The sequence below is a fragment of the bacterium genome, from assembly GCA_035529855.1.
Lineage (GTDB): Bacteria > RBG-13-66-14 > B26-G2 > WVWN01 > WVWN01 > WVWN01.
This window is the reverse complement of the sequence record DATKVX010000056.1, coordinates 1-57,671: the sequence shown is the minus strand read 5'-3', so window position 1 is coordinate 57,671 and position 57,671 is coordinate 1. Positions and strand designations below refer to the sequence as shown.

Here is a 57,671-nt window from a genome sequence, read left to right as displayed (position 1 = left end):
GGAACGCGAGCGTAAGCGCGACCGCGAACACGTCAGGCCCGGCGGCGGTAAAGGCGCGGGCCCGGGCGCGGGCGCGGCGCCTGGAGGGGCCGGCGGCGCGGGTAAAGGCGCCGGCGGCGGCAAAGGCAAAGGGAAGGGGGCCGACAAGGGCGGCGCCGCCGGCGGCCAATAGCGGTAGCCGGTAAAAAAGAAAAGGAGCCGCAAAGGCTCCTTTTTTATATGCCGAGGGCGGGGCTCGAACCCGCACGGCCCGTATGGGGCCAGCGGATTTTAAGTCCGCTGCGTCTGCCAGTTCCGCCACCTCGGCTCGAGGCCGCATAGTTTAACCGCTTAGCGGGAGGTTGTCAAGGGCGGGGGTTGGGCGTCGTCGCGCTCTATATAAGGATATTTTATTGCCCGGCTAAACCCGCGCGGCGGTACCGTAGTCAAAACCTTGGATTGCGCTGGATTTGCGGCCCGAACGGGGTTATATTACGCCTCGTACGAGCCACGTCGCAATAATTCAACGCCGGAGGCCACCGTGAAACGCTTTATTCTCCTTACTATTATCTTACTTCCGTTCGTGACGGCCGCCGCCGCGCCGCAAGGCGACGCCGAGGAAGAAGCCGCTCGCATCATGCAATCGACGGCCGAGACTTTTCGCGGCATGTTCACGGCGATGGACGAGCAAACCCTCCGCCCCTTCGCCGGGATGTCGGCCGGCGGCGAATTCGAGGAGATGGAAGTCCTCGGGCGCCTCGCCCGGAGCGAGCAAGGCCGGGAGGTCGTCGGCGCCTTGTGTCGCCGGGCCATGGAGGGCGACGATCCCTACCTCAAGCTCGTCGCGTTTAACTTCCTCTCGGATACCGAGGAGCCGGAAGAGGCCGCCGCTTACCTGCCGGCCCTCTACGAAAGCATCTCCGACGACGACGTATATGCGCTGGCGACCGTCGCCGGCGCGGCGTTTTACCAGGCGCCGGAAGAGAGGCCGTCCCCCGGCGTCGGCGAGCTGTACGACCGCCTCGGCCGGGATTTGCAAAGCGAGGATAAAGCGGCCCGCCTCAAGGCGGCGAAGTTCCTGGCGTTGAGCATGGTACCGTCGGAGCGCGCGCGGGCCCTGGTCGCGCTCGGGATGCAGAGCCCGGACGCGGACGTTCGCCGCCTATGCGTGATGAACCTCGCCTACGCTTACGACGGCCTCGCCGAGTCGCCGGCCGACTACGACGCGGTCGAGGCGGCGCTCCGCGACGTGGACGCCTCGGTGCGGGGCTTCGCCGCGCGGCGCCTCGGCACCACCGGCGACGCCGATTTCGTCCCGGCCTTGCTCGCGCTGTTGGACGACAAGGAAGTATCGGTACGGCGGGCCGCGGCCGGCTCCATATCCTCGCTTCTCTCGTACGCGCCGACCGCCGACAAAGATGTATCGAAGAAGTTGCTGAAGAGGCTCAAGGCCGAGGGCGACGGCGTGACGCGCTGCCGCCTGGCCGAGGCCTACGGCGCCGCCTCCGTTGATAAGGAAGGTTGGGCGAAAAGCCTCACCGACGACGGCTACTGGGCCTTCTTCACCGGCCAATGGCGCGAGAAGGACTTCGACGGTTATTATATTGAATCCGAAAGCGGGGGCTGGGGCGGCGGTTGAGGGCCGCCGCCGGTTGAGGAACAGCCGGTAGAATAACGTAAATATATCGACGCACGCCGGGGCCACGCGGCCCGAGGCACACATCTCGAGGAGACCCCTTATGAGGCTCTTGACAAACGTTCTCGCCCTAACGTTGGTCGTCGCCGCGGCCGCCGCCGCCGTCGCCAACGGCCACACCTCCGACGCGCCGCCGCCCGTTGGGCCCGACTACAAGGATAATCCGCCGGCGAGCGCCGACGCGGCCCTCGCCGACGCCCGGACGTATTTCGACGAGGCGTCGTATGCGTGGGCGCTGGCCGCGGCCGAGGAGCTCGCCAAACGTTGGCCCGACGGCCCGGCTCGAGACGAGGGCGACCTGGTCGCGCTGCGCTGCTACCTCCAGCTCGAAATGTGGCCCCAGGCCGACGAGGGCTTTGCCGCGTACTTCAAGCGCCATGAGAAATCGGTCTGGGCCGCCGACGCCGCGGACCTGCTGGTAGACGCGTACTCGGAGACGAGCCACGTCTACGACAGCTGGGGCTGGCAGTCGTACCTCGGCGAGAAGTACGACTTCTACGTCTACGGCGACGAGGACGACCGCGCCAAATTCGACAAGCTGCGGCGCCGCGCGTTGAAGCAGGCCAAGAGTGTGTACCAGGGCCTTATTAAAAACGCCGCCGGCGACGAGCGGGCTTACCTCGCCGACCGGCTGGTCGTGAACTACCTGATTATGTACCCGTACTTCGACTGGGACCGCGACGACTCGAGCCGCAGTTACGGCCGGCGCGCGCCTTACCTGAAAGACGTAAGCCGGCTCGAGATGAGCGACGACATGCGCTCGGTCCTGGCCGTCGAGGAGGCGCTACTCGAGCTCGCGTATTTGCCGGCCGACGACGACGCTTGGGAGGCGGCGAACCTGGCCCCCGACGAATACGACCGCTGGCTGCAGGAGCGGCGCTTCGCCGCGGGCCGCGCGAAGTTGGAGGAGATAGCGGCCTCGTACGGCGACGCGCCCGGGGCGCTGCTGGCGCGGGCGGCGCTCGCCCACTACGACGTCACGTTCCTCGACGACCCCGCCGCGGCGGCCACGGCCTTTGACGAGCTCGCCGATTCGCTCGAAAACGAAATTTACGCCGAGCTGAACCGCCGGTACGCGCGGCACCTGCGCGCGCCGGCGCTGGCGCTATTGCACGTCGACGCCGACCCGGCGAAGACGCCGCCGGTGTCGCTCGAGCTGGCTTGCCGTATAATCCCGGAGGTCGAGCTGACGGTTTACGACGTCGACCCGGCGAAGTACCTCGAGCTGCAACGCGACCTCACGGCGGTCGAGTCGGTGGCGGAGACTACCGCCGAGGCCGAAGGGCAGGGCGTGGCCCGCGTCGAGGAATACCGGCCGCTCCCGACGGCGCAGCTGCCGGGGGTCAAAGGCGAAGTCGCGAGGTGGACCGTCGCGACCGGCTGCGCGGAGGACGACTACCACGTCAAAAAAGTGGTCGCGACGCGCGACGACCTCGCGCCGGGCCTGTACGTGGCGGAGGCGCGCGCGGGGGACGAGCTCTCGCGGGCGATGTTCTTGTTGACGGGGGCCGCGGCCTTAACGGCCACCGACGACGAGGAGCTCTTCCTCCAACTCGTCGACGCGCAAACCGGCGCGCCGGCGGCCCTCGGCGACATTTGGGCCTACAATATCTATTACAAACCGGGCGAACGCGGTTACAACGAAGAAGTCGTGGACGCGCTCGACGTTGACGCGGCGCCCCGCGGCGACGGCGTTTTAATAGACCTGACCAAATTCCAGAAGGGCAGCACCGCGTTCTTCGTTCTGGAGTCGGCGCTCGGCCCCGCCGTCTACCGGTGCAACACCGCCTGGCAACCGCGCGACCGCGATGGCATAACGGGAACGGTCATTACGGACCGGCCGCTCTACCGCCCCGGCGACAAGGTATCCTTCAAGGGCATCGTGCGCCGGGTGGATTACATAGAGAAGGTCCTGGCGCCGGTGGCGGGCCGCGACGTAGAGGTCGTTCTATCCTCGCCCGACGGCGAGGAGGTCTGGAAGGAAAAGGCCGTCACGGACGAGTTTGGCACCGTCGCCGGCGAGGTCGAGCTCCCGGCGGGGGTCCGGCTGGGACTCCAGACGATATACGTAAAGTGGGAGGAGGAGGATAAGGAATATTCCGTATCCGGCACCTTCGACCTCGAGGAGTACGAGAAGCCGGAGTACGAGGTGGTCGGCACGACGGCCAAAGACCGGTACTTCTCCGGCGAGAAGGTGGAGCTCGACGTCGTCGGCGCGTACTACTTCGGCGCGCCCATGGCCGGCGCCGCACTGTCGTACGAAGTATATCGCAGCGGCTACACGCCCAAAGATTACGAGTACGATAAGCTTGTCAAGAAGGGCGAAGGCGTGCTGGACGCCGAAGGTAAATTCCGGCTGGCCTTCGATACCGCCTGGGCCAAGCGGTACGACAATTACTTCACGATACACCTCAAGGTGACGGACGTGAGCGAGCGCGTCGTCGAGGAGACGGCCTATGCGAACACGTTCAAGACGGACCGCTTCGTCAGCGTCTCCACCGACAAATACGACTACCGCGCCGGCGAGACGGTGAAGGTGGACCTGTGGACCGACGACTGGTACGACAATCCGGTCTCGAGCGAGGTCGCGGTCGCGGCGTACGAGTACCTGTGGGACAGCGAGCGCGGGTACTACCGCGGCGACGTACTCTACGAGACGCGAGCCGTCACCGACGCCGACGGCCAGGGCGTCACCGAGTTCGAGCTAGTCGAGCCGCCGGACGAGGTGGAAGTCGTCGCCCGGGTGAAGGGGATGAACGGCGCCGAGTACGAGACCTCCGCCACCGTCGAGTTCGTGGCGGGGCCGGTGGAGACGACGGTACGCAAGCCGGAGATTGGCATAACCGTCAGCGAAAATTACCCCACGCTGGGCGACGAGGTCGAGGTCTCGCTGGAGTCGCGCTTCGACGACGCGGAGTGTTTGATAACGATTTACTCGGGAAGGGTCGTAGGCGTCCGGCACGTCAAGTTGTCCAAGGCGGAGCTGGGCTCGAGCGCGACGTTCACGCTGGCGGTGGACGACGCCATGGTACCCTCCTGCAGCCTTTATGCCGCGGTGATACGGGACGGCTCGTCGTGGACCGACAACGAGTCGCTGTACGTGACCAACGCCAACGTCCGGATGGAGGTGGAGGTGGAGGCCGGCTGCGGCGTCTACCGGCCGCGCGAGGAGGCGACGGTGACGGTTACGTGCGCCGACCCCGCCGGCCTACCGCTGGCCGCGGACGTATCGCTGGCCGCGGTGGACGCGTCGCTGCTGGCGCTGCGGCCCGACCGGACGTACGCCGTGCCTTCCGCGTTCGAGGGCGCGCTGGGCCGCTACGGCTACCTGCAGCAGGACGACTCGCTCGCTTACCGCGGCTTCGTAGGCCGCGCCGTCTTCTGGTTCCCCTACTATCCGTATTATTACGGCGCGTACGGGACGTACTTCGTTCCGGAAGACGTCGAACGTTGGGGCCCGGCCGCGGGGATGCTCGAGCGCCTTTACCTCCCGGCTTTCGTCGACTCGAACCTCGACGCGTACTTCAGCGTCGCCGACGTGGACCTGCTCGGGCGCGAGGCGGCGTACTACCGGGCGCGGGGCGACCGCGGCATCGGCCTCGTCGACTCGCTATCGGGAATCACGTACCGGGGCGGCGGCATGGGTGCCGGCGGCGGTTACGGCATAGGCGGCTCGGCAGAGGGAGAGGCTGAGATGTCGTTGGCCGAGCCCAAAGCGGCGCCGCCCGAGGCCGGCAAATTGAAGCGGGCGGAGGCCGACGACAAGGAGAAGGCCGGCGAGTTCGCCGAGGCCGAGGTCCGCAAGGAGTTCGCCGATACCGCGGTGTGGCTGCCGCACGTCCGCACCTCCGACGCGGGGGACGGGGAAGCTTCGTTCAAGCTCCCCGACAACCTGACCGAATGGCGGCTGATGGCGCTCGCGCTCGACCGCGGCCAGCGCTTCGGCTGGGGCTGGAGCTCGTTCGAGGTCAACAAGTTCGTCATCGCCCGGTTGAAGGCGCCGCGCTACTTCGTCGCCGGCGACGTCGCGCGCTTGACGGCCATAGGCCACAATTATTTAAAAGAGGCCAAGGAGTTGAAGCTGTCCGTCGAGGAGGAGGGGCTCGTGGGCGTACGGGGCGAGGCGTCGACGACGGAAGACGTTCCGCCCGACGGCAAGGCGGTCCTCTACCGGTGGGTGGAGGCGCCGACGGCGGGCGAGGCCCGTCTCACGACGTCGGCCCTGACCGACGTGGAGTCCGACGCCGCGGCGCTCACGCTGCCGATATATCCCCACGGCACGCAGATCCGCCAGGCGTTCGGCGGCCGGCTGCGCAAGGAGGTATCGCACGAGCTCACGGTCGCCGAGGGTATGGTCCCGGACACCTTCGCCGGCGAGCTGTACGTCACGCCGTCGCTGGCGGCGACGCTGAGCCACGGCCTCGACTTCTTTGAAAAATACCCGTACGACTGCGTCGAGCAGACGCTCAATCGCTTCCGGATGAACGCGCTGTTGGCCGCGGCCGCGGCGGACCTGGGCCTCGAGCAGTCCAAACTGGCCGAGGGATTGACGGAGGCCGTCGACGAAGGGTTGGCGCGGCTGGCCGAGCAGCAGACCTCGGAAGGCGGCTGGCCGTGGTGGAAGGGCGGCCGCGAATCGCCGTATATGACGGCCTACGCCGTCGACGGCCTCGGCACGCTGCGCGGCAACCCGTTCCTATCCGAGAACGCGGCCGCCAGGGTGGACAAGATGTACGTTGCGGGGGAGAAGTACCTCGCCGGCTACGTCGAGGATTGGCGCAACAACCGCGACCGCTATCCGGCGGCGCTCTCGCTCTATATTTGCGACGTCGCGTTGCGGACGGGCATGTTGAAGGCGGACGACGACGCCGCGGCCGAGGTGGCCGACTACTACTTCGAGTACCGCTCGCCGCACAGCCACATGAGCCTCGCGCTGCTGGCCTCGGTCCTGCACCAACTGGGCGACGAGCAGCGCCTGGCGGTGGTCCTCAGGAATTTGGACAACGGCGCCAAATTGGGGCGCGACAACACGCTCCACTGGGGCGAGGAACCGGAGAACTGCTGGCGGTGGTGGGACGACGGCGTCGAGACGACGGCCAAAGTCCTCGACGTCAAGCTGGCGTACCAGGCCGACGGCCCGCAGCTCCCGTACGTCGTGGACTGGCTCGTCGACCAGCGGCGCGGCGCTTCCTGGAAATCCACCAAGGACTCCGCCGCGGCGACCACCGCGCTCATACGCTACATCCTGGCGCGGCCCGAGTTGGCGGCGCCCATCGTCGTGGCGTACCGCGCCGGCAAGGCCGAGGGCGGCATGGAGCTCGAGCCCACCGCCTACGAGGCGCCGGGCGAGGCCGTAACGTTCACGCCGGACGAGTTCACCGCCGGCGGGAACGAGATGAGCTTGACGCGTACGTCGGGCGAGGGGCCGGTGTTCTACACGATGGCGGTGGAGTACTACGCCGAGGGGAAGGACCTCCCCGCGGTCCAGGGCTCCGTAACGCTCGAGCGGGAGTTCTACATCATTAAAAAGGAGTTCAAGCGCGGCAAGTTCAAGGAGAAGCGGCTGCCGCTGAACAGGGCGCTGCAGTTGGGCGAGGAGCTCGAGGTGGAGCTGAAGATAAACTCGCCGTACGACTTCGACTACGTCGTGTTGGAGGACCCCAAGGCCGCGGGCCTCATCTTCCTCGAGACGCGTTCCGGCTACAACTGGCCGCTGGACGCGTACGTCGAGCTGTGGAACAAGCAGCGCAACGTCTTCTTCGAGCGGCTGCGCGCCGGCGAGACGGTGGTCACCTATCGCCTCCGCGCCGAGGTGCCGGGCGAGTACGCGGCGCTGCCGGCTCGCATCTACGGCATGTACAGCCCCGATATTGGCTCGAACACGGCTTCGGGCCGGCTCGAGGTTGCGGATAAATAACTCGCGTATAACTACGAAAAAGGCCGCCCGCGCGGGCGGCCTTTCTTTAAATTACCCCCCTAACTCTTAAATTTCCGCCGTAGTAAAATGGTTCCGTAGCACGCGGCGAAGAATCCGAAGAAGGCTGCGGCTTCGGCTGCCGACGCTTCGCCGCATCCGCAAGGTTTCGTACATAGGGTCCACTCGTTAGCCGCCGCGGGGGAGGCGTAGTACTGCGGGTGTTCCGGGCGCCTGTCGTACTTCTTCGCGAAGTCGAACGCCTCTTTCATGCTGACCTTATTATCATTATTCACGTCGGCGGTTTTAGGGTCCGGAGAAGTCGGATGGGTTCCGGGGAAAACGGTCGGCGGATAGCCTTCGTAAACTGCGGCCGTCCACCAATAGGTAAATTCGCCGTATCCATCCGCGCCAAATCCCGGGGGGGATTCGGCACCGTATGCGGACTCGTCATATTTGGACGCGGTCGCGACGACTAAATTTCTGCCCGATAGCGCGGCGAGGTCGTCGACCATGCCGCCGCTGTAGCATTGTTTGAAGACGAACTTCATCTGGCCGGCCTGGATTTTATTGATCAAAGCGGCGAACCGGTCGTCCGTAATTTGCTCGGCGTAGTAAAGGCATATGTAGCAGTCTTTGCCGCTTTCGTAACCGCCGTGGTTGTTTACGTAGACGAAGAGTATGTCGTCCTTACCGAGTTTCCCGGCCAACGTCGTTAGTACACCCACGACGTTCGCCTCCGTCGCGGCGTAATCTACGTCGTTGTCGCCGTCCCCGTCGAGGTCTACGCTTACGCCGTCGGCATATATAACGTAGACGTTGTCGTCGCCGTTGCCGTCGAATCTTTTTTGAAGCGTGTAGTATATGAACTTGAGGTCGTTGAGATAGCGAGGGTTATTCATCCAAGCGTTTACGCCCCCGCTTATCAGGACGTGATACTTTTTATTCTTCGAGGGCTCTTTGAAGGGGTACTTTTCTAAGGCCGGGACCTTGATTTCTTTCCACCACTCATAGTCCTTAATGCGGCCGATTTCCTCGGCGGCGCCTTTTGTGATTCCCCCAAACGCGGGTAGCATCTTGGGAGGGAAATGGCAATCGATTACCGAGGGTGCGCCTTTCATCGCGTCCGCGTAGACCAGTTTAGCGGGATGGCCCCAGTCCGCCCCGGGTACGTCGTCGACGAAGTATACCCAGGAGTCTACTTTCGGGGCGTCGAACTTGTGGCCCATCACGTCTTCAATTACGGTTCCGGCGCGGACCGGCCCCGGGCTGTTGTAAACTTCCCGTTCGCCGATATCTCCCTTGAAGACCTCGGTTACTACTATTTTGTATGCGTCATCGCTGCGGAGTTTGAACCTTTCGGCCTTCAGGAACATATCCCCCGGCGCGACTTCCTCCTGGGCGATCGCCGCCGCCGCGAGTATAATCGCCAGCGCCGCTGCGAACGGTAGCGCTTTTCTATACATGTAAGGACCTCCGTCGGTATTTAATCCCCGGTAAATTATCCTATCCCCACTATTCATCCTAACCGCCCCGTTCTCGCGCTATAAAAATCACCTCCTCCAACCGCGCCCTAAAAGGGTTTATTCGCACAACAAAGCCAACGCCTCTTTAGTTACGTCCCGAAATTCGTCGACGTTCGCGGGCGGGAACCGGCACTCATAATCTGTTAGCTCGCACGTGTCGGTCGTTATGAATACCACCCGGCACGGATGCCCCCAGTCGGCGGGCGGAACTTCGTCCACGAAGAACAGCCAGCTTTTGGCGTCGGGACCTTCCAACGGTTCCCCGTGTAGTTCTCGCACGACGTAGCGCGGCCCGACGATTTCGGGGAAGATGTATATTCGATATTCCCGTAATTCCGCCGGGTCGTACAGTTGCTTGACGGCGTTGCGGGACTTCTCCCAGGCGTCGTCGGGGAACAAGGACGATATATACGACGGCGGCGGAGGCGCGAACGACGAACCGGTCATAACAAATGTAAACGCTATCATTGCGATGATAACCGGCCTTACCCTCATAACGGCTCCTTGGGGCCCGTATCGCCGGCGACGAACCGAAATTAAAATCCCGGGCAGGCCTAAGGCCCAACCCAGGTAGATGCTTACTGACGCGTCGGCGTAGTTTTTATTTAACCCCTCGTTACCGCCGGCCGCGGCATCCTCTACCCCGTGGGGAGCCAGCCTGCTTAAGAAAAGCGTGTTATATTTAAAATAAATTCTTGCATATGTCAAGGGTAAACTTAATTACTTGACAAATGCGATTGGTATAGTAGCTTATAATCGGTTAAGCGCAATAGCGCTTTAAAGTCGGTTCTTCCGTCGAAGAGCGCCTGGCCTTTTTTTATTTAAAATTGGTTGTTGCTGGTTTTCGCTTTAACGCCCGGAGCGGCGTTCGTTTTTCGGGGTATTTCGCCGGAATTAAGTCGTAATAAAAAGCCGCCCGAGCGGGCGGCCTTTCTTTCTCAACGTCGCGCCGTTTAGGCCTTGAACTTACGTCTGACGAATATAAGGCCGTAGGCGCCGAAGAACAGGCCGAAGAAGAGGGCGATCTCGGCCAGCGAGAGCTGCGCGCAGTTGCCGCACTCGTCGACTTCCGGGACGCCCGGCTCGAGCGCGCCCTTGCAATTGATAAGGCCGTAGCCGTACTGGGTATCGTATCCCGGAAGGCCCTTGTCCGTGGCGGACCCGCGCAATTTATTGCGCACGTCGTCGTTGTCGGTGTAGCCGCTGGCGATGATGAGCGCGGCCAGGCCGGCGGCGTGGGGAGAGGCCATCGAGGTCCCCTGGAGGAAGTAACTGGTGAAGGTGGTTACGTTGGCCAGCGCCTCCGGGAAGCCCGGCAGCAGTCCCGGCTCGTACATCTGGTCGTACGTCATCTGCAATACGCCGTCGGGGTAGCCGTCGTTGCTTTTATCGACCTTGGTATCGCCCCCCGGCGCTACCAGTTCCTGGCCTATGCCGTAGTTCGAGTACCACGTCAACTCGCCGTCGTAATCGACGGCGCCCACCGCGATGACGCTGTCGTAACCCGCGGGGTAGAGTACGGTGTCGGCGCCGTCGTTGCCGGAGGCCGCGACGAGGACCAGGCCCGCGGCCTCGGCGTCGTCGCAGGCGGTTTTGATTATTTCCGTCAAGGCGCTCCCGCCGAAGCTCATGTTGACGACGTGGGCGCCCTTCTCCCGGGCGAAGTCTATGCCGTCCGCAATGTCGGCGGACGTCCCGCCCCCCGAGTTGTCCAGGGCCTGTATCGGCATTATGCTGCAGAGGTGGCCCAGGCCGGCGACGTTGAGGTTGTTGTTCGTCGTCTGCGCGATCGTCCCGGTGACGTGGGTGCCGTGGCCGTTCTGGTCGTTAGGGTGTTCGTCGTCGTGTACGAAGTCGTAGCCGGCGACGAAGCTCGTGCCGGCCAGGTCCGGCGCCTGAACGTAGCTCGAGCCGTCGACCTCTTCCCGCTCGTACGACGGGATGGGATGGTTTTCGTAGGCCACGCCGGTGTCGATGACGGCCACGATGACGCGCGGGTCGCCGCGCTCGACGTCCCAACCCTGCTCGGCGTAGATGAATCCCGGCTTGTTGAAGTGCCACTGGAATTGGTAGAGGGGGTCGTTGGGCTTCCAGAGCGCGTGGAAGACGTAGTTTCTCTCCGCCGCGCGGACCGAACGCAGCGCTCGAAACCTCTTGGCGTACGATTCTTCCTCGCCCGCGGGGACCGCCAGGACGACCCGCGACGGCGTGACGGCGCTGCGCGCGACGACGTTGCCGCCGGCTCGCTCGACGGCGGCGTCTATGTGGGCGGCGCTCACGGCGTCCGCGAACCGGACTACTACTTCGCCCGGGACGTATTCCGCGCTTTTGCCGGCGCCGTCCACGTCGTACGACGTTTTGACCGTCGCGGCGTTCGCGGGAGGAGGGGTTGCGAACGCGGCGATTAGAAGTGTGGCCGCGGCACCGGCCGCCAGCCGGCCCGGCCTAACGAGTCGCGGCGTCAACAGTATACGGTACGGCATAGAGACCTCTTTCTTGGACGTACGTTATCGCCGGCGGACGTGCCGCCCGTAAAAAGCGGCAGCCCCTCCCGGGCCGTTGCGGCCTCGCCGGCTCGTTCCGTTACTCGCCGTTTATTTTATATTTGCCGGCGTCGCTCGAGCCGGCCCCGCCGCCCTCCGGCAAGGCCCGGAAGGTGTAATTCTTATCCGCGGCCCGGACCTCTTCCAATCGCCGGTAGGCTTCGACGTAGCGGTCCTCCTCGCCCGCGGGGACGGCCACGACCACCCGCGACGGCGTGACGCTGCTGCGCTCGAGTATCTCGCCGCCCGTCTTCGCGACGAACTCGTCGACCGCGGCGTCGCCGAGGTCGTCGTCGAACCAGACTACGATCTGGCCCGCGACGAAGTCCTCCGTTTTGACGACGCCGGCCGTTTCGTGCGACGACTTGACGGGGCCGCAGGAGGTTCCGCCCACCGACGCCACGGCGGCCGCCAAAACGGCGACGGACAGCGCCGTCGATAAGCGGCCGAGCGGCGCGACGGTTCGTGCCGATATCGCGTCGGTACCCATTTTCGCTTCCTTTTCCGTGGTAGCCATTACGTACCTCCTGGTATTGTATAATCCCGCACGTTTTATGTCAAGTTAGACGTTTACGGGGCCCGCAACGTTTATCCTTGAACAACCGCCCCGCCGTCGGTTAAAATGGCGCGTACGGCAGCGTGAGAAACGGAAGTAACCTTATGACTTGTCGCGTTTGGTCGGCGTTTGCGGTTGCGTTCCTCGGCGCCGCGGCCTGCGCGGCCGCCGACGTCGACATCTACGTGAACGGCTCGTACGAGGGCCGCATCGAGGAAGACGGCGACGTCTACGTCGACGGCTCGTACCGGGGCCGGCTGGAGAGTGACGGCGACGTTTACGTGAACGGCTCGTACGCCGGCCGGCTCGAAGACGACGGCGACATCTACCGCGAAGGCTCGTACTACGGCCGCGTCGAAGACGACGGCGACATCTATATCGACGGTTCCTATAAGGGCCGCATAGAGGACGACGGCGACATCTACCTGGACGGGTCCTACTTCGGCCGGGCGAGCGGGATGTTCTTCTGCTGTACGCCGCTCGTCGCCGGGTACCTGATATTCTTCGGCGGGTATCTGTAACGGCGGGGCGCGGCGCTGAAGCCGACCCCGATGGGCTTGTTGAAAAACCAAAGCTTCGGCCGCCCATTAACGATATGCGCGGCAAAGAGGCGAGGAGGATGGATGGTATGGCGAGGATTATCGCGTTTTCACTTTTGACGGCGCTGACGTTTTTTCCGGCGTGGGCGGCGGCGGCGAGTGAAACCTTCGCGTGGTCCGGCGGCGCGTCGGCGCGAAAGTTCGTCCTGGCCAACGCGAGCGGCGACGTTAACGTGGCGGTCGCCGGCGACGAGATCGTCGTGACGGCGACGAAGACGGCGGCCGAGGCGAGCGACCTCGACGACGTCACCGTCGACGTTGAGGAGAAGGGCGACGCCGTCCACGTGAAGGTTAAGTATCCCAGAGACGTGCGCCGGGCCAAGGACGTGCGCGTGGATTTCGACGTGACCGTACCGGCCGGCCTCGGCCGCGTTGACGTCAAGGTAGCCGGCGGGAACGTTACCGTGACGGGTGTTCCGGAGGTCGAGGCGTCCGTGGCGAGGGGCGACGTCGAAATCGCCGACGCTTATAAGGCCGTGAACGTGTCCGTGGCCGACGGCGCCGTGAGCGTGAGAAACGCGGCCCTGCCCACCGAAAAGGTCAAACTTAATACGGTGGGCGGGGAATTAACGCTCGCGGCCGTTTTGCCGGCGGCCGGCGCGGCTTACGACCTCTCCACCGTATCGGGCGACGTGTCCTTGACGTTGTTGGGCGGTACCGACAACTATGACATCGCGGCGAATACCGTTTCCGGCGACGTTACGTCGACGCTTCCCCTCAAGAAGTACGGCGGCTTGGTAGGAAATAGTTATAAAGGCAAGGCCGGAGAAGGTAATAACGCCATCCACATAAGCGTAGTAAAAGGCTCGGTCGACGTCTCCACCGGTCCGGAGTAAGCGCTCGTGGCGAGAACTCGCTTGACTAATAAACCTCCCCCGCGGGGGAGGTTTTTTTCGTGGGTAATTCGCGCTCGGGCGTCGGTTGGTCGCGGCCTTTTCGCGGGAACCGGTTCAGGGTGAGCGAACGGCGAACTCCAGGCCGTGGCCTTCGCTCAGCAGGGCCGTGCCGGCCGGGTTCAATTTAACTTCGCCGGTGCTCCACTTTTGGGAGGGCTCGAGCCACCCGTCGACGAACTCTACGGTGATGTCTTTCACGCCGCGCCGCACGCCGACCGTTAGCGCCGCGCCGTATCGCACCTTACGGTCGCCGAACGGCCGGTCGTTGCGGAGACATTTCACGACCCACACGAAGTCGTCGGCGCCGAACTCGTTTTCATATTGCACTTCGGATACGTTCCCGGGCGCTTCGTCGAATATGCCGACGAGCACGTCGCCGTCGCGACCGAGCGCGGCGAAGTAGTTCGTGGTGTCGGGCCGCCCCGTGGGGCCGTAGTGAACGACGCGCACGTCCTCGGACCGGGCGCCCATCGTACGCGCGATCGCGACCCGGCTTTCGCTGGGGCAATTTAACCCTACGAAGTCGTCGAAGTTTTCCCGCGCTTCGCGGTAACCCTCCTGCGTCGGCTCGCAGCTCGGCGCGGCGAAAACGGCGGCGAGAAGCACGAGGAGCGGAACGGTAATTCGGCCCATATAACCACCCGGTTGGGTTCGGTTTTCGGCTTGCGGAACGTTGCCGCGGGTTCCGTTGAATCCGCGAAGGCCCGGCGGGTGCCGGGCCCGTTAGGCGGCACCGGGATTCGAACCCGGGAATAAGGGTTTTGCAGACCCTCGCCTTAGCCTCTTGGCTATGCCGCCATAAACGCCGCCGGTGCCCGGGCAACGCCCGCCACCGGCGGCTTTTCGGTGAGCGGGAAACGGGATTTGAACCCGCGACATCCACCTTGGCAAGGTGGCGCTCTACCACTGAGCTATTCCCGCGTCGGCTCTCCCAGTAAAACATAACCGCGGGGCGTTGTCAAGCGCCGCCGGCCTTACCGGCGAGGTCCACGCCGGGTGGGGCGGTTGGATCGTCTCGGCCCAGCGCGACCGACGGGGGGAGACATACTTGTTAAGGAAGACGTGGGATTATTTCTGAAGGAATAAGTACGCCCGATGGCGAGGGTGTAAGGTGCACGTGAAGAAATGCGGCCGGAGAACCGGCCCTTTTTTATTCTTTAAATATTTCGTATTAAGGTTATTTTTTACTTGACAACGGGAGTTTTCTAGTGTCTAATGTGCGTGGGTTTAAGGTTAAGGACCTTGAGCGTCTCGTTATCGGGGTCTGTCGGTGGGGCTTCAAAGGGGAGATATGCGTGAAAATGAAAAACGGCTGCTGTCGGCGTAACCGCCAGGGCAGCCGTTTTATATTTACCCTAACCAGGAAGGAGCGATTATGATTAGGAAGAACTTATGGCCGGTGCTCGCCGTGGTATGTTTCGGCGCTTGTTTAATCTTAATGTGCCAGATAAACTTCAAACCCGCGTACGGAGCGCCGGGCGATGGGACGGCTATGTTCCAGCTTGAGCCCGAAACCACTAGCCGGCCAGATCGGATTTCGCAAGGTTTGGGGTACGACGGTACTTATTTGTTATATTTGGACGATTATATATATGACCCTGAAGAGGACGGCAGTACCCATATCTACCCAACCGTGTATAGACTAACAACCGCGGGTTCAATCGCAAGTTCTTTCACCGCGCCGGGAGCGGGACATCAAAAAACCAGTGCCCACAAAGGCCTCGCTTGGGACGGTTCTTATATCTGGGTTTCAATCGCCGGCGAGAAGAAAATTTATAAGGCCGGCAGCGACGAGGCCCCGATAATTACGGAAAACATTTACCCGTACGATATGACCTACGCCGGAGGCAACTTATACGAGGTAGACGGGAATAGCGGATGGGTGTATAAAATCAATACGGGAACGGGTTCGACGGTAAGCTCTTTCCCCGGCCCGAGTACTACGGAAGAGAAATACTTCGGCATGGCTGACGACGGTACGTACCTATATATCGGCACGTACGGCCGTAACCCCAAGATATATAAATACACGTTTGCGGGGACGGCGGAGACGTCGTTCGCGGCGCCCTGCGGCCATCCCCTTGGCTTAGCCTACGACGGTACGTATCTTTGGTGCGTAGACGACGAAACGGAGAAGTTCTGGCGGTTCGAAAAATAAAGGAGCGAGGAAATGAAAACGTACGCGATAATAAGCATCGTAGCATTTTCGTGTGGGATTCTCACCGGGCCCGCGGCGGCGGACACGGTACAGGCGACGTTGACGTTCTCGGAAGAAGACCTCGTATTCTCCGAAATTACCGAGGGCGCAACGGCGTACGAAATCGTTAAATACGGCGATAGGAACGTTTTGTATAACGTACCGAGCGAGCCCCAGCTACCGTTGATGGGTTACAGCTTCAGCATACCTTTCGGCTCGACGGTAACGGCCGTAGAGATAACGTCGTACACCTCGGAACCGGTCGAAGGCGACTATTACCTTTACCCGGGACAATTACCGAGGATAACGGGGTACGGCGACCCGGTGGACCCGTCCGATTATGAGTGGGTATTCACCGACCCGGATACGTATATATACGCCCTGGAGGAACCTTTCCCGGAGAATATACTCGTGGACGCCGGGGCCGGGGAATCGCGCGGGCATTTAATGGCGGACTTTAACCTTTTCCCGTTGCAGTGGACCCCCGCGGACGAGGAGCTGACGCTCTATACCTCGGTAACGGTGCGAGTAACGTATACGCTGCCGGAGGTACCGCCCGACGCCGAGCGCCACGAATGGCCCGACATCTACGACCGGTGGAGCGAGATGGTCGAGGAACAGGTCCTGAACCCGGACGACGTATTAGGTAACCGCGAGCCCGTAAACTACGTAGACGTTATGGAATGGGGCACCGAAACGGTAAACGGCGAGGAAATACCGTGGGTCAAACCCGCGGAGTCGGAATATTACGAGTACAATCTTCCCCACGAGGTGGAAGGTTACCTCGACCCCGACCACGAAGCCGAACCGTCCTACCCCTTCCCGTTCATCGTTATCACGAACGAGAAATGGTGGTACGGCGAGGGACAAGGCGATTATGAGGAACAAGGCGACGTGTGGGGCGCGTTGCAGGATTTCTACGAGTGGAAAATGCGTAAAGGCGAGCCCCTACACATCGTCAAGGTGGACGACATCGTCGATAATTGGGAAGAAGGTGACGATAAACAAGAAAAGATCCGAAACTGGATGAAGGCCGTCGTCGACGTATACAGCACCGAGAATTTCTTCCTCGTCGGCGATACCGCGGCGCCGCCGGGCGCTTACAAAAGTACATGGGATAAATGGGGCCGGTACGGCGTAGTTCCGTCGCGTTACTTATATCCTGGGTATTATTATATCCACGTCTCGGACCTTTACTACACTTGCCTCGAGGGCGATTGGGAACCGGAGTTGGTGGAAGAAAATAACGACATAGTAGGCTATTGGGGGACCGAGGGGTCCCGGCCGGCGTCGTTCCATCCCACCGTCTTCGTAGGCCGGGTACCCATCGGCGACGTCGACCCGCCGGGCGAGCCCGGCGCGACTACACAGGCTGAAATCGAGGCCGGTAACTATTGCGCCAAGCTAATAAAATACGAGACCGAACCTCCCAGCGGGTACGTGAACGACGCGTTGCTCATCGGCGCCGACTTCAGCGACGACGAAGGCCAATGTATAAAAATGAAGGATAAATACTTTTCGTCGTGGTCAAAGACGGAGATATACGAGGATAGCACAAAGAGGTACCCTAACTATCCCAGGCCCCATCACATCTACGACGCGTTGGCGGACGGCCCGGGGATAACCTTTTTCGCCACTCACGGCCACCCTTTGTGTCACTACATTCTCACGCACGGTACGGGTTGGGGCCCCGGCGTGTATATTCAGGAATTTACGGTAGACGAAGGCGTACCGATAACTAACGATATGGTGTTCGCCCACGGGTTAAAGGAAGTAAACGCCGGGGGCAAATACGGCCTTCACTTCGCCCACGCCTGCAGCACGTTCAAGTACGATTGGCGTAACGCGGAGTCCGAGGAGTGCCTGGGCGAGGAGTTCCTGTGCGACGACTACGGCGGGGGCGTCGCTTATATTGGAAACACTTGCCCGGGAACTATATTTGGTTGCTTCAACCTGGCTCACGACTATCTTTTCGACTACCTCCTTAATAAAGGTATGTACGACGTAGGCCGGGCCGTCGCGAAAGCCCGAACGGATTATATAAGAACAAGTAAACGTCATTACGACGGATATGTGCTAAACTTGGGCGGCGACCCGACGATGGAGCTGTGGACCGCGGAGCCGGCGCCGTTAAATATCGACTACGAATGGTGGGCGAACGGTACGATGAAGACCCTTCAGGTTACGGTAACGACCACCGGTAACCAACCGGTACCGGGGGCCAAGGTGTGCCTTTGGGAACGTTGGTACTACCTGACCACTACGACCGGCACCGAAGGTAGGTGCACCTTCGAGGACCTCCTATTCGGCTTCGACGACGGCAAGCTCACCGCGACGAAGCACAACTACAAGCCGGCCCGCGAGGACAACGTTACGATAGGAGAATAATAAGTAAAATGAAAAGAGTTAACGCCTTAGCGGTTCTCATAAGCTTCGCGGCCGCTACCGCAGCTATGGGGGCTTGGAAATTATACGCCTCGTACCCTACGCCGGGGCCCAATCCCCAGGGTTATGGGGGCGGTGGTCCCGAAGCGGGTTATATTGTCATGGCCGGCGCTAATCCGCACATTTATTTTTACTGGTGGATACGTAGTTCAATAATTTCTAGTTTCCCGGCGCCCGGCGGGGCAGGCGCGTGGGGTATAGCAAGAGAACCGGGCGGCGGTTTATTTATTACCAATAGCCGAACGTCTTGGATATACGAGACGACCACCCAAGGATCGTTAGTAAATTCCTTCCGATGCCCGTTCGACGGCCCCGCCGATTGCGAATTCGCGTGGCCGGGTTTCATAGTCGCGATTCCCGACCGTAATATAATCGCCCTTTTAAACCGTAAAACGGGTTCGCTCATCGGCACGTACGCCGGGCCGGGCCGGCGGCCTACCGGGTGTGGCGGTTATGGTCATTTTTACGTTTCGGATATGGGTACGCATACCGTATACGAGGACGGCGTACCGATTATCACGGGAATACAAACCCCCGTGGGCTTGGGTTATACCGCTTCTACAGCCCCCCCTTACGATATTTTGTTGTACGTCGTCGACGACGCCACGGACCGTTATTATATTTATTGGCGTGACGACCTCGCGATTTTACCCGCCTCCCTCGGCCGCGTAAAGGCGCTGTTTAGGTAGGGGCGACTGGCCAGTCGCCCCTACATAGGCTGCCCTCCCGGGCGGCCTCTTAGTTGGGTAAAGGAGTAGATATGAAACGTATCGTGTTTTCCGCGGTAGCCGTTTTGGCGGTCGCGGCGATTCCGGCGTTAGCCGATTACGTATACGAGGGCCAATGGGGTTCGCGGGGCACCGGTAACGGCCGATTCGACAGGCCTCGCGAAGTGGCTTTGGCGCCCAACGGGAACGTTTACGTAGTCGATACCTACAATAATCGTATCCAATACTTCAACCCTACGGGCGTTTATCTCGGTAAGTGGGGCAGCTTAGGTTCGGGCAATGGTTATTTCTATTATCCCGAGGGCGTGGCCGTAGCTCCCAACGGCAACGTTTACGTCGCCGATACACAAAGACACCGCATACAATATTTCACCGCCGGCGGGTCGTTCCTCGGTAAATGGGGTACGTTAGGGACCGGCGACGGCCAATTCGACCACCCCATACGAGTAGCGGTCGCGCCCAACGGTAACGTTTACGTCGCCGACAACCAAAACCACCGCGTCCAATACTTCACCTCGAGCGGTTCCTTCTTGGGTAAATGGGGTTCGTACGGTACGGCGTGGGGCCAGTTTAATCAGCCCAACGGCCTTGCCTTCCTCTCAACCGGCTCTCAGGTATACGTCACTGAGTTTTCAAACCATCGTCTTCAATACTTTACGTCGACGGGTAGTTTCCTCGGCGTATGGGGGTCGTACGGGAGCAGCGACGGCCAATTCAACAGGCCTGCCGGCGTTGGGGCCTCGCCGGCTGGCCGGATTTTCGTAGCCGATGCCTTTAATTACCGCGTCCAGTATTTTACGGCAAGCGGGTCCTTTCTGGGTAAATGGGGTACGCGGGGACCCGGTGACGGGGAATTCGACCGTCCCCTGGGTACCGCCATTACGCCTACGGGTAATCGGGTATACGTGGCCGATTCTTACAACCACCGCATCCAGTACTTCCGCGAGTCGCTTCCCGCGGTCGCGCCCTCGTCGGTGGGGCGGATCAAGGCGTTGTTCCGGTAGGGGCGTAACCCGTTACGCCCTAACCAAAAACCCGGCACGTCGCCGGGTGTTTTTTATATCAGCTTCGCGCCGGCATTCCCTCGGAACGGCCGTAAAAAAGCCGCCGGAGGCCGGCGGCGTTTCGATGAGCGGGAAACGGGATTTGAACCCGCGACATCCACCTTGGCAAGGTGGCGCTCTACCACTGAGCTATTCCCGCCTACGGGTACCTAGTTTATTACCATACCGGCCTAATCCTGTCAAGGCTTTCTAGCCGCCGTCGCGGGCGCGGAGCCTGCGGATTTTATCCCGGACGTCGAGGTAGTCGACGTCGATGGCGTAGACCTTGCGGTATTCGTCCAGGGCGCTGCGGTAGTCGCCCAGCCGCTCGAAGGCCACGCCGAGGTTGTAGTATAACCCGACGGCCTCGTCCTCCGAAACCCCCGGCGTCGAGAGCCCCCTTTCGAATTCCTTGACCGCCATGTCCGGCATATCCTTCTCCAGGAAGCACAAGCCCAACATGTTGCAGGCGCGGATGCGCAGGCCCTGATCGTAGGAGGCTAGCTGGAGGTAGTGGATGGCCTCTTCCGTTATACCCATCTCGAGGTAGGCCAGGCCGAGGTCGTAGCATACCTGCGGGCTTTCGACGACGTCGCCTTCGCCGGCGTCGGGCCGGAAGCCCAGCAGGTCGTCCACGGTTTTGATGGCGCGCTCCGGGGGGAAGGCGGTCTCGCCCGGCGCGGGCTCGGCCTCCGGCTCGGGAGGGCCCTCGTCGGGCGCGGGGATTTCGTCTTTGGTCAGGCTGTCGCCGGTCGGCAAGACCGAAATTACCTGGATGGACTTGCCGAGTCTGGTCTGCGCCGCTTCGTTTCCGGGGTCGATTTCGATTATTTTAGAATAGATCGAAAGGGCTCGCTCTTTTTCGCCCCGCTCTTCGGACAAGCGCGCGAGGTCGACCATCCGGGCGACCATCTCGTTTTTGAACCCCAGCCGGCTGTAAATATCGATGAGGTTCTTCAACGCCGCCGCGTTGTCGCCTTTGAGGACGGCTACGGCTTCGTAGTCCTTGGCCGCGGCGATGAGGTTTCCGGTTTGCTCGTTGATGCGGCAGGCCCGCAGGTAGGCGTCCACCGCTTCTTCCAGCGAATTACGTTTGGTGTACAGCCGCCCCAGAGCTTCCCACGCGCCTACCTCTTCGGGGTGTTCCTCCAACACCTGGAGGTAAATGTTGACGGCCTTTTGCGATTGCCCCCCCTGTTCGTAAAGCTCGGCCAACCGGTAGCGCAGGGTAAGGCGGTCCGGTACGAGCGCCATCGCGTCCCGCAGCACGTCGACCGCGTCTTCCGCCAACCCCTGGGTCAGGAATTCGTCGACGACCTCGAGATAGGTGGATACGGCGCGCGATTTATTGCCTACCCCGGCCAGGAGTTCGGCGAGTTTTTTCCGGGCCCTGATGTCGAGCAGCTGGTATTCGTCGACTTTGTAGTAGTACTTGATCGCGGTCATCAGGTCGCCGCTCGCCTCGCACTTATCGGCGTAGCGGAGGTATTCGGCGCACGCGGCGGATATGCGGCCGTCTCGCACGTACTCCTGGGCCCGCGCGAGGTAGGGGTCCTCGGCCGCTTTCCTTTTGTCGTTTTCCGGTGCCATCGTGCCCCCTCGGTTAGCCCTGCGCAACGGCGACGAGCTTTTCGCCGTCACGTTGCGCCGCGGCGACGGGAAGAACGTCTACACGGCTGCAGAACTCCAAATCCTTTTCGAAGCCGAGGCCGGCCAAGTACCGCCCGTGGTTGCACGTCCTTAGGAGCCGCGGTACGTCGGCCTCGTAATTCCGCCAACAGAGGAGCGCCATCGTCGTCGCGTCGTCGGCCTCGTACGGGTAAACCTTTAAAAGCGACGCCGCCAGCAGGCCGGCGCAGCACACGTCCTCCAGCGACGGCGCGCCCTCTTTGCCGGCGCAGCACAGCACGACGGGTTCCGCGCCCCGGGCGACGGCCGCGGCCGTGGCGCCGGCGTTGACGAACGCCGCGGCGTACACGCGCGACCCGCCGCGACACCGCTCCAGCGCCGCGGTGCCGTTGGAAGTACAGAGCACCACCGGCCGGCCCGCCACCCGCTCCGCGTCGTACTCGAGCGGCGAGTTTCCCAGGTCGAACCCCGGAACCTTGAAGCCGCCGCGCTCGCCGCCCAGCAGCGGCTCTTCGCCTCCGCCCTCGAGCTCGGCGCGCGCCGCGAACGCCTCGTCGACGTCCGCCCGGGGGATAACGCAGGCGGCGCCGTGGCCCAGGGCGGCCGCGACGGTGGAGGTAGCGCGTAGAACGTCCACGACGACGGCGCACGCGCCGGCCACGTCCCGGCCGTTCGGCGGCGCGCCCGTGAGCCAAGTGCGGAGCGACAGCGGCGCCATAACGTCGGGTTATCCCCTATTGCCCCTTGCTCTTTATTTCGCTCGCCTCGAGTTCGGCGATAAAATCCGTGGATATTTCGCCCTCTTTGAACATGCGGGATTGTACGACGCGATAGTGGAACGGGATCGTGGTCGGGACGCCCTCGACGGTGGTTTCGGCGAGCGCCCGCGCCATACGCGCGATGGCTTCGTCGCGGCCGGGCGCCCACACGATGAGCTTGGCCAGCAGCGAGTCGTAGTGCGTCGGCACGGCGTACCCGGGGTAAATGTGCGTATCCACGCGGACCCACGGGCCCCCCGGCGGGACGTAGTTCGTTATCGTGCCGGGCGTCGGGCGGAAGTCGTGGTTCGTATCTTCGGCGTTGATGCGGCACTCTATGGCGTGGCCTTCCGTGGGCGGCGAATTTTTAGCCAGGCCGCCGCCGGCGGCGAGGCGCAGCTGTTCTTTTACGATGTCGACGCCCGTCACCATCTCCGAGACCGGGTGCTCCACCTGGATGCGAGCGTTAACCTCTATGAAGTAGAACGAGCCGTCCTCATCGACCAGGAATTCTATGGTGCCGGCGGAACGGTAATTCACGGCCCGGCCGGCGGTGACGGCCCCGGCCAATATCTTTTCGCGCGCCTTCTTCGGCAGCGCCGGCGCCGGCGATTCCTCGATCAATTTCTGGTGGCGCCGCTGGATGGAGCAGTCGCGTTCGCCCAGGTGAATGACGTGGCCCCGGCCGTCGCCCAGGATCTGGACCTCGACGTGGCGCGCGCGGGGGACCAATTTCTCGATATAGACCTCGGGATTGCCGAACGCGGCCTCGGCCTCGACCGAGGCGGTGGCGAAGGCCTTGGCGAGGGCGGCGGGAGTATGGACGACCCTCATGCCGCGGCCTCCGCCCCCCGCGACGGCCTTGACCATCACCGGGTAGCCCACCTCTTCGGCGACGTCCAGCGCGTCGTCTTCGGTTTTAAGGGGGCCGTCGCTGCCCGGGACGACCGGGACGCCGGCCCGGGCCATTATCCGGCGCCCCGAGGCCTTGTCGCCCACGTCGGTTATGGTCTCGTACGTCGGCCCGATGAAGGCGAGGTTGGAGGCCTCGCACGCCTCGGCGAAGTAGGGGTTCTCGGCCAGGAAGCCGTACCCCGGGTGGATGGCTTCGGCGTCCGTGACTTCCGCGGCGGCAATAATGCGCGGGACGTTGAGGTACGACTTGGCGCTTTCCGGCGGGCCGATGCAGAACGCCTCGTCGGCGTAGCGGACGTGGAGGCTCCGGGCGTCGGCCTCGCTGTATATAGCGACCGTTTTGATTCCCATCTCACGACAGGCGCGGATGACGCGGACGGCGATTTCGCCCCGGTTGGCTATTAGTATTTTATCGAACAACTCGAGCTCACTTTTAACCGACCTAGGCGGCCTCAAGGCTGAACAGCGGTTGGCCGTACTCCACCGGCGCGGCGTTTTCGACGTATATGCGGGCCACCGTCCCGGCGTGTTCGCTTTCGATCTCGTTCATAATCTTCATAGCTTCTATGATGCACAGGACCTCGCCGCGCGATACTTTATCGCCCTCGGCGACGAAGGGGTCGGCGTCGGGCGCCGGCGCGCGGTAGAACGTACCCACCATCGGCGACTTGATTACGATCAGGTCTTCGTCGGCGGCCTCGGCTTCGGCGGCGACCGCCGCGGCTTCGCCGCCGGGTAGGGGAGGCGCCGCGGCCTTCCCGGCCGGTCCTGCCAGCGCCGGGTTGACCGGGCCGGCGCTGATGAACGAGACGTTGGCGCCGGCGGCGGCGCGGCTTATGCGGACCGTCCGGAACCACGACCGCATTTCGATTTCGGCTATGCCGCGCTCGTCCATAAGGTCGAGGATCTTTTTAAGTTTTCCGATATTCAAGACGGCTTCCCCTCGCAGTATTTAGGAACGGGCCGGGAGTTTATTTCGCGCGGTCCACGTACTCGCCCGTTCGCGTATCGACGCGTACGACGTCGCCTTCGTTGATAAAAAGCGGAACGTTGACGACGGCGCCCGATTCCAGCGTCGCCGGCTTCGAGCCGCCGGTGGCGGTGTCGCCGCGTACGCCGGGCTCGGTATCGGCTACGGCGAGCTCGACGAAGGTCGGCACCTCCACCGCCACGGGCCGGCCCTGGTAGAAGACGAGCTTGAGCGACGTCCCGTCCTTGAGCCACCGCGCGGCGTCGCCCAGCTCGTCCGCTTTGAGCGCGAGCTCCTCGTAGCTGGCCTCGTCCATGAATTGGTATTCGTCGCCGGCGGCGTACATGAACGTCGCGTTGCGCTCGTCGAGGCGGGCGCGTTTCACCTTTTCGCCGGCGCGCAGCGTCTGCTCGTGGCCGGCGCCGGTGAGGAGGTTCTTCAAGCCCACGCGGACGAAAGCGGGCCCTTTCCCCGGCTTGACGTGGGCGAATTTCGTCACCACGTACGGCGTACCGTCGAGTTCAATAGCGTTGCCGGCTCGGAGCTCGTTGGTGTTTATCATATCGAATATTCAGTTAACCGTACGGGAGAAACTAATAGATTCATCTCGTACTTCGTACTCAAATAAGATCGGTTTTTCGACTTTAAAAAAGGCGGTCCCGGTGCACCGGGAAAGTTTTTGCGTCGACGACGAAGACGTGCGAATTGTTGACCATTTAGGCCTCCGGCACCCCTATTCAAAAAGCGGTTTTCGTTCGCGAATCTCGTTATTTGTTAATTTTTCTTTAAGCCTAGGCCTGTACCTGATGGGCCGGTTTGGTTTTTCCTTTTCGTCGCCCGTAGGTTTGTAGAAACATAAAATGTAGCTATGTACGTTCATCGCTTGGTACGGCGGTTTCCCGAAAGGACGAAACGAGCCACTCCTGTAATAGCGCCAAACGTATAAGTCGAATAGAGGAAAGCCCATATCCTCCGTTATTTTGATGGCGTCCGCGTGTACGGGGATAATTTTCCGAGAAGCCCCTATCCTGTAATCGGCTATGAATAAGCAGAAATATTTCCCTTTCTTCAATACGCGGTGGACCTCGGAGAACGCATCGGTAATGCCGTTTAAAAACCCTTCGTAATCTAAGTTGCTCAAGTCACCTTCAATCTCGGAGTATTCGATCATGCCTGTGTACGGTATATCCGTCACTACGGCGTCCACCGATCCGTCGTTTAGAGGTAAGGACCTCGCGTCACACACGGCTGTTTCGTGTTCGGTTTTATTAATAACCCCGTTACCGTTTTCTAATTCTTCGAGTCGGCCGCGGAGTTTTTTAATTTCTTTCTCGAGGTTTACGATTTCGTACTTCTTACTCGTATTCCCTTTCTGTCTAGTAGCTTCTTGGATAAGGAATTTAATCGCGGCGTCCATTTCCGCGCGATCGAGTCTTTGTAACTTCGTTCTCGTCAATTCTACGGCTTTTGGGTTAACGTCGTAATTAACGGAATGCCTTCCCTGTAGCTTTGCCTCCACGGCAACGGTGCCCGAACCACAAAACGGGTCCAAAATTACGTCGCCCGGTTCGGAAAACCGTTCTAGTATTTTCGCGATAACGAGCGGCCTTATTTTCGTAGGATATTCCCCGATACGGTGGACGCTGTAGTTGGTGACGCCCGCTCTGCCGAAATCCCATACGGATTTATAGCTCATAGCGTTTACTATTCCTGCCGGGTCGTCTACGGACGGCCGGGATTTTTCGTATATTTATAAAGTCGGTGTCTATATTGCGCCGCCGTTAATTTAGGCCAGCGTTTTGGCGCCGCCTGTGCCGGCTTGCGCTGGCCTGGTGCTCCGTTTGGAGCACGTACGTCGTCGATAATCCGCGCCGTCGCGCGGCCGGTGCCGTGTTAGAGGGCCCTGATGACTTCGGGGAAGGCCGTCGCGGCGGCGTTCCACAACGCCGCTTTGTTGCCCCCCCGCGACATTACCACCGCCAGCGTCATCCGAAGCGGAAGGTTGGTTAGAAGTATCGCGCCCTTGGAGTACTCGAACACCCCCTGGACGAATTGCCCCTGTTCCATGTCATTAACCATCTCGCGGGCCGCGGCGGCGCCGTCGCGCGCCAATGCCGCTACCTCTTCCGCGTTCAGCGTTTCGTCCCTAATCACCGATTCCAAGGGAAAGCCGTCGCCCGAGACGAGGACTACGGCCCGCACGCCGTCGAGGGTGGCGATTCTGTTCAGCACTTCCGTGGCTTTCTTCACGTCGCTCGCCCCTGGTTAAATTTCTTTGGCCAATTTCGCGGCGAGCTTTTTCAGCTCGATGCGGCCGCGACCCACGTTCCCGCCGGTTTTTAAGAGGAGACAGAGGAAATAATCTTCCTGCGTTTTTTCGATTAAAATGGTGATCTTTTCGGTTTCGAACAGGAGCTCGGCCACGCGCCCCAGCGCCAGGTTTTGCGAGACGTCCGATATTACTTTGAGCGCCGTCGCGAGCTCGACTTCGGTCACCGCCGTCTCCAGGTCCGGATGAATGGTTATGTTTTCGACGCCGATGCCGTCGGTGCCGCAGAAGAACGCGGCTACCGTTCCCTCGACCCGCTCCAGCAACCCGGTTAACATCTGTTTGAAGTCCACTACGACCTCCGGCGCGCGTGCCGGCCGTTCCTTGGCCGGCTACAGTTCTTTCAGCTTGATGGAGTCAAGCCAACTCAGGAAATCCTCGTCTTTTTCGAAAGGTTCGCGCTCGAGCTCGAGCGGCTTGCGCGGTTGGTATCGCTCCGGCCTTACCGCCAGCTCGTCCTCGCCGGCGGCCTCGCCAACTCCAACCTCGGCCGCTTCCTCTACGGGGGCGGCGGCCTCCGCTCCGGCGGGGAGGGCGAATTCTTCGGCCCCCGTTTCCCCCTTGCGCGCGGGAACGACCCCGGCGAGGTCGACGCTATCGACGCCCTCGGCCCGGGTTTCCCCCAATCCTATGCTGAACAGGTCCTCGCCCGCTATCCCGGGTGCGGCTCGAGCCGCCAACTCGGCGACGTTGACGCCGGCCGACCCGTCGAACGCCGGCGACAGCGGCAACTCCACGTCCATCTCCTCGGCGCCCGCCTCCCCCGCCGTCGCCGCTACGCCGGGCATGTCCAGTTCCCAGGCGGCGCGGTTGTCGCGGCCGAGCGTGAAGTCGTCGAACGACCTCAAACCCGCGGCGGCCGCCACCGCTTGCGCCACCGTAATCTCTTCGAAGCCGCTCAGCGCGTCCTCCACCCCGGCCGAGACCTCTTCCCACAGCTCGAGCTCGTCGTGCTCCAGCAAACCGGATACCGCTTCCACCTTCTGGATTAATCGGACGACCGAAGCCCCGGTCGGCGATTCTTCCCCCGCTACGAGCGTTTCCATGTGGTCGCGGGCCTCCAGGGCGGCGGCGTTGTCCGGTTCGCGCGCCAGGACGTTGTCTATTACCTCCCGCGCGCGCACGAAGAACCCTTGGTCCTCGTATATCTTGGCCAGCGTGAGGGTCGCGATTTCCTCCGGCCCGGCCTCCGCTTCCTCGAGCTCGGCCGCCGCCGGCCCGGCTTCCGCGGGCTGGGCCGCCGCCAACTCCGCTTCCTCGAGGACGGGAGCCGTCTCCACCTCTTCGACTTCGGGAGGCACGGGCGGGACTTCTATTACCTCCGGCGTCGGCGGCGTTATCGCTTCGGCCTCCTCTACGGCGACCTCCGCCTCCCGGGCAAAGGGGCTCCCCTCGATCAACGTGTTGAGCAGTTCCAGCTTGTACGCGTATTCCTCGTTATCGGGTTCGATCTCGAGTATCTTCAAATAGTGATCGCGGGCTTCGGCCAACCGGCCGCGGTTGCGCATCTCGTCGCCCAACAGGCCCAGCGCGGATACGTTGTACGGGTCCGCCCCGAGTACGCTCTCGAGGTCGGCGGCCGCGGCGTCGAAATTGTCCAAAGCGATATAACACCGGGCGAGGAGGACGTGCGCGCTGAAGTAGTTGGGGTATATCGCCAGGCCGCGCCGCAGGACGTCGACCGCCTTTTGGAAGTCGAACTGTCGCGCGTAGAGGCTGGCGAGCGGCGCGAAGATCAGCGCGTGCGACTCCCGCCTGAGCAAATCCTCGTATTGGCGAAGCTTAGCTTCTTCTCTGGGCGTTAAACGTGCCATTAGATGTACGCCACAAGATTTTACTGATATTTAGTATTTTGTAACTTGCGATATTATAAACCATTATTCCGAAGGCCGTCAAGGTAAAAACGCCCGCGCGCTCTCGTGCTTAACGCGGCCGGCCCTTACCCCACGGCTCGCCGTCCATCCCGCGCCACTCGAGCCCCAGGAAGTCGGCCGCGGTTGGCGCTATGTCCTCGAGCTTCATCGCGAGGCTTTCGCCGGCGGGCACGCCCGCGCCGACGACGAGCGCCATCGCCTCGACGGCGTGTTCGCCCTTTTTGGCGGCGTTTCGGTACGGCGCGACCAGCGGCCCGGGTCCTTTTCCCTCCGTCACGACGGCGTCGCGGCGCACTTGGAAGACCAGGTGCGGTTGGTCGGCCGTGACCGGCCCGGCGTATAGTTCGTCGCGCGTTTTAACCCATTCTACGAGGCCCGGGGCCGGCGCCGCGACGGCCAGCAGCGTCCGCTTAACGTCTTCCGCTACCGCGGCCACCTCCGCCGGCCGCACCTTCCCCTCCCGTTGTTCGCCCGCGACGTTCAGGGCGACGCCGCCCCAACGCATGTACATCGGGAAGCCGTAGGCCGCGGTGCGGCGCCAATTCACGGGCAGCGGCCGGCCGCCGCCGAACAACTTCTTTATTCCGCCTAAGAGGACGTTTACGGCGTACGAGGCGGGGTCCGCACGGACCGACAGCAAGCCTTCTTTCTTAAGCAGGCGGTTGACGAAGAAAGCTTTGTCCGGGCCCGGGCCGAAGCCGTGGTCCGAGCAGACGATGAGCGCCGCGTCGGCGCCGAAGGCCTCGTACACCTTTTCGCACGCCGCGTCCAGCGCCCGGAAGTAGGACGCCGCGGCCGCCGGGAAGTCGTCGGGCCCGGCCCCCGCGTAGGCGTCGTCGTAGAAGCGGTGGAAGAGGCGGTCCGGGCCGGTGAAGACCACTACCGCCAAGTCGAAGCGCTCGCGGGCGAACGCCGCCGCGGCCACCCGCGCGCGGGAAGCCGCCAACTCCTCGAGCCGCCGGGACAGCGAGGCCAGGCCGGCCGGCACCGGTTCGTCGAGGTCGTAGGCGTATCCGGCCAAGTACTTCCGGAAGTCGGGCGGCCAATACCCCCGGTCGCTACCCGGCGGCGTGAGGACCCCCGCCACCAGGACGCCGTTGACGGGGGCCGCCGGGTAAGTTACCGGGAGATTCAGGATGAAGGACCTCAGGCCGGCCCGGCTCGCGAGGTCGTAGACGCGCGGTACCAGTACGTCGGTGCTGTTTATCAACCGCCCCGGCTTGGCGAAGCCGTAGTTCGCCATCTCGCGGCGGCGGAAGTCCACGATGCCGTGCCTGCCGACGCCGACGCCGGTGGTTACCGTCGTCCAGGCCGCGGTGGAGACGGGGGGTATGGTCGAGGTCGCGGCGCCGAAAGCGCCGGCCGCGGCGCGGTCGGCCAGGAACGGCATTAACCCGGCGGCGAAGCTCCGCTTGGCGAAGTCGTAGCCGAAGCCGTCCAACCCTATGAGGACGACGCGCGCCACGGTTTAACGGGCCGAGGGGGGCCGGGCGGCCGCCGCGGCGGCCGCGAGTGCGACGAAGGAGAGGCTTACGAACGGGTGCACGAAAGACATCGAGACGAACATCCGCAAGGCGACGCCGGTGAAGGCCGCGAAAGCGGCCAGGCCGAAGGCGGCGTCGACGCCGGTATTCCCGCGGACGGCGCGCACGGCGGCCCGGAAAGCTCCGACCAGCAGCGCGACGAAGGCGCCCAGCCCCAAAACGCCGGTCTCGGCCCACGACAGCAGGTAGACGTTGTGGACCGGGTACTCGAGCGTCCACGGGTTGTAGAAGCGCGCCAGCTCGAGGTAGTTGCCTTTACCCATGCCGAGCAGCGGGTGGTCCCGAATCATCGCGAAGGCGGCGCGCCAGTCGGCGAGGCGATAGGCCGCGGACAGCTGGTCGCCCTGGGCGCCGCGCGCCAGGACGACCGCGACCGCCGGTATGAGCAATATGACGCCCGCCGCGGCCATAGCCGCGAGCGCCCCCGTACGCGCGCCCACGGCCTGCTTCTTCAACCACGCGCCGGCGACGACGACCGCCAGAGCCACCGCCGCCCCGAACCAGCCGCCGCGGGAGAAGGTAACGAACATCGCCGCCGCGGCCAATAGGAAGGTGGCCACGTACGGGATGCGCCGCTTCGCGGCCGCGGTCAGGAAATAAACCGCGGCAAACGGCAGCGCCATCTGGAGGAATTGCGACGTCACGTTGGGCTCGAAGGTCCCGCCGGCGCGCGCTATCAGAAACCGCGCGGCCTCCGGACTCGCGCCGGTGAAGATGAACGCGCCCCAGCCGGGTTTTTCCCACAGGCCGAAGTTATTCTGCGCGAAGAACTCGAGTAGGCAGAGCGCGCTTTGCGCCGCGGCCGCGGCGAGAAGGCCCACCAGGACCGGCCGCGGCCCGGCGGCGGCCAGCTGCCGAAAGAGTACGTATACGGCGTAAAGGCGTGCCACGTCTACCAACGCGGATAAAGTCGGCTCGAGCCTCGGCGCGTGGTAGAGCGAAAGCGCCGTCGCGACGGCCGAGGCCGCTACGGCCCAGGAGATGAGGTCCGGTTTGAATAAGGCCGCCAGCGCGCGACCCAGCGCCGCCGGCCTTTCGCGCGTACGTCGCTCCTCCTTAAACCTGGATAGGAATACCCAGGCCAGGCCGAGGAGTATTACGAAGTCGACCGGGTAGGCGACGACGTGGTCGGCGTTGACGGCGGGGATGCCGCCGCCGGGGCCGAGGTGTTTTACGAGCGGGACCGAGAGCGCGGCCCAGAAGAAAACCGGCAGGAGCCAGGGCCGGCGGGACGGCCAGCCCGCCGCGACGGCGATAATGGCCAGGCCGGCGACGAGGGCGACAACGGCCGCGAGGACTGCGCCGCGGCCGACGGCTAAATAGGCCGCCGCGGCGCCGACGAGGGTCGCGGCGCCGACTTCGACAACAGTTTTGAGTTTAGCGTTTTTCCCGTTCAACGTCGACGCGTACCTTAAACGTTAGGGCGTTGCGTCCGGGGACGCGGCCGCGCCGGCCCCGGCGTCTTCCGCCGGCGTAGCGTTCGCCGCCGCGGCGGCCACGGCGCCCGCTAACGCGATAAACGTGAGGTTCACCAGGGGGTGGATGAACGACATCGACACCAACATCCGCACCGCAAGGCCCGTAAAAGCCGCCAGCGCGGCGGCGCCGAAGGCCGCGTTGCCTCCGGTATTCTTCCGCAAGGCCCGCGCGGCGAGCCGGAACGACGAGAAAAGCAGGGCGACGAAGGACAGTAAGCCGACAAGGCCCGTTTCGGCCCAGTATAGGAGGTAGACGTTGTGGACCGGGTACCTGAGGGCCCAAGGTTGGCTAAGGCGCGTTATGCCGACGTAATTCCCCTTGCCGGCGCCGAGGAGGGGGTGGTTCTTAATCATCTCGAAAGCTGCGGACCACTCCTCGAGGCGGGTCGCGGTCCCGAGCGAGTCGCCGGTGGCGTTACGACACGCGATAACGGCGGTTGCGGGCAGAAGCAGGACGGCGCCCAGCATTATCAAAGTCGCGACCGACCAGTACGGGGCGCCGAGCTTCTTCCTTTTGAACGAGGCGATTACGAGGAGGACGCCTATCGCCGTGCCGGCGCCCAACCACCCGCCCCGCGAGAAAGTCGCGGACAGCGCGAATATCATCAGGAGTAGTAAAATCAAATATTTCGCCCGTTGCGCCGGGACGTCCTTCCGGGCGGTAAGGAATAAGACGGCGCCGAACGGCAAAACCACCTGGAAGAACTGGGCCGTGATGTTGGGCCCGAAGGTCCCGCCGCACCTCGCGACGGATATCTCCTTCCAAACGCCGGTTAGCCCGGGGACCGAGAAGTTCGCCCACCCCGGTTGCTGCCACAGGCCGAAGTTGTTTTGCGCGAATAGCTCGACGACGCAGAGAATACCCTGGCCGGCGGCAACGACGAATAAACCCACCAGTACCGGCTTCGTTCCCCGCGCGGCCAGGTATCGGAAGAGGACGTACACGGCGTAGATGCGCGCGACGTCCAAGAGGGCGAAAACCGCCGGCGCCTGGAAAATCGCAGGGAATATCGATAGTGCCGTCGCCCCGCTTACTGCCAATATCACCCAAGCCATAAGGTCCGGTTTGAATAGCTTGGCGGCGGCTGCCACGAGGCCCTTTATATCGACACGCGGCGCGGTCCTCCCTCGAGCGGTTGAGACCAGCGCCCACACCAGGCCGATTAATATCACGGGGTCGACGGGGTAGACTATTAAGTGGTCGGCGTTTATGGCCGGCAGGCCTTCGCCCCGGCCGAGATGTTTTACGATGGGCAGCGACAGCGCGGTCCAGAATAGCAGCGGTAGTAGCCAGCGGTGGCGCTGCGCAAGGCCCGTTAACGCCGAAACCAAAGCGAGGCCGACCGTTATGACGACGGTCGCTACAAGGGCCGGGTGCAGCTCGAGCGCGAAGACGAGAACAGCGTCAAGTGCGACCGCCGCTAATACCACACCCAATAGGACCCGGTATTTACCGTTTTTCGGCGTCACGGCCTATCCGCACTTCCCGTATGAAGATGTCGCGGTTGTAGCCGTACGTTGGGTCTAAGAAGTCGTTCTCGTACACCAATCCTATTTCGTTTTCCTCCTCCCGTAGGCGAACCTCGGCATGGTAGATATTTTCCCCCGGTACGTCCGCGTAAAAAGTGCGAACGGGTTCGCCGTTGACCGTTAACGTAACTATGGGGTAAAGTCCCTGAACGCCGTAGCTCTCGGCTATTATAGCTATGGGCCTCCGGCCGCCGCCGTCGAAGGTCAACGTAGCCGGCGTCTGCCCCAGCGCCAGGCGGCGTTTGGTGAGGAGAAAGCCGCTCGTCGTTTCGAGTTTCTTTCCCGTAAAGCGGACGCCGTAGCGTTTTCGGAGCGTGCGCCATATCTCCCCGCGCAGGCCCCGGTAATTGCCCGTCCGCAATAGGCCGAAGCCGGCGCGGAGTCGGCGGCGGTCGCCTCGCCAAATGTTTTCGTAGATGTCCGCCGCGGCCTCCCGGTCGCCGGCCCGCTCCAGCGCGAACGCCTCGTACCACCGCGCGTCCGGGTCGGCGGGGGCCAACGCCGAGAACGCCGACGCTGCCTTCGGGTAGTTGCCGAGCCACAGCTCAGCCCACGCCCGGGCGAAGGGCCTCTCGGTGCCGGCGACGAACGCGTCGTACACGTCGTCGCGCGGTATCGGCTTATCGCGGAGCGGCGACGTCGGCGAGGCCGTCGTCGCGAGGTCGCCGTACATCGCGGCCTCCTCGTAGTCGCCGCGCGCGAAGGCCGCCGACGCCAACGCGGCGTCGAAGGGCCGGGGCGACGAGAGGCGGTCGCGTTCGCGGTACGCGGCTTCCAGTTCGGCCCACGGGGCGCCGCCTGCCGCGGCGGCCTCGAGGCGTATTAGGTCGGCGCGGTCGCCGCCGCCCGTAAACGCGGCGTACCGGGCGTACGTGCCCGCGGCCGCGTAATCGCCCCGCGCGAGCGCTCCTTCCGCGGCGCGAGCCAGGCCGGAGCTCACGCCGCCCTTTATCGAGCCGAGGGCGAGGCCCGTTACCAACGCCAGGAACGCGGCGCGGGATAGCTTTTCGGCCGCCGGGACCGCGCCTATCGCCGCCAGCGCGGCAAGGGGAGCGAGTACCAGGTTGAGCGTGGCCGGCCCGGCGAGAAGCGCTGCCGCGCCGGCCGCGGCTACCGCGCCCGCGGCGGTGAAGGCGGCGACCCATTGCGCCCCGCGGGGTGCGTCGCCTCCTTTTCGCCGCCATAAAGCGAGGACGCAGGCCGCGGCGGCGAGGGCGGCGAACCCCAAAAAGACGGCCACGGCGCCCCGCGCCGTTACGGCGGCCGCGACCCGGGCGAGCACGAGGAGGCCGAAAGCGACGCCGACCGGCCCGGCGTACCGCCTCAGGCGCGGCACGGCTACCAAGGCCGCGACCGCGGCCGCGCCCCATACCAACTCGCGGTACGTCGCGAGGGCGCCCCCTGCGACCGGCACCAAAAGCGTTATAGCCCACTTCGCGGCGCTCCCCGGGCGGTAACCCATATTCGCCCCGAAAGTAGCATACCCCTTAGCCCGTGTCAATCGAGGCCCGGGAAGCCGCCGAGATAAATTGACATCGCCGTCTATATGTGATATTTTTACCGGAAGCGGTTAGGGGCTTTTTCGACTACGTAGAGGAGTTCGTTATGGCGCAAAAGCTTTATGGCGTGGTTTTGGCCGCCGCCGTCGCGCTCGTCCCCGCGGCCGCGTGGGCCCAGCCGATGACCGTCGACGAGGTCGTCAAACTCCTGGATAAGGACGTAAGCGACAGCGTTATTACCGCCAACATCGAGAAAACCGGTTCCTACTTCAACCTCTCCACGGAAGACTTGATCGAGTTAAGCGAGGCCGGCGCCTCCGACGAGCTGGTCCGCTATATGATAATGCGGAAGCCGGGGGGAACGCCCCCCGCGACGACCGGAAACGGCGGCGAAGGCGGGACCAACGTTACGGGGCGGGTCTCGGGCGATAAATCGACCACCGCGCCCGGCAAGCTGGTGGACCTGACCGTCAAGGTCGACGGGAAGTACGTCGTTACGTCGCAGGCGGACCTCAACGTATGGTATGCCGCTTACCTCGACGGGAAGAGGATATACTATAAAGACCAGTGGCAGTCGATATATTCCTTCACGACGGCCGAGACCGGCGTCGGCACGACGAAGCGCACCCTCGAGCCCGGGTCGTTCGCCGTTAAGGTTCCCGCCGGGACGCATACCCTCGCGCTGTCCTGTTGGTCCGGACGCCAGGTCCCCACCGACGACGTCGGCAAAGCGAATATTATTTATTCCAAGCAGATAACGGCCGTCGAGGGGCAACCCCTCACCGTCAACCTCGTCGGCGAGACCGATACGACCTCCGATACTTTCGTTATAGTCCGTTAGGCCCGCGGCTCGTTTACGGCCCAAGCTGCTTCACGGCCTGCGTATAAGCGGGCCCGCGCTTTCAGCGCATATAGGATTATGGCTGGACAAAGCGGCCCCCGGGAGCGCGTCCTCGTCGTCGAGGACGAGCCGAACATACGCGAGATAATCAACTTCAACCTCGAGAACTGGGGTTTCGAGGTCGTCCAGGCCAACGACGGCGAGACGGCGCTGGCCATGGCCGAAGAGTATTCGCCGGACCTGATATTGCTCGACCTGATGTTGCCCAAGATGGACGGCATCGAGGTCTGCCGCCGCCTGAAGAGCGGCTTCTGGACCAGCAGAATACCGGTCATTATGTTGACCGCGAAGAAAGAGATTAAAGACAAGGTCCGCGGGATGGAAGTGGGCGCCGACGATTATATAACCAAACCCTTCAGCCGCGAGGAGCTGGAGGCCCGCGTGAAGATGGTCCTCTCGCGGACGCGGTCGCAGCGCGAGCGGAATCCGCTGACCAGCCTACCCGGGCAAATAGCCGTCCAGGGACACGTGGAGAGGCTCCTGGCGGAACGCACACCCTTTACGTTGTTATATCTCGACCTGGACAACTTCAAGGGTTACAACGACTACTACGGCCACAGCCGCGGCGACGAGGTCATAAAGTTATTGGCGGACGTAATCGTGAGCGTCGTGGCGCACAAGGGTGCGCACGGCGACTACGTGGGCCACATCGGCGGCGACGATTTTACGGTAGTCTGCTCGCCCGAGGGGGCCAAGGAGGTCTCGGACGACATCGTGGCCGACTTCGAGAACAAGGTGACGTCGCTGTTCGCGCCGGAGGACCTGGCGCGCGGGTACTTCATCACCGTCGACCGCCAGGGGCACACCGCGAAGCAACCGTGCAAGATACACGTAACCGTCGCCGCGGTACCTAACGACGACGACCAGTATTCGTCGTACGTCGCGATGGTAGACGTCGCGACCGAGTTGAAGAAGTACGGTAAGACGAAAAAGGGCTCGGTCGTCGTCTTCGACCGGAGGCGGGGGGCGTAATTAACAACCCCCTTTTTTACGGCGGGTGAGTGCGAGGTTGATTAAGGGCGGTTTACCGGTACTCGGCGTATTGGGCGCCGGATGTAGCGGACGCGGGTTTTCCGAAGGCCGTGAAGGAATACATTCTTTCGATTAAAATTTTTTATTTAATTTAATACGTGAAAGCGCTCCGGGAAGAGGAAGCCAGGTTTTTAACCGGCGCGTTAATTGCCGTGTCATTAATAAGGTTATTTATTGCGCCCTTAGCTTCCGCGGAGGCGGCAACGAAGCCGTACAATTTTTATTTTTCTCAGGGGGGGAGTTACTATTACGAAAAAGGAGGTGCGGGTTCGACTAAATTAGAAGAGGCTTTTCCTTGGGAACTTAGTTTTTATATAGAAACGGGTTTGTCTTACCGGGAGTTCGGTTTATCGTATCGTTTCTTTAACGAACGTTCCGTTTTCGGGACCCGTGAGGCGCCGAACGCGGTACACCATCATTATTTCCGTGGGGCGTACGTCTTTAATAGAAGTAGTAGGGTAGTATTGGCTATAAAGGGCGTCGTCGTAGTAAGCAGATTCCGGTCGTATATATACCAAAGCCCTTCAGACGCCAAGGCCGAACTGTATTTCGAGCCGGTTTTGTCCCTTACGGGTTTTTACCTTCCGTCGGAATTCTACGCCGTTAGCGGCGAAATAGGCGCGTTGCGGCGCGTCAAGCCGCAACCCGATTGGGTCCCCGAGGGTTCGTATTTTTTCCGTAGTTATTCGGGGTATATCCGGGTAAAAAATTCGGCGGTTGTGGCACCTTTTCTCACTTTCGACGTTACGCCTAATTTTACATACGACGGGCCCTCGGAACCTTTAAGTTCGACCGCCCGCAGGGAAAAGTACCCTACGTGCATATTCTACGGCGTCGACGTCGGTTTTTCGCTATATCCCCTCGCTATGCGGCGAGATTGATTTAGGTAGGCGTCACGATGACCACCCCCCTTATATTCGAGAAGACCAAGAAGGTCGCGATCGCCGACGAGATGCGGTCGTCGTACCTCGACTACTCCATGTCGGTGATCGTGGGCCGGGCGCTGCCCGACGTCCGCGACGGCCTCAAGCCCGTCCACCGCCGCCTTATCTACGGCATACGCGAGCTGGGCGCGGGCGCGGGCAAACCGTTCCGCAAATCGGCGCGCATCGTCGGCGACGTGCTCGGCAAGTACCACCCCCACGGCGATACCGCCGTCTACGACACGCTGGTCCGGTTGGCGCAGGACTTCGCGATGCGGTACCCGTTGGTGGACGGCCAGGGGAACTACGGCTCGGTGGACGGCGACGCCGCCGCGGCCATGCGTTATACCGAGGCGCGCCTTACGCCGTTGGCCGAGGCCATGTTGGCCGACATCGACAAGGACACCGTGGACTTCGCCCCCAACTTCGACGGGACGCTGAAGGAGCCGCTGGTCTTACCGGCGCTCCTGCCCGACCTCGTCGTCAACGGCGCGGACGGTATCGCGGTCGGTATGGCGACGAAGACCCCGCCCCACAACCTGGCCGAGGTCGCGCGCGTCATAACGGCCCTCATCGACAAACCCAATCTGACGCCGGAAAAGGTCGCCGCGATGTTGCCCGGGCCGGACTTCCCCACCGGCGGCGTAATCGTGGGGCGCGCCGGCATCGACGACGCATATCGCACGGGGCGAGGGCGCATCGTCGTGCGCGCCCGAGCGACGATCGAGGAGATGCGGGGCGACCGCGAACGCATCATAATCCACGAAATACCTTACCAGGTAAATAAGTCCCGGTTGTTGGAGCAGATAGCGACCCTCGTCAAGGACAAGAAGATAGACGGCCTCAGCGACCTCCGCGACGAGTCGGACCGCGAGGGTATGCGCGTCGTCCTCGAGCTCCGGCGGGGCGCCAACGCCCACGTCATACTCAACCAACTCTACAAGCATACCCAGTGCCAGATAACGTACGGCGTCATCGCCATCGCGCTGGTCGACGGCCGGCCGCGCACCTTGAACCTGAAGGATATGCTGACCTGCTACATCGAGCACCGGCGCGAAGTCGTGATGCGGCGCACGACGTTCGACCTCGAGACGGCGCAGAAGCGCGCCCACATCCTCGCCGGCTTCAAGAAGGCGCTGGACCACCTCGACGAGGTTATCGCGGTCATCCGCAAATCCAAGGACGTGGACAAGGCGCGCGCCGGCCTGATGGCCAAGTTCGAATTTTCGGAGGTCCAGGCGCAGGCGATACTCGACATGCGCCTCGCGCGCCTGACGGCGCTGGAGCACCAGAAGGTGCTGGACGAGCTGGCCGCTACCAAGAAGCTCATCGCGGAGCTGAAAGCCATACTGGCGGACGAGAAGAAGGTCTACGGCGTCGTCAAGGCCGAGCTCACGGAGCTGGCCGAGAAGTACGGCGACCCGCGCCGGACCGAAATAGTCGCGGCGGAGGGCGAAGACTTCTCGCTCGAAGACCTCATCGCCGCGGAGGACATGGCGGTAACGCTCACGCACGACGGCTACATCAAACGGACGCCGCTCGCCGTGTACAAGCGCCAGCACCGCGGCACGCGGGGCGTTTTGGGCCACGCCGCCGGCAAGGGTGAGGACGTCGTCGAACACCTCTTCATAGCCTCCACCCACGCCTATCTGCTGTTCTTCACCGACCGGGGTAAATGCTATTGGCTCAAGGTCTACAACGTCCCGGAGATCGGGCGCTCGGGCCGGGGCCGCGGCGTCCGCAACCTGCTGGAGGTCGCGCCCAGGGAGCAGATAAGCGCCGTCGTGCCGGTAACGGACCTGGACGCCGGCGGCACCCTGTTGTTCGCGACCAGCGGCGGCCAGGTTAAGAAGACGCCCCTCGAGGCCTACTCCCGGCCCAAGCGCGGCGGCATCATCGCGCTCAGGCTGGCGGAGGGCGACCACCTCGTCGGCGCCCAGCTCGAGCGCCCGCGGGGCGACGTCGTGCTGGTCTCGGCCAAGGGCAAGGCGGTCCGCTTTCCGTCGAAGGAGGTGCGGGCGCAGGGCCGCGCCGCGGCGGGCGTTCGCGGCATGAGGATGGCGAAGGATGACGCCGTCGTGGCCATGCTCGTGCCGGCGGCGTCGGAAGACGTGCTCGTCGTAAGCGAGAAGGGCCTCGGCAAGCGGACGCCGCTCAAGGCGTATCGCAAGATGCACCGCGGCGGCGGCGGCGTCATCACGCTACGGACGGGCGGCAAGGCCGGCCTGGTCGTCGGCGCCAAGGCCGTGGCCGGCGACGAGGACCTCGTCCTCATCACCGAGAAGGGCGTCGTCAACCGCGTCGGCGTGGCGGATATTTCGAAGCAAGGCCGCGCGACGCAGGGCGTGAAGGTAATGAAAGTGGAGGCGGGCAACCGCGTCGCCGCGATGGCCGTCGTGAAGGAGGAGGAAGAGAGCGAGTAGGCGCGGATGCCGGTTGGCATAAAAATAAAGCGGCCCCGCGGGGCCGCTTTTAATTTGGGTTCGGCGCGCGGCGCCGTCTACGGCGCCGTCGGTTTTCGGCCCAGGAGCTCGGCGTACCACGCCTCGGTTTCCGCCACCATCCGCGCCAGGGCGAACTTCTCGACGGCGCGCCGCCGGGCCGCCTCGCCCAGCTCGCGGCGGCGTCGCTCGTCGGCGAGTATTTCCGTCAGGGCGGCCGCCAGCGCGGCCGCGTCGCCCGGGGGCGTGACGACGCCGGCGCCGTCGGCCAGCGCCTCGGCGTTTCCCCCCACGTCGGTGGCGACGCACGCCAGCGACGACGACATCGCCTCGAGCAGCGCGTTCGAGAACCCCTCCGCGTCGGAGGAGAGGGCGAAGACGTCCGCCGCGGCGAGGTACTTCTCGACGTCGCGCCCGGGCCCCAACAACCGGAGGAACGGCAGGAGGCCCATCCGGCCGGCCTCGCCCACTATCCGCTCTTGCTCCGGGCCGTCGCCGACGAGGACCAGGTGCGGCCTGACCGCAGCCCCCGGGCCGGCGTGGACTTCCGCCAGCGCCCGCAGCAGGAGAGCGTGATTTTTGACCGGGCGCAGGTTACCAACGTTGATTACGACCGCGGCGTCCGCCGGCAGGCGCAACTTGTCGGTCCGTATAGCGTTGCGGGCTGAGGCGAGGCGCGCCGGGTCGAACCGTGCCGTGTCGACGCCGTTGTAGATGACGCGGAACTTGGCGGCGTGACGCTTGAGTACGGCGCGGTAGCGGTCCGCGACGCGCCGAGAGTTGCACCATATGCCGTCGGCGCGGCCTGCGGCGTAGCGGTCCGCGAGGAAGTGGTACCACTTCTTCCATGGGTCGGTGGAGAGGAACGATATTATAATCGCCGGGACGCCGGCGCGCCGGCCGGCGACCGTCCCCCACAGGTTGGCGGTGGTGAGCTGGCAATGAAGCACGTCGGGGCGGGCGGCGGCCAGTATCTCTTTGAGCGCCCGGAGGCGCGCCCGCCGGGGCCGGTGGGGAATTAATACCAGGCTGCCGAGCAGGTCCGGCGTAACGGCCCGCGTCCGCCCCTCCTCCGTTATCAGCATAACGTCGTGGCCGCGGGCCCGCAGGCCCCGCGCCAGGAGGACGATTTGCCCCTCGGCGCCGCCGACGTCGAGCTGGCCTATGTAGATCGCAATCTTCAAATGGGCGGTTGTAATCCCCTAGCCGGGGAAGGGCGGCCGGCCCTTCGGCTCTTGCGCTTCCGGAGGCGCCGCCGGCTCGGCCGGCGCCTCTTCCGCGGTGGCGGCCTTCTCTTCGGCCTCCGGTTTCTTCTTCGGCAGCCGGTAGAGGGTGGCGACGGCGACGTCGAACGCGCGCTCGTCGGCCTCCTCGCCCCACACCGCGTAGGCGGCGATTATATGACGCCGCTCGACGTCCCAGCTCCCGGCGACGAGGGTAAGGTTTCTCTTTTCGCCCGGCGCCAGCGACGCGAACGTCTCGCGGCTCGCCCGGCCGGTTCGAATCCCGCCGGTCGCCGCCAGCGAAACTTCCACGTCGCGGAGGGTTTTCTCGCCCACGTTTTCGAGCGAGACGTTCACCCGCGGGCCGCCGAAGACGCGGTCGATGCGGACCTTGACCGGCATCGTGCCGTGCCGCTCGCGGAGACGGGTGAAGGCCGCGGCGCCGGCGACGGCGTAGTCCATACAGGTGAACTCCTCGCCGCGCCGGGAGTACAGGCCGCGTTCGAAGTCGTGCCAGAAGAGCCCCTCCAGGTTGCCGCGGCCGTAGAAGCCGTTCACGGCGGCCACGTACCGGTCGTACATCTCGTACGGCTGGTTCACGCCCGGGTTCCACTTGTTCTGCAAGAGGTAGCGGTCGACGCTTACGCCGGGGATGGCGTTCACCTGGCCCTGGCTCAGGTACTCGGGCCAACGTTTAATAAGGTAATCGAACTCGTCCTTCGTCGCCTCGTACAGCATTACCATGCAGTAGTCCACGCCGGCGTCGTTCAACATTAATATGTCCTGGCCGTGCTGGTGTCCCATCTCCCAGCCGAGCGCGAAGGCGAACAGCGGCTTCGTAATGCCGGCCTCTTCTTTTATCCTCTTCACCGTCAGGGCCACTTTGCGGGCGCGCCACCACTGCCACAGCTCGATGGTACGCTCGTCGCGGCTGCGCAGCTTCGTCACCAGCCACCACATCTTGCCCTCGAGCGAACGCGCGTCCCAATCCGCCGGGACGTCGAGGGCGAGGTCGGCGACGAACTCGTCTACCAACTCGTAGCCGCCGAAGCCGGTCCTGATATAATCCAAACCGACGTAGTCGTAGTGGGGGTCGTTCTGGAGCTTGCGCGCGAGCTCGACCACCTGCTGGAAGCGTCGCTCGTCGTTCAGCGAGATGTGAAGCGTATAGAAGAACTGACCCTCGACGGGGTTGCGCGAGAACTTGTAGGGGAGCGGGACCTGCGTCTTGCCGTAGGGCAGGAACGAGCCGAGCCAGCCGCCGAACTTCAGGCCTCGGCCGTGGCACTCGTCGGCCAATTTGGGCCCGAACTCGAGGTTGTAGCGGTACCACGGCTCCTCCATCGTCGGCGCGTACGTCGCCTTCGTGATGCCCACCAGCGAGAAGAACGCGTCGGCGCCCATAAACTCCGCCCAGTCGGCCAGCGCCTTCCAGTTGTGGTTTTCGCCGGGCGACGCCACGGCCAGCCGCTCCCACTTGCCGTCGGACTCGAGCGTGACTACGCACAGCGGCTTGGCGGGACGCTTGGGCTTGCGGCCGGCGACGGCGAAATCCGCGGCCGCCTCCACCGGGCCCGAGGCCGTATCGGCGACGACCTCGGCGCGGTACTTGCCGAGCGGCGGGTTCCAGGGGATGGGCCAACGCGCGACGAAGACGCCGTCCTCCCGCTCGCGCCACTTGAGCTCTTTTATTTTACCGACCGTCGTCACGGCCTCGCCGCCGCGGGTTATAATGCCCCGTAAGGTCTCGGCGGCGACGTCGCCCAGCGCGTCGCGGTCGACGGCGACGCGGACCTCGACCACGTCGTAGCGCAGGTACGCCGGCTGCGACGTCGTCACGACGAGGGGGCCGCTCGGCTCTTCGGCTGTGGTGGGGGCCGCGCCTTCGCGGGTTTTTTTGCCGCACGGGCCGCAGGAGAGGAGGGGCAGCGCCGCGAGCGCGGCCGCCGTCGCGACGGCGGCTGCCGACCAACGGTGACCCGAAACCACTCGCGACATGGCCATCTCGTTTACCCGGGGTTAATCGTGAACCGCACGGCGACGCCCGCCAGCTTCGTGGGGAGGTGCATTTCGGCGAGGGTGTCGGCCAGCGCGGCCGCGTCTTCTTCGGGCAGCGGCGGCTCGAGCGCGACCGCGGCCGGGTGCCCCGCGGCGTCGACGACGAAGGAGACGTCCGTTCCGTCTTCGGCCGTGATGAGCTCGGGGGACACGGCCAACAGCGTATCGTAGAAGGGGAAGGAGTTGTACTGCAGCGCGCGGAAGAGGGCGCGGTACTCCTCCTCGGCGACCGGCTTGCCGCGGCGCGTCGCCGATAGCCGCTCGTAGGGGTAGGGTATAAGCGTGACGGTCGCGGCGAAGCTAACGTTGGCCGCCGCGGGGGAGAAGACGAGGCGGGCCGCCCGTTCGGCGAAGGGGGCGTTCAGCTCGCCCGGCGCGCCCTCCACCGCGGCCGCGGCCGTGGCGCCGTCCTCGTCCAATATGAACTCGAGCTGAAGCGTGAGCGGCGTTACCAGGTACGGCGGCGACGTCTCGAGCGTAAAGGGCCGGGCGATGGTCGGGACCTGCTCCGCCAGCTCCGCGGCCAGCGCGTCGCCGAGCCCTTCCGGAATCTCCGAACCTTCGCGCGTCCGTAGTATGGTGACGCCGCTTACCTCGGCGCGCGGCAGGCGCGAGACGGCGGCGAGGCTCCAGGGGAAGGCCGCCGGCGCGAGCAGCTCCTGGTCGGTGGCGAAGACGAGCCGCCGCTCGAGGCCCGCGACGTCGGGCGCCGCTCCGCGTTTGGGCGGGGGTACTTCCACCCGGCCGCGCGTAGCGCGGTGTTTGTAAAACCCCCACAGCGCCAGCCCCAGAAGGGTGCCGATGACCAGGCCGTAGCTTACGGCCCGTACGACGCGCGTGGGGATGGTTTTTCGCCGGATTATTACCACGGCTCGAGAACGCAACCCGTTTGGGAGAGCGCGGCGGTGAGCGCGGGTTTACTCATATTCCTCTTCGCCGCGCAGGCGGGTGAAGTCGGCGAACGAGAGGAACAGGTCCGCGAGCAGTTGCATCAACGCCAACCGGTTGGAACGCAGCCGCTCGTCGTCGCACATCACCATGACCTCGTCGAAGAACTTGTCCACGGTAGGCCGCATCGTTGCCAGGAGCTTCACCGCGTCGTCGTGCTCGCCGGCGGCGACGGCGGCGCGCACCGCGGACTCGGCCTTGCGGTATTCCTCGAGCAGCCGCTTCTCTTCGTCTTCGACCAGTAATGCTTCGTCCAATTCGCCCCAGGCCAGCTCCCTCTCCCGGCCTTGGCGGAGGATGTTGATGGGCCGCTTGAAGGCGATGGCGAGGGGGATGTATTCCTCCCGGTCTTCGTAGAGGGCCGCCAGCGCCGACAACCGTTTGAGCAAGTCCGCCGGCCGGCGCGCCGGCAGCGCCAGGACCGCCTCCACCATGTCGTCGCGGAAGCCGCGCTCCAGGAAGTTCTGGCGGAGGCGGCTAAGCGCGAAGTCCAGGACGTAGGCCGCGGCCTCGTTGCCGTTCGCGAATTCCGCGGCCTGCGCTACGGCGTCCTCGAGTGTTACCGCGGCGACGTTTCCCTCTTCATCTTCGAGCAACAACCGGCAAACGCCTATGGCCGCGCGCCGCAGGCCGAAGGGGTCCTTGGCGCCGGTGGGGCGGTGGCCGGCGGCGAAGAGGCTGACCAGCGTGTCGAGGCGGTCCGCCAGCGAGAGCACCCGGCCGAGCTTCGTCGCCGGCAGCGGGTCGTCCGCGGCGACGGGGCGGTAGTGTTCGCCTATCGCCTCCGCGACCGCGGCCGGCTCGGCCGCCGCTTCGGCGTAAAGTTTGCCCATCACGCCCTGGAGGTGGGCGAACTCTTTCTCGCGGACCATCTGCGACGTGAGGTCCGCTTTGCACAGCGCCGCGGCCCGGGCGAGGTCGCCGCGCTCCTCGGCCGTCAGGCCCAGCCGCTCCGCCAGCGCCGCCGTCAACTTACCGAGGCGGGCCGCCTTGTCGGCCAACGTGCCGGCCCCCTCGGCGAAGACGACGCCGTCGAGCGCCGCGGCCATATCCGCGAGCGGCGTCTCCCGGTCGACCTCCCAGAAGTAAGCGGCGTCGGCCAGGCGTGCCGCCAGGACGCGCTCCAGGCCGGCGCGGACGTTGTCCTCGGCCTCCGGGCGGGCGTTGTGTACCGCGAAGAACCGGGGCCCGATCTTACCTTTTTTATTTAGAATAGGGAATAGATGGAGGTAACCGAGCATGGCGGCCTCGACGACCTCGGCGGGCAGCGCCAGGTACTTTTCGTCGAAGTCGCCGGCGACGAGCGACGGCGCCTCGACTTCGTCCAGCACGCGCGCGAAAGTCCACTTCACGTGATAGTCGGCTTTCTCGAAGTAATCCGGCGCCACGCCTATCTTCTTCAGTTGGGTCGTGACCCGCTGCCGCCGGCCTTCAACGTCGACGACGGCGCCGAGCTCTTTTTCGTAGAAAGCTTTTAATTTAACTAGGTCTATCGCGCCGGCCTTATCGAAGACGGCCGCGAGGTCTTTCGGCCCGGGGGATATCGTCCGGTGGCCGTACGATTCGCTGCCAGCCTTAAGGCCCGCGTATTCGGCGGCCACGACGTCGCCGCCGTACAGGCACGCGAGCCACCTTATAGGCCGCGGGAACGCCACGCCGGCCTGAGGCCAGCGCATCGTCCTGGGGAAGGGCAACGCCGAGATTAGTTCGGGTATCAGCTCGGCCAGGACTTCCGGCGCGGCTCGAGCCGGCGACGCCACGTCCGCGGCGAGGTACTCGCCTTTGGCCGTCTCTTCGAAGAGGAGGCCCTCTTCGCTCAGGTTCCACTTTTTAAGGAAGCCCCGGCCGGCGGCGGTGAGCTTGCCGTCGGCGTCGTAGGCGACGCTCTTCGGCGGCCCGACGACGCGCTTGACCTCGCGCTGCTGGCTCCCGGGGACCCCTTTAGCGACGACGAGGAGGCGGCGCGGCGTCGCGAAGGCCGATACCGAAGCGGCGGGCAGCCGCGCCTCGGCTAGATGCTGCGTCGTTAACGTAGCCAGCTGCCGTCGCGCGTCCGCCACCGCGGCGGGCGGCAGCTCCTCGCAGCCTATCTCCAACAGCAAGTCTTGGGGTTTATCCGTCGTCATTTCCCCCGAGACGCTCTTTCTCTCTCTCGAGCCAGGCGCCCGCGACGGCCCGGGCGAGGTTCCGGACGCGGGCGATGTAGTTGGCGCGCTCGGTAACGCCGACGGCGCCCCGGGCGTCGAGCAGGTTGAACGTGTGGGAACATTTCAGGAGGTAATCGTGCGCCGGGTACGCCAGGCCGGCCTCGGCCAGCCGCCGACACTCGACCTCGTACGTGTCGTACAGGCGGAAGAGCATCGCGACGTCGGCCTGCTCGAGGGCGTAGATGGATTGTTCCCGTTCCTCCTCGCGACGTATCTCGGCGTACGACTTGCCCGCGCCCCAGGTTACGTCGTATAGGCTGTCGACGCCCGCCAGGAAGGCGGCGATGCGCTCCAGGCCGTAGGTGAGCTCCACCGTGACGGGGTCGCAGTCGTACCCGCCCATCTGCTGGAAGTACGTGAACTGCGTTATCTCCATGCCGTCGAGGAGGACCTGCCAGCCGAGGCCCCAGGCGCCGAGGGTGGGCGACTCCCAGTCGTCCTCGTCGAAGCGCAGGTCGTGCTGCTCGGGCTCGACGCCGATGGCGCGGAGGCTGCCGACGTACTGGTCCATAACGTCTTCGGGGGCCGGCTTCAATATGACCTGATATTGATAATGGAGGTAAAGGCGGTGGGGGTTTTCGCCGTAGCGGCCGTCGCGGGGGCGCCGCGCCGGCGACACGAACGCGGCCCGCCAGGGCACCGGGCCCAGGGCGCGCAGGAACGTCGCGGTGTGGAAGGTCCCCGCGCCCGACTCCACGTCGCCGGGCTGGACAACGACGCAGCCGCGCTCGGCCCAATACGCCGCGAGGGCGGCGGCGAGGTCTTGCAAGGATTGAGGATTTTTATCCACGGCTCGGCCCTTTTCGTTAGACTTTCACCTTGTGCCCTTAATATAATATGTTTATTGGGCCGATTTCAAACAAAAAGGCCGCCGCCGCGGCCCGAGGGTAGTACGCGTCTCGTCCGTTTTTATTCCGCGACGTCGACGTTGGGCCGCTTCTCGCCCCTCCAGGATTTGAACGCGTCCACCAGCCCCTCCGCGGCCTCGCGCGGCGAGCGGTGGCCCGCGACCGCCGAGATGACGGCGACGCCGTCCGCCCCGGCGGAGAGGACCGCGCCCACGTTCTCGGCGGTTATTCCGCCGATGGCGATTATGGGTATCCCTATTTCGTGCCGGGCCCGGTTCAATTCCTCCAGGCCCACGGGCGAGGCGTCCGGTTTGGAGGGCGACGGGAAGATGGTTCCCAGGTACACGTAGTCGGCTCCCTCCGTCTCGGCCTGGATCGCCTCGGCTACGCTGTGGCACGAGACGCCGATTTTGAAGGGAGGCCGGAGGACGGCGCGCGCGGCCGCCACCGGCAGCGAACGGCCGGCGAGGTGCACGCCGGCGGCGCCGGCCGCCAGCGCCACGTCGGCGCGGTCGTTGACGTAGAGCGCGGCGCCCACGCGGTCCGCGATTTCCCGGATAATTTTAGCCAAAGGAAAAAGCTCGCCGGCGGAGGCGCCTTTAAGGCGCAGCTGGACCGCGTCCACGCCGCCTTCCAGCGCTTCTTCGGTCAGCGTTAGCAGGCGCTTCTCGTCGGGTTCGTCGGGCGTAACGAAGACGACTTTCATCGGACTACGCCCTCGGTGGGGCTCGAGGCGGAGGCGTACGGCTTCCTGGGGATGCGGCCCGCCTCGAAGGCCAGCCGGCCGGCGACGACGGCGTCGCGCATGGCCGCGGCCATCTTGACCGGGTCCTGGGCCTGCGCGACCGCGGTATTCATCAGTATGCCGTCAACGCCGAGCTCCATCGCGCGGCAGGCGTCGGACGCGGTGCCCACGCCGGCGTCCACGATTACCGGGACCGAGACCGCCTCCATAATGAATTGGATGTTGAGCTCGTTTTGGATACCCATACCCGAGCCGATGGGCGCGGCGAGCGGCATCACCGTCGCGGCGCCGGCGGCCTCTAATTTTTTTGCCATTATGGGGTCGTCGTTGGTATAGGGCAGGACGACGAACCCTTCTTTGACCAGGGTTTCGGTCGCGCGCAGCAATTGTTCGGTATCGGGCAGAAGCGTCTTCTCGTCGCCGATTACCTCCAGCTTCACCGTATCGGAGAACCCCGCGGCCCGCCCCAGCTTCGCGGCGCGCACGGCCTCGTCGGCGTTGTAGCAGCCCGCCGTGTTGGGCAGGATTTCTATTTTTTCCGTGTCGATGTAGTCCAACAGCGAAGGCTTTCCGGCCTTGACGGCGTCGAGGTCGATGCGGCGGACGGCTACCGTGACTATCTGCGTGCCGCCGGCCTCGAACGCTTTCCTCATCACGTCGAGGTCGTCGTACTTGCCGGTCCCGAGAATAAGGCGGGACGTATATTCTTTGCCTCGGATCTTAAGGGAAGCCATGGCGCTTTGCCTCTTGTTTTAATTAAATATACGCGTATCGGTTCGATTCCGGGGATAGTAGCACATTTAGGCCGCCGCGACAAGGGGAGTGAAAAAACGGGGCCGCTTTCGCAGCCCCGTCAAATCGCTTTGGTCAACGAGCCGTAGGTTACATACCACCTTCGCCCGGTTGGCCCTCTTCCGCCGCCGGTTCTTCTACCGTGGCGGGAGTTTCAGGAGCTGGCGTTTCGGGAACCGGCTCCTCGACCGTTTCGGGCATTACTTCGCCGGTCTCGGCCGTTTCGGCAGGCGCTTCCTTCTTCTTGCAACCTACGAGCATCAGGCCGCCGCAGGCAAATAAAGCGACTAGGATAAAGACTAAAAGATTCCGCATCAGCGCGTAACACCTCCTTTTTATAAAATCACAACTTGTTTATGTTTCAGTATACCAGCAACGCGGTGGGGTGTCAATATTTATTTTGGCGCCGAAATCGCGCGAAAAACCCGTCGCCGCGGCGGCCGCCGCGAATCCCTTTTCTCCGCGCCGTTATTACGCAAATCCGACGCGGTTTGATTCCAAGTTCCCCTCAGTACGCACCGGCCGCTTTAGGGGTTTTAGGCCGGCGGCTTTTCCTCCCGCGCTTCGCGCTTTCTGCGGCGCTCGTCCAGGAAGGTGAGGACGAAGAGCGATATCGCGCCGACGGTTATGGCCGCGTCCGCGACGTTGAAGACGTACCAGTGCCAGGGGCCGGCGTGGACGTCGACGAAGTCGACCACGTACCCGAGGCGGAAGCGGTCGGCCAGGTTGCCGACGGCGCCGGCGAATATCGCGGCCGCGGCGAAGGACGCGGCCGGTTTACCCTCGAGCCGCGTGAAGAGGTAGCACAGCAACGCTATCGCTATTATGGAGAGGATAGTAAAGACCAGCGGCTTATGGGGAAAGATACTGAAGGCGCCGCCGGTGTTGTGGGATAACGCGAGGTTGAAAAAATGGGGGATGACTTCGACGAGTCGGCCGGGCCAGAGGTGCTTGAGGATGAGGTACTTCGTCACTTGGTCGGCGGCCACCAAGGCCGCCGCGAACGCTCCCCCCGCCGCGTAGCGGCGAAGGCCGCTTAGCCCTTTTCGGCTTCGGCTTGGCATTTCACGCATAACGTCGCGAAGGGCAGCGCCTGCAGCCGGGCGGGCGGAATGTCGCCCCCGCAGGTGTCGCATTCGCCGTAGGTGGCGTCGCCGATGCGCTCCAGCGCCGCGTCGAGCTCCTTTACGATCTGGGTCTCCCGCGTTATGAGCGAGGCGACCTTTTCGCGTTCGTCGGACTCGGTGGAGATGTCGGCGGGGTGAGACGTGAAGGCGGAGATGTCGCCGCTCGCGTCCCGCTGCGTCCGGGATATCGCGACCTCCCGCAGCATGGCGATGTACTCCACCTTCTTCTCCCGCATCTCGAGGAGAAGTTTTTCGAACTTCTTACGTTCCCTCTTGTTCATATTCGACCTCGAGTTGAGAGCGGGCGGCGCCCTTTCTTTATTTCCCTAAGCGGTGCATTACGCCCCGGCATCGTTCGCAAAGGTCCGGCCGGTCCCGGTCCTCGCCCACGGACGGCAGCCGCTGCCAGCACCGCCGGCACTTTTCGTCGGATGCCGCTTCGACGGTTACGGCGACCGCGTCCCCGCCGCTTCGTTCCAACTTGACCTGCGACGTGATGAAGTACGTCGCCAGGTTATCGGCCTCGGCGGCCAGGAGCTCGTACGCGTCGCCGTCCGCGGCCAGCGTGACTACGGCCTCCAGCGGGTGGCCTATAGCGCCCGTCGCCCGGGCCTCCTCCAACGCCTTGAGGACCGCGCCGCGCACTTCCAGCAGGCGCGCGAGCTTCTTCTCCAGCGCGTCGTCCTCGGCGGTTACGTCTGCGTCGTCCCACTCGGCGAGGTGGACGCTCTCCGGCTCGCGCTCGTCCGCGGGGAGGTGCCGCCAGACGTCCTCGGCCGTAAGCGGTATCACCGGCGCGACGAGCTTGGCCAGACCTCGGGCCATCGAGTACAGGCAGCTCTGCGCCGCGCGCCGCCCCGGCTCGTCGGGCGCCTCGCAGTACAGGCGGTCCTTGATGACGTCCAGGTAGAACGCCGAAAGGTCCACCGCGCAGAAGTCGTGGACGGCGTGGTATACGACGTGGAACTCGAAGCGCTCGTACGCGCGCCGCACCCGCTGCGCGAGCCTTTTGAAGCGCTGCCAGGCGAAGCGGTCCAGCTCGGGCCACTGCTCGGGCGGCAGCGCGTCGCGGCCCGGGTCGAAGTCGCTCAAATTCCCCAGGAGGAAGCGGGCCGTGTTGCGGACGCGGCGGTACGTCTCGACGACCTGGTCCAGCAGCTGGTACGAGAGGCGGATGTCGGTGCGGTAATCCTCCGACGCCACCCACAGCCGCAGCACGTCGGCGCCGTACTTCTCCACCACCTCTTGTGGTGGGATGACGTTGCCGGCGGACTTGTGCATGGCCTTGCCCTTGGCGTCCAGCATAAAGCCGTGCGTGATGACGGCCCGATACGGCGCCGAGCCCTTGGTGCACAGCGCGACCAGAAGCGAGAGCTGGAACCAGCCGCGGTGCTGGTCGGAACCCTCGAGGTAGAGGTCCGCGGGCCACGGCAGGCCGTAGCACTCGTTGAGGACCGCGAGGTGGCTCGCGCCGCTCTCGAACCACACGTCGAGGATGTCTTCCGATTTGCGCCAGCTCGAGCCGCCGCACTTCTCGCACGTCGCGCCGCCCGCCAGCTCGTCGGCCGGGGCGCGCCAGTAGCCCTCTATTCCTTCCACCGCTACCAGCGCCTCCACCCGGGCCAGGAACTCGTCGCTGAGGTTGAGCTCTTCGCACGAGGCGCAGTAGAGCGCCGGGATGGGGACGCCCCAACTCCGCTGGCGGCTGATGCACCAGTCGGGTCGACTCTCCACCATGCCGACGATGCGCTGCCGGCCCCAGCGCGGAAGCCACTCGACCTTCTCTATCTCTTTCAGCGCCGCGCCGCGGAGGTCGAGCACCTCCATCGCCATGAACCACTGCTTCGTCGCGCGGAAGAGAAGCGGGTTCTTGCAGCGCCAGCAGTGCGGGTACGAGTGCTCGAGCTCCTCGTAGTTGAGGAGCGCGCCCAGCTCGCGCAGCCGCTCGACGATGCGCGCGTCGGCGTCGAAGACCAGCGTGCCCTCGTAATCCGGAACCTCGTCGGTGAAGCGGCCGCGGTCGTCGACCGGCGAGAGGACCGGCAGGCCGTACTGCTGGCCGGCGTAGAAGTCGTCGGCGCCGTGGCCCGGCGCGACGTGCACGACGCCCGTCCCCTGCTCCAACGTCACGAAGTCCGTCGTTATGACCGGCGAGACGCGCTCGAGGAAGGGGTGCTTGTACTTGACGTCCGTTAGTTCGGCGCCTTTGAATTTCGCGATTATTTCGTATTTATCGATGCCGGCCGCGGCCATCGTCCCCGCCAGAAGATCTTCCGCGACGATATATACGGCGTCGCCGACTCGAGCGGCGGCGTAGTCGTAACCCGCGTCCACCGCCGCCGCCAGGTTGGACGGCAGCGTCCAGGGCGTCGTCGTCCAAACGACGAGGTACGTCGGCGCCTGCGCCCGCAGCTCGTCCAACCCCTCGACGACCTCCAGGCGGACCGTCACCGCCGGCGACTTCACGTCCTTGTATTCCAACTCGGCCTCGGCCAGCGCCGTCTCGCACGAATAACACCAGTGCACCGGTTTAAGCGCGCGGTAGACGCGGCCTTCGCGCGCCATCGCCCGGAACGCGCCCAGCACCGTCGCCTCGTAGTGCGGGTGCATGGTGAGGTACGGCGTCTCCCAGGTGCCGAAGACCGCCAGCCGCTTGAAGTCTTCCCGCTGCAGCGCGATGAACTTCTCGGCGTAGGCGCGGCAGCGCGCGCGCACTTCCGCCGCCTCGAGCTCCTCGCCTTTGGCGCGGAGCTCCTTCACGATCTCGTGCTCGATGGGCTGGCCGTGGCAGTCCCAGCCGGGGACGTACGGCGCGTCGAAGCCGGCCATGGTCTTCGATTTCACGACGATATCCTTGAGGATTTTGTTGAGCGCGGTCCCCATGTGGATAAGGCCATTGGCGTAGGGCGGGCCGTCGTGCAGGAGGTAAACGTCGCGCCCTTGCCGGGCCTCGCGGACCTTGCGGTAGATGTCTACCTTCTCCCAGTACGCGAGGAACTCGGGCTCGCGCTGGGCCAGGTCGGCCTTCATCGGGAAGGCCGTCTTCGGCAAGTTGAGGGTGTCTTTGTAGTCGGTCATAGCTGCGCCTCCGTTGCTCGAGGCGGCGTTAAGCCGCGTATTTTACACGAGTGTCGCCGTTAAGTCAAGTTAAAATTCCTGTCGTAATAGCCTGTTATATAACGAAAAAGCCGGCTTTGGGGCCGGCTTGGGTTTTGCTTATGGTGTTTATCTCAAGGCATACGCAGCCGGCCCGACCGGGGTAGGTCGATAATTATAATTATGGCGTTGGCCGGCTGGCGACTATACATAATCTTACCCACTTCTTGGATAAATATATAGCATAAAGGCGGCGGCGCGTCAAGGAGAACCCGATACCGGCCCTTTCAAGGGCCGGTCTATCAGCGGCGAGGCGTGAACCGCCAGCGCCCGCCGGTTGAAACCGGCGGTTAACGGCCGGCGGTATTCGAGGGGGTACGACGTAACGGCCCGCTAAAGCGGGCCGCTTACGCTACGCGACTCAATACCGTCCGCTAAAGCGGACGGTTTGCTTTCGGGCGGCTAACGCGCCGCTACTCAGAACCGTCCGCTAAAGCGGACGGTTTGCTTTCGGGCGGTTAACGCGGCGCTGCTCAGAACCGCCCGCCGAACCGAGGGGTTTATGAAGGCCGGGCCGCCTAGCGCGGGTTCACTATTATCGCTTTCCAGATGCCGAAACCTTCCACCTCCCGGACCAGTTCCCGGCGCACGAGGGGGAGGGGGCCGCACCAGAAATAAGGGTCCGTTTCCGCCTGGGGCGTCGAGCCGGGCGGGACCAGTACGTACGCTTTGAAAGTAAAGGCCAGCGGCGGGGTCCGGTCTACCGCGGCCGCGAGGCCTCCGTTTAGCATTAAGTAGTACTTTACGGTGTCGTGATGCCACCCGCCCGCGACCACCCGCGTCACCGGCGGCAGCGTGCGTAACGCCGCGGTAAGTTCTTTGGCCCCGGGCGCCGGTCCGGAACGTACCGAGTCGTCGAGGAGGTTTCTCGCCTCGCCGACGGCGCCGACGGCGGCGGCCAGCGCGACGGCCGCCGCCGCGCCCACCCAGGCCGCCTTTTTGCCCCAACGGCGCATCCTAAGTATCTTATGCGCGGCCGCCCCGGCCAACCCGCCGACCGCCAGCGCGGCCAGCGTCGCGACGTAATTTAACACCCGCGTCGGCAGCGGGAACCGGGCTTGATAGAAGGCGACGAGGGCGAGCGCGCATAGCGCGAAGAAGAGGCCGGCGCGTTTCGTTTTCGCCGCTCCCGCTACCGCGCCGACGATGACGACCGGCCCCCAGACCGCGAGGCCGCCCGCGCCCCAGGTTTTTTCGTCCCGTAGCGCGCGGCCGTACAGCCTCAGATATTGGCCCATCTCGCCCGGGCCGAGGCGGGCGTTGTATTCGTTCGCGAAAAACTGCTCGCCGCCGCTGTGCAGCATAACCGGCAGGTATAGGAGCGCCGTCAGCGCCGCCGCGCCGAGCCAGGCCGCGGCCCAGAACCCGAGCGCGCCCTTACCCCTTTTGAGCGAAAGAACGAGGTCGTACGCCGCCAGCGGCAATACTAACAGCAGCCCCGTCGGGACGGCGTAGAGGGCGAGGGCGGAGGATAGGGCCGCAACCGCGGTCCAACGCCTACCGCCGCCGGCGCGCCGTTTCTCTACGGCCCACAGCGCGAAAAGGCAAAGGAAAATCATGAGCGTGTACCCGCGCGCTTGGACCGAGTAGTGGACCGCCGGCGGCGACACGGCCACGAACGCCAACGCGGCGACGGCGCCGGCCCGGCCGAACCACCGGCCCGCTATCGCCGCTACGAGCGCCATCGCGCCGACGCCCGCGAACAGGTTGGGCAGACGCAGCGACCACGGCTCCGGGCCGAACGCTATGATGCTGATTTTTACGAGTACGGTGTTGAGGAGGTGGTTGTTGGGAAGCTGGTACGAAGAGAGCGCTTCGCCGAACGGCCGCGAGGCGAACATCACGTACGTCGTGGCCTCGTCGAGCCGGATAGCGTCAAATAGGTGGCCGACCCTGAGGGCAACGCCGATCGCGAAGAGCGCGGCCGTCGCGGCGATAAACGGCCACGCGTCGGCGTCGCGCAAGTAACTGCGCCACGGCTTAACCTCAACCATACTGCCGTCCCGCTCCTTTAGGCCGTCGTCCCGTTCCGAAACCGGCCCTTTTAAGGGCCGGTAACTCACTCGCCCGGCGTAAGCCGCCGGTACCGCCGGTTGAAACCGGCGGTTAACGGCCGGCGGCCACCTTATACGCCGGCATCGCGCTCGCCGCCGTGGTGCTCCTCCTGCCGCGATACGTAACTCAGGACCTGTTTTACGTTCTTCAACCCCAGGCTCTCGACGTGGTGTCCCTCGCTCTAAAAGTTCGCGTTAACGTCGCGGACAGGCTGAAATTTATTCCTTAACAATCCGGCCGCCGTCCCCTTGAAATACCGGACCGCGTCGCTCACCCGGTCGGAAGGCGTTAGCGCGACGACGAGGTGGACGTGGTCCGGCATAAGCGCCGCCGCTAAGATTTTATAACCCCGCCGTTCTGCTACGTCTAGAATTAATTTAAGGCCCTCCCGGGCGACGTCGCCCTCCAGGATGCGGCGGTTACGTTTCGTCCGGAAGACGACGTGGTAGTTTAATAAAAACGCCGCGGTGGTAGATTTCTGCTACTGGACGAGGGCCGCTATGTCTTCGGCTACGTGTAAGACCACCATAAGGCAATATACCCCGTGCCGCCGGCTTCAGCCGGCGGGCCCGGCGGTTAACGTATATACTGCTCAGAGCCGTCCGCTAAAGCGGGCGGTTTGCGTTCGGGCGGCTAACGCGGCGCTGCTCAGTACCGTCCGCCGAAGCGAGCGGTTTATGAAGGCCGGCCGGCTAGCGCGGGTTCACTATTACCACTTTCCATATCCCGAAGCCCTCCACCTTGCGGAAGAGTTCCTGGCGTACGACCGGCAACGGCCCGTCCCAGAAATATGCGTCCGCTACTTCCTGGGGCGTTAAGTCGGGCGGAACCAGTATGTAAGCGTCGAATGTGAAAGCTTGCGGCGCGGCCCGGTCGAGCGCGTCCGTCGGCTCGCCCATTTTAATCAGGTAGTAAAGAACCGCGGTGTCGTAGAACCAGGCGCCGGCGGCTACGCGCGAGACGGGCGGCAATTCGCGTAACGCGGCGGCGAGCGCCGGGGCTTCGGGGGCGACCCCCGAACGATGTGAGTCGTCGATGAGGTTGGCTGCCTCGCCGGCGGCGCCCGCGCCGGCGGTTAACAGCACCGCGGCCGCGACCCCCGGCCACGCCCAGGCCGGCCCGGAGATGGGTAGTTTCGCTACGATGACCTCGAGCAAGGCGCCTACGCCTAAAGCGAGCAGCGGCGGAAGGTAATAGAAAAGGCGCGTGGGTAAGGGCACCCCGGCGACGAAAATGCCGGCTATCACCACGGCGCAAAATAGCAGCAATAGGCCGTAGGTTCTCCGTCTCAACGCCCCCGCAACGACGCCGGCGGTAAAAAGTGGCACCCAAAACCACGGCCCGCCTATCCCGAACGACTTCGCTTCCGGCAACACACGGCCGTACAACCTGATGTATCGTGCCATTTCCGGTAGGGGGAGTCGCGCGTTATATTCGTTGGCGAAGACGTGCTGCCAGCCGTTGAAGGCTACGACCGGCGCGAACAGGAGGGCCGTAAGCGCTGCGGCGCCGAACCACATCGCCGCCCATAGCCTTAACGCCCGGGGCCGTTTCTTTACGGTTAGCGTGAAGTCGTACGCCGCGACGGGCATCACCAACATTATCGCCGCGGGCAGTGCGTACAGGGCGCAAACGCTTGCGAGCCCCGCCGTAACGGCCCACGCGCCGGGTCGGGGGCTCGAGCGCTTTTTATCTACGGCGAACAGCGCCAAAAGGCCGAAGAAGACGGAGAGGCCGTAGCCGCGCGCCAATACGGCGTAGTGGACGGCGGGCGGTGATATCGCTACTACTGCCAACGCCGCGACGGCGGCGACGCGCCCGAACCACCGCCGGGCGATTAGCGCGGTAAACGCCATCGTCCCTACCCCGGCGACCAGGTTCGGGAGGCGCAACGTCCATTCGGCAGGCCCGAACAGCGCCGCCGTTATTTTGACGAGTACGGTATTTAATATATGATTGTTGGGGATTTCGTAGGCTACCACGGCTTCCCGCCACGGCAGCGTAACAAACCGGACGTACGTCGTCGCCTCGTCGATGCGTATGACGTCGCACAAGTGGGCCGCCCGTAGACATATCCCCAGAATCATTAACGCCGCGGCGGCGGCCAGAAACGGCCACGCGTCGGCGTCGCGCAAGTAACTGCGCCATGACTCGGCCTTAACCATGCGGTCGTTTTACTCCGGGGGTTACGTTAGGCCCTCGGCCAAGGACTCCGCGACGCCTTTGACGGGCACGTCGGCGCCCAGGTCTTTCAGGCCGTCGTCGCCGTTCGATACCGGCCCTTTCAAGGGCCGGTGGCGCTACCGGGGCCCGCCGGTTTAAACCGGCGGTTAACAGCCGGCGTCGCGCTCGCCGCCGTGGTGCTCCTCCTGCCGCGATACGTAACTCAGGACTTGTTTTACGTTCTTCAACCCCAAGCTCTCGACGTAGTATCCCTCGCTCCAAAGGCTCGAGGCTGCTTCGCGCAAAGCGGGGAATTTTTCTCTGAGAAATCTGGCCGCCGTCCCTTTAAAATATCGAATCGCGTCGCTCACCCGGTCGGAAGGCGTTAGCGCGACGACGAGGTG

Annotated in this window: 43 protein-coding genes and 4 tRNA genes (1 of these 47 running past the window's edge); 11 read left to right on the top strand and 36 right to left on the bottom strand. The window is 63.8% G+C overall.

From position 1 onward, the window contains the following. Window positions 1-172: the final stretch of a hypothetical protein gene (locus VMX79_06425; GenBank protein HUV86729.1), read on the top strand. The gene continues 731 nt to the left of window position 1, outside the view; only the last 172 of its 903 coding nucleotides appear in the window; its start codon lies beyond the left edge, outside the window; the stop codon is at window positions 170-172. A gap of 48 nt (window positions 173-220) precedes the next feature. On the opposite strand, the gene VMX79_06420 is transcribed toward VMX79_06425, so the two are convergent. Further along, window positions 221-307: transfer RNA gene (locus VMX79_06420), tRNA-Leu, on the bottom strand. A gap of 213 nt (window positions 308-520) precedes the next feature. Between VMX79_06420 and VMX79_06415 the strand changes: the two genes are divergently transcribed. Both VMX79_06415 and VMX79_06410 read left to right on the top strand, forming a co-directional pair. Continuing rightward, on the top strand, window positions 521-1,618 hold the full coding sequence (locus tag VMX79_06415) for a HEAT repeat domain-containing protein (protein HUV86728.1): 1,098 nt from the start codon (window positions 521-523) through the stop codon (window positions 1,616-1,618). Between the two features lie 100 nt (window positions 1,619-1,718). Further along, a complete protein-coding gene (locus VMX79_06410) occupies window positions 1,719-7,592 on the top strand; it encodes an MG2 domain-containing protein (protein HUV86727.1) in 5,874 nt (1,957 codons plus the stop codon). A 59-nt stretch (window positions 7,593-7,651) separates the two neighbouring features. On the opposite strand, the gene VMX79_06405 is transcribed toward VMX79_06410, so the two are convergent. The 4 genes from VMX79_06405 to VMX79_06390 all read right to left on the bottom strand — a co-directional run bounded on the left by VMX79_06405 (window position 7,652) and on the right by VMX79_06390 (window position 12,175). After that, window positions 7,652-9,055, bottom strand: a complete 1,404-nt coding sequence (locus VMX79_06405; protein ID HUV86726.1) for a C13 family peptidase — start codon at window positions 9,053-9,055, stop codon at window positions 7,652-7,654. 117 nt (window positions 9,056-9,172) lie between these two features. Beyond that, window positions 9,173-9,610, bottom strand: coding sequence for a hypothetical protein (locus tag VMX79_06400; protein ID HUV86725.1), 438 nt, complete (start codon window positions 9,608-9,610; stop codon window positions 9,173-9,175). Window positions 9,611-10,068: 458 nt separating this feature from the next. Then, window positions 10,069-11,598 carry a S8 family serine peptidase gene (locus tag VMX79_06395; protein ID HUV86724.1) on the bottom strand — a complete coding sequence of 510 codons (1,530 nt, stop codon included), beginning with the start codon at window positions 11,596-11,598 and terminating at the stop codon, window positions 10,069-10,071. 100 nt (window positions 11,599-11,698) lie between these two features. Beyond that, window positions 11,699-12,175 (bottom strand): hypothetical protein, encoded by a 477-nt coding sequence (locus VMX79_06390; protein HUV86723.1) that lies wholly within the window; start codon window positions 12,173-12,175, stop codon window positions 11,699-11,701. 143 nt (window positions 12,176-12,318) lie between these two features. Here VMX79_06390 and VMX79_06385 point away from each other — a divergent pair, with 143 nt between their 5' ends. Further along, window positions 12,319-12,735: a hypothetical protein gene (locus tag VMX79_06385; GenBank protein ID HUV86722.1), complete on the top strand. Its 417-nt coding sequence runs from the start codon at window positions 12,319-12,321 to the stop codon at window positions 12,733-12,735. Window positions 12,736-12,842: 107 nt separating this feature from the next. After that, window positions 12,843-13,649: a DUF4097 family beta strand repeat-containing protein gene (locus VMX79_06380; protein ID HUV86721.1), complete on the top strand. Its 807-nt coding sequence runs from the start codon at window positions 12,843-12,845 to the stop codon at window positions 13,647-13,649. Window positions 13,650-13,763: 114 nt separating this feature from the next. Here VMX79_06380 and VMX79_06375 read toward each other — a convergent pair whose 3' ends face one another. The 3 genes from VMX79_06375 to VMX79_06365 form a co-directional block, all read right to left on the bottom strand. Beyond that, on the bottom strand, window positions 13,764-14,342 hold the full coding sequence (locus tag VMX79_06375; GenBank protein HUV86720.1) for a hypothetical protein: 579 nt from the start codon (window positions 14,340-14,342) through the stop codon (window positions 13,764-13,766). A 92-nt stretch (window positions 14,343-14,434) separates the two neighbouring features. Beyond that, a tRNA-Cys gene (locus VMX79_06370) sits at window positions 14,435-14,507 on the bottom strand. Between the two features lie 51 nt (window positions 14,508-14,558). Further along, window positions 14,559-14,630: transfer RNA gene (locus VMX79_06365), tRNA-Gly, on the bottom strand. Window positions 14,631-15,084: 454 nt separating this feature from the next. Between VMX79_06365 and VMX79_06360 the strand changes: the two genes are divergently transcribed. The 3 genes from VMX79_06360 (at window position 15,085) to VMX79_06350 (ending at window position 20,083) form a co-directional block, all read left to right on the top strand. Next, complete coding sequence (locus tag VMX79_06360) at window positions 15,085-15,867, top strand: hypothetical protein (protein ID HUV86719.1); 783 nt, start codon at window positions 15,085-15,087, stop codon at window positions 15,865-15,867. A 12-nt stretch (window positions 15,868-15,879) separates the two neighbouring features. Then, window positions 15,880-18,294, top strand: coding sequence for a C25 family cysteine peptidase (locus tag VMX79_06355; GenBank protein ID HUV86718.1), 2,415 nt, complete (start codon window positions 15,880-15,882; stop codon window positions 18,292-18,294). Between the two features lie 817 nt (window positions 18,295-19,111). Beyond that, window positions 19,112-20,083 (top strand): 6-bladed beta-propeller, encoded by a 972-nt coding sequence (locus VMX79_06350; protein HUV86717.1) that lies wholly within the window; start codon window positions 19,112-19,114, stop codon window positions 20,081-20,083. A 127-nt stretch (window positions 20,084-20,210) separates the two neighbouring features. Here the strand turns inward: VMX79_06350 and VMX79_06345 are convergent. The 14 genes from VMX79_06345 to VMX79_06280 all read right to left on the bottom strand — a co-directional run bounded on the left by VMX79_06345 (window position 20,211) and on the right by VMX79_06280 (window position 34,611). Continuing rightward, window positions 20,211-20,282: transfer RNA gene (locus VMX79_06345), tRNA-Gly, on the bottom strand. A 50-nt stretch (window positions 20,283-20,332) separates the two neighbouring features. After that, window positions 20,333-21,712 (bottom strand): tetratricopeptide repeat protein, encoded by a 1,380-nt coding sequence (locus VMX79_06340; GenBank protein HUV86716.1) that lies wholly within the window; start codon window positions 21,710-21,712, stop codon window positions 20,333-20,335. A 13-nt stretch (window positions 21,713-21,725) separates the two neighbouring features. Then, window positions 21,726-22,469 carry a 2-phosphosulfolactate phosphatase gene (locus VMX79_06335; GenBank protein HUV86715.1) on the bottom strand — a complete coding sequence of 248 codons (744 nt, stop codon included), beginning with the start codon at window positions 22,467-22,469 and terminating at the stop codon, window positions 21,726-21,728. Window positions 22,470-22,485: 16 nt separating this feature from the next. After that, the gene (accC, locus tag VMX79_06330; GenBank protein ID HUV86714.1) at window positions 22,486-23,844 is read right to left on the bottom strand and encodes an acetyl-CoA carboxylase biotin carboxylase subunit; all 1,359 of its coding nucleotides are present in this window, start codon (window positions 23,842-23,844) and stop codon (window positions 22,486-22,488) included. A gap of 22 nt (window positions 23,845-23,866) precedes the next feature. Beyond that, window positions 23,867-24,355: an acetyl-CoA carboxylase biotin carboxyl carrier protein gene (gene accB / locus VMX79_06325; protein HUV86713.1), complete on the bottom strand. Its 489-nt coding sequence runs from the start codon at window positions 24,353-24,355 to the stop codon at window positions 23,867-23,869. Between the two features lie 40 nt (window positions 24,356-24,395). Continuing rightward, complete coding sequence (gene efp / locus VMX79_06320; GenBank protein HUV86712.1) at window positions 24,396-24,956, bottom strand: elongation factor P; 561 nt, start codon at window positions 24,954-24,956, stop codon at window positions 24,396-24,398. A 171-nt stretch (window positions 24,957-25,127) separates the two neighbouring features. Continuing rightward, window positions 25,128-26,090, bottom strand: a complete 963-nt coding sequence (locus VMX79_06315; GenBank protein ID HUV86711.1) for a DNA methyltransferase — start codon at window positions 26,088-26,090, stop codon at window positions 25,128-25,130. Window positions 26,091-26,287: 197 nt separating this feature from the next. Beyond that, on the bottom strand, window positions 26,288-26,644 hold the full coding sequence (locus VMX79_06310) for a roadblock/LC7 domain-containing protein (protein ID HUV86710.1): 357 nt from the start codon (window positions 26,642-26,644) through the stop codon (window positions 26,288-26,290). 15 nt (window positions 26,645-26,659) lie between these two features. After that, complete coding sequence (locus VMX79_06305; GenBank protein ID HUV86709.1) at window positions 26,660-27,016, bottom strand: hypothetical protein; 357 nt, start codon at window positions 27,014-27,016, stop codon at window positions 26,660-26,662. Window positions 27,017-27,055: 39 nt separating this feature from the next. Further along, window positions 27,056-28,537: a tetratricopeptide repeat protein gene (locus VMX79_06300; GenBank protein HUV86708.1), complete on the bottom strand. Its 1,482-nt coding sequence runs from the start codon at window positions 28,535-28,537 to the stop codon at window positions 27,056-27,058. A gap of 109 nt (window positions 28,538-28,646) precedes the next feature. Further along, complete coding sequence (locus VMX79_06295) at window positions 28,647-30,062, bottom strand: alkaline phosphatase family protein (protein HUV86707.1); 1,416 nt, start codon at window positions 30,060-30,062, stop codon at window positions 28,647-28,649. A gap of 3 nt (window positions 30,063-30,065) precedes the next feature. Further along, a complete protein-coding gene (locus VMX79_06290; GenBank protein HUV86706.1) occupies window positions 30,066-31,538 on the bottom strand; it encodes an O-antigen ligase family protein in 1,473 nt (490 codons plus the stop codon). A 21-nt stretch (window positions 31,539-31,559) separates the two neighbouring features. Continuing rightward, window positions 31,560-33,089: an O-antigen ligase family protein gene (locus tag VMX79_06285; protein HUV86705.1), complete on the bottom strand. Its 1,530-nt coding sequence runs from the start codon at window positions 33,087-33,089 to the stop codon at window positions 31,560-31,562. After that, a complete protein-coding gene (locus tag VMX79_06280; GenBank protein ID HUV86704.1) occupies window positions 33,070-34,611 on the bottom strand; it encodes a hypothetical protein in 1,542 nt (513 codons plus the stop codon). Before VMX79_06280 ends, VMX79_06285 begins: the two co-directional genes overlap by 20 nt. A gap of 143 nt (window positions 34,612-34,754) precedes the next feature. Here VMX79_06280 and VMX79_06275 point away from each other — a divergent pair, with 143 nt between their 5' ends. From VMX79_06275 to gyrA, 3 genes are all read left to right on the top strand, one after another. After that, the gene (locus VMX79_06275; protein ID HUV86703.1) at window positions 34,755-35,489 is read left to right on the top strand and encodes a hypothetical protein; all 735 of its coding nucleotides are present in this window, start codon (window positions 34,755-34,757) and stop codon (window positions 35,487-35,489) included. Window positions 35,490-35,567: 78 nt separating this feature from the next. Further along, a complete protein-coding gene (locus VMX79_06270) occupies window positions 35,568-36,521 on the top strand; it encodes a response regulator (GenBank protein HUV86702.1) in 954 nt (317 codons plus the stop codon). Between the two features lie 958 nt (window positions 36,522-37,479). Beyond that, the gene (gene gyrA / locus VMX79_06265) at window positions 37,480-39,927 is read left to right on the top strand and encodes a DNA gyrase subunit A (protein HUV86701.1); all 2,448 of its coding nucleotides are present in this window, start codon (window positions 37,480-37,482) and stop codon (window positions 39,925-39,927) included. A gap of 77 nt (window positions 39,928-40,004) precedes the next feature. Here gyrA and VMX79_06260 read toward each other — a convergent pair whose 3' ends face one another. The 14 genes from VMX79_06260 to VMX79_06195 form a co-directional block, all read right to left on the bottom strand. Beyond that, window positions 40,005-41,129, bottom strand: coding sequence for a glycosyltransferase (locus VMX79_06260; protein HUV86700.1), 1,125 nt, complete (start codon window positions 41,127-41,129; stop codon window positions 40,005-40,007). Between the two features lie 18 nt (window positions 41,130-41,147). Next, on the bottom strand, window positions 41,148-43,166 hold the full coding sequence (locus tag VMX79_06255; protein HUV86699.1) for a hypothetical protein: 2,019 nt from the start codon (window positions 43,164-43,166) through the stop codon (window positions 41,148-41,150). An 11-nt stretch (window positions 43,167-43,177) separates the two neighbouring features. Then, entirely contained in the window at window positions 43,178-44,095 is a 918-nt protein-coding gene (locus tag VMX79_06250; protein HUV86698.1) for a hypothetical protein, read from the bottom strand. 48 nt (window positions 44,096-44,143) lie between these two features. Further along, on the bottom strand, window positions 44,144-46,300 hold the full coding sequence (gene glyS / locus VMX79_06245) for a glycine--tRNA ligase subunit beta (protein HUV86697.1): 2,157 nt from the start codon (window positions 46,298-46,300) through the stop codon (window positions 44,144-44,146). Next, on the bottom strand, window positions 46,287-47,171 hold the full coding sequence (locus VMX79_06240; protein HUV86696.1) for a glycine--tRNA ligase subunit alpha: 885 nt from the start codon (window positions 47,169-47,171) through the stop codon (window positions 46,287-46,289). Before VMX79_06240 ends, glyS begins: the two co-directional genes overlap by 14 nt. 119 nt (window positions 47,172-47,290) lie before the next feature. Further along, window positions 47,291-47,935 (bottom strand): thiamine phosphate synthase, encoded by a 645-nt coding sequence (gene thiE, locus VMX79_06235; protein HUV86695.1) that lies wholly within the window; start codon window positions 47,933-47,935, stop codon window positions 47,291-47,293. Next, a complete protein-coding gene (locus VMX79_06230; GenBank protein HUV86694.1) occupies window positions 47,932-48,708 on the bottom strand; it encodes a thiazole synthase in 777 nt (258 codons plus the stop codon). Before VMX79_06230 ends, thiE begins: the two co-directional genes overlap by 4 nt. A gap of 148 nt (window positions 48,709-48,856) precedes the next feature. Then, on the bottom strand, window positions 48,857-49,081 hold the full coding sequence (locus VMX79_06225; protein ID HUV86693.1) for a hypothetical protein: 225 nt from the start codon (window positions 49,079-49,081) through the stop codon (window positions 48,857-48,859). 221 nt (window positions 49,082-49,302) lie between these two features. After that, window positions 49,303-49,830 carry a signal peptidase II gene (gene lspA / locus VMX79_06220; GenBank protein ID HUV86692.1) on the bottom strand — a complete coding sequence of 176 codons (528 nt, stop codon included), beginning with the start codon at window positions 49,828-49,830 and terminating at the stop codon, window positions 49,303-49,305. Next, the gene (locus tag VMX79_06215; protein HUV86691.1) at window positions 49,803-50,174 is read right to left on the bottom strand and encodes a TraR/DksA C4-type zinc finger protein; all 372 of its coding nucleotides are present in this window, start codon (window positions 50,172-50,174) and stop codon (window positions 49,803-49,805) included. Before VMX79_06215 ends, lspA begins: the two co-directional genes overlap by 28 nt. A 37-nt stretch (window positions 50,175-50,211) precedes the next feature. Continuing rightward, window positions 50,212-52,971, bottom strand: a complete 2,760-nt coding sequence (gene ileS / locus VMX79_06210; protein HUV86690.1) for an isoleucine--tRNA ligase — start codon at window positions 52,969-52,971, stop codon at window positions 50,212-50,214. 596 nt (window positions 52,972-53,567) lie between these two features. Then, window positions 53,568-55,043, bottom strand: coding sequence for a glycosyltransferase family 39 protein (locus VMX79_06205; protein ID HUV86689.1), 1,476 nt, complete (start codon window positions 55,041-55,043; stop codon window positions 53,568-53,570). 753 nt (window positions 55,044-55,796) lie between these two features. After that, a complete protein-coding gene (locus VMX79_06200; protein ID HUV86688.1) occupies window positions 55,797-57,269 on the bottom strand; it encodes a glycosyltransferase family 39 protein in 1,473 nt (490 codons plus the stop codon). A 165-nt stretch (window positions 57,270-57,434) separates the two neighbouring features. Continuing rightward, window positions 57,435-57,671: transposase (locus VMX79_06195; GenBank protein HUV86687.1), on the bottom strand; the 237-nt coding region annotated here is incomplete at its 5' end.

Bases quoted from the DNA above. Each gene is read 5' to 3' on its own strand.
- thiE (HUV86695.1), bottom strand. From the start codon at position 47,935: ATGAAAGTCGTCTTCGTTACGCCCGACGAACCCGACGAGAAGCGCCTG.
- VMX79_06300 (HUV86708.1), bottom strand. From the start codon at position 28,537: ATGGCACGTTTAACGCCCAGAGAAGAAGCTAAGCTTCGCCAATACGAG.
- VMX79_06315 (HUV86711.1), bottom strand. From the start codon at position 26,090: ATGAGCTATAAATCCGTATGGGATTTCGGCAGAGCGGGCGTCACCAAC.
- efp (HUV86712.1), bottom strand. From the start codon at position 24,956: ATGATAAACACCAACGAGCTCCGAGCCGGCAACGCTATTGAACTCGAC.
- gyrA (HUV86701.1), top strand. From the start codon at position 37,480: ATGACCACCCCCCTTATATTCGAGAAGACCAAGAAGGTCGCGATCGCC.
- VMX79_06395 (HUV86724.1), bottom strand. From the start codon at position 11,598: ATGCCGTACCGTATACTGTTGACGCCGCGACTCGTTAGGCCGGGCCGG.
- VMX79_06405 (HUV86726.1), bottom strand. From the start codon at position 9,055: ATGTATAGAAAAGCGCTACCGTTCGCAGCGGCGCTGGCGATTATACTC.
- VMX79_06205 (HUV86689.1), bottom strand. From the start codon at position 55,043: ATGGTTGAGGTTAAGCCGTGGCGCAGTTACTTGCGCGACGCCGACGCG.
- lspA (HUV86692.1), bottom strand. From the start codon at position 49,830: ATGCCAAGCCGAAGCCGAAAAGGGCTAAGCGGCCTTCGCCGCTACGCG.
- ileS (HUV86690.1), bottom strand. From the start codon at position 52,971: ATGACCGACTACAAAGACACCCTCAACTTGCCGAAGACGGCCTTCCCG.
- VMX79_06335 (HUV86715.1), bottom strand. From the start codon at position 22,469: ATGGCGCCGCTGTCGCTCCGCACTTGGCTCACGGGCGCGCCGCCGAAC.
- VMX79_06340 (HUV86716.1), bottom strand. From the start codon at position 21,712: ATGGCACCGGAAAACGACAAAAGGAAAGCGGCCGAGGACCCCTACCTC.
- VMX79_06385 (HUV86722.1), top strand. From the start codon at position 12,319: ATGACTTGTCGCGTTTGGTCGGCGTTTGCGGTTGCGTTCCTCGGCGCC.
- VMX79_06230 (HUV86694.1), bottom strand. From the start codon at position 48,708: ATGGCTTCCCTTAAGATCCGAGGCAAAGAATATACGTCCCGCCTTATT.
- VMX79_06360 (HUV86719.1), top strand. From the start codon at position 15,085: ATGATTAGGAAGAACTTATGGCCGGTGCTCGCCGTGGTATGTTTCGGC.
- VMX79_06280 (HUV86704.1), bottom strand. From the start codon at position 34,611: ATGGGTTACCGCCCGGGGAGCGCCGCGAAGTGGGCTATAACGCTTTTG.
- VMX79_06380 (HUV86721.1), top strand. From the start codon at position 12,843: ATGGCGAGGATTATCGCGTTTTCACTTTTGACGGCGCTGACGTTTTTT.
- VMX79_06275 (HUV86703.1), top strand. From the start codon at position 34,755: ATGGCGCAAAAGCTTTATGGCGTGGTTTTGGCCGCCGCCGTCGCGCTC.
- VMX79_06375 (HUV86720.1), bottom strand. From the start codon at position 14,342: ATGGGCCGAATTACCGTTCCGCTCCTCGTGCTTCTCGCCGCCGTTTTC.
- VMX79_06390 (HUV86723.1), bottom strand. From the start codon at position 12,175: ATGGCTACCACGGAAAAGGAAGCGAAAATGGGTACCGACGCGATATCG.
- VMX79_06225 (HUV86693.1), bottom strand. From the start codon at position 49,081: ATGCGGAATCTTTTAGTCTTTATCCTAGTCGCTTTATTTGCCTGCGGC.
- VMX79_06200 (HUV86688.1), bottom strand. From the start codon at position 57,269: ATGGTTAAGGCCGAGTCATGGCGCAGTTACTTGCGCGACGCCGACGCG.
- glyS (HUV86697.1), bottom strand. From the start codon at position 46,300: ATGACGACGGATAAACCCCAAGACTTGCTGTTGGAGATAGGCTGCGAG.
- VMX79_06400 (HUV86725.1), bottom strand. From the start codon at position 9,610: ATGAGGGTAAGGCCGGTTATCATCGCAATGATAGCGTTTACATTTGTT.
- VMX79_06350 (HUV86717.1), top strand. From the start codon at position 19,112: ATGAAACGTATCGTGTTTTCCGCGGTAGCCGTTTTGGCGGTCGCGGCG.
- VMX79_06270 (HUV86702.1), top strand. From the start codon at position 35,568: ATGGCTGGACAAAGCGGCCCCCGGGAGCGCGTCCTCGTCGTCGAGGAC.
- VMX79_06215 (HUV86691.1), bottom strand. From the start codon at position 50,174: ATGAACAAGAGGGAACGTAAGAAGTTCGAAAAACTTCTCCTCGAGATG.
- VMX79_06355 (HUV86718.1), top strand. From the start codon at position 15,880: ATGAAAACGTACGCGATAATAAGCATCGTAGCATTTTCGTGTGGGATT.
- VMX79_06410 (HUV86727.1), top strand. From the start codon at position 1,719: ATGAGGCTCTTGACAAACGTTCTCGCCCTAACGTTGGTCGTCGCCGCG.
- VMX79_06255 (HUV86699.1), bottom strand. From the start codon at position 43,166: ATGTCGCGAGTGGTTTCGGGTCACCGTTGGTCGGCAGCCGCCGTCGCG.